49 protein-coding genes (1 of these 49 cut by a window edge) are annotated in these 56,623 nt (G+C 65.9%); 18 read left to right on the forward strand and 31 right to left on the reverse strand.

What is annotated here, in order from left to right:
- Positions 1-311: 311 nt before the first annotated feature.
- The gene (locus tag ISO4_RS07865) at positions 312-1,928 is read right to left on the reverse strand and encodes a BCCT family transporter (RefSeq protein ID WP_194855805.1); all 1,617 of its coding nucleotides are present in this window, start codon (positions 1,926-1,928) and stop codon (positions 312-314) included.
- A gap of 171 nt (positions 1,929-2,099) precedes the next feature.
- On the opposite strand from ISO4_RS07865, the gene ISO4_RS07870 reads away from it, so the two are divergent.
- Positions 2,100-4,022 carry an extracellular catalytic domain type 1 short-chain-length polyhydroxyalkanoate depolymerase gene (locus ISO4_RS07870; RefSeq protein ID WP_194855806.1) on the forward strand — a complete coding sequence of 641 codons (1,923 nt, stop codon included), beginning with the start codon at positions 2,100-2,102 and terminating at the stop codon, positions 4,020-4,022.
- 85 nt (positions 4,023-4,107) lie between these two features.
- Complete coding sequence (locus ISO4_RS07875; protein WP_228548005.1) at positions 4,108-4,788, forward strand: TetR/AcrR family transcriptional regulator; 681 nt, start codon at positions 4,108-4,110, stop codon at positions 4,786-4,788.
- A 507-nt stretch (positions 4,789-5,295) separates the two neighbouring features.
- On the opposite strand, the gene ISO4_RS07880 is transcribed toward ISO4_RS07875, so the two are convergent.
- From ISO4_RS07880 to ISO4_RS07935, 12 genes are all read right to left on the reverse strand, one after another.
- Positions 5,296-6,576, reverse strand: coding sequence for a succinylglutamate desuccinylase/aspartoacylase family protein (locus ISO4_RS07880; RefSeq protein ID WP_323745354.1), 1,281 nt, complete (start codon positions 6,574-6,576; stop codon positions 5,296-5,298).
- A gap of 23 nt (positions 6,577-6,599) precedes the next feature.
- A complete protein-coding gene (locus ISO4_RS07885) occupies positions 6,600-8,513 on the reverse strand; it encodes an ATP-binding cassette domain-containing protein (RefSeq protein WP_194855807.1) in 1,914 nt (637 codons plus the stop codon).
- Positions 8,514-8,604: 91 nt separating this feature from the next.
- Complete coding sequence (mscK, locus tag ISO4_RS07890; protein ID WP_323745355.1) at positions 8,605-12,009, reverse strand: mechanosensitive channel MscK; 3,405 nt, start codon at positions 12,007-12,009, stop codon at positions 8,605-8,607.
- A gap of 74 nt (positions 12,010-12,083) precedes the next feature.
- Positions 12,084-12,998 (reverse strand): PA2778 family cysteine peptidase, encoded by a 915-nt coding sequence (locus ISO4_RS07895; protein ID WP_194855808.1) that lies wholly within the window; start codon positions 12,996-12,998, stop codon positions 12,084-12,086.
- Complete coding sequence (locus ISO4_RS07900) at positions 12,999-13,349, reverse strand: PA2779 family protein (RefSeq protein WP_255442578.1); 351 nt, start codon at positions 13,347-13,349, stop codon at positions 12,999-13,001. It abuts the gene before it with no gap.
- 73 nt (positions 13,350-13,422) lie between these two features.
- Positions 13,423-15,624 carry a selenide, water dikinase SelD gene (gene selD, locus ISO4_RS07905; protein WP_194855809.1) on the reverse strand — a complete coding sequence of 734 codons (2,202 nt, stop codon included), beginning with the start codon at positions 15,622-15,624 and terminating at the stop codon, positions 13,423-13,425.
- Between the two features lie 42 nt (positions 15,625-15,666).
- Positions 15,667-17,166, reverse strand: a complete 1,500-nt coding sequence (locus tag ISO4_RS07910) for a PhnE/PtxC family ABC transporter permease (protein WP_194855810.1) — start codon at positions 17,164-17,166, stop codon at positions 15,667-15,669.
- Positions 17,163-17,840: an ATP-binding cassette domain-containing protein gene (locus ISO4_RS07915; RefSeq protein WP_323745356.1), complete on the reverse strand. Its 678-nt coding sequence runs from the start codon at positions 17,838-17,840 to the stop codon at positions 17,163-17,165. Before ISO4_RS07915 ends, ISO4_RS07910 begins: the two co-directional genes overlap by 4 nt.
- A 6-nt stretch (positions 17,841-17,846) precedes the next feature.
- Positions 17,847-18,716, reverse strand: a complete 870-nt coding sequence (locus ISO4_RS07920) for a putative selenate ABC transporter substrate-binding protein (RefSeq protein ID WP_194855811.1) — start codon at positions 18,714-18,716, stop codon at positions 17,847-17,849.
- Between the two features lie 80 nt (positions 18,717-18,796).
- Positions 18,797-19,885: a tRNA 2-selenouridine(34) synthase MnmH gene (mnmH, locus tag ISO4_RS07925; RefSeq protein WP_194855812.1), complete on the reverse strand. Its 1,089-nt coding sequence runs from the start codon at positions 19,883-19,885 to the stop codon at positions 18,797-18,799.
- A gap of 339 nt (positions 19,886-20,224) precedes the next feature.
- On the reverse strand, positions 20,225-21,094 hold the full coding sequence (locus ISO4_RS07930) for a MaoC family dehydratase (protein WP_194855813.1): 870 nt from the start codon (positions 21,092-21,094) through the stop codon (positions 20,225-20,227).
- 150 nt (positions 21,095-21,244) lie between these two features.
- A complete protein-coding gene (locus ISO4_RS07935; protein ID WP_267254088.1) occupies positions 21,245-21,835 on the reverse strand; it encodes a TetR family transcriptional regulator in 591 nt (196 codons plus the stop codon).
- Between the two features lie 243 nt (positions 21,836-22,078).
- On the opposite strand from ISO4_RS07935, the gene ISO4_RS07940 reads away from it, so the two are divergent.
- The 3 genes from ISO4_RS07940 to ISO4_RS07950 all read left to right on the forward strand — a co-directional run bounded on the left by ISO4_RS07940 (position 22,079) and on the right by ISO4_RS07950 (position 25,408).
- Positions 22,079-23,173, forward strand: a complete 1,095-nt coding sequence (locus tag ISO4_RS07940) for a ferredoxin reductase (RefSeq protein ID WP_194855815.1) — start codon at positions 22,079-22,081, stop codon at positions 23,171-23,173.
- A gap of 11 nt (positions 23,174-23,184) precedes the next feature.
- Positions 23,185-24,306 (forward strand): fatty acid desaturase family protein, encoded by a 1,122-nt coding sequence (locus ISO4_RS07945; protein WP_142949518.1) that lies wholly within the window; start codon positions 23,185-23,187, stop codon positions 24,304-24,306.
- 73 nt (positions 24,307-24,379) lie between these two features.
- Positions 24,380-25,408, forward strand: coding sequence for an AraC family transcriptional regulator (locus ISO4_RS07950; RefSeq protein WP_142949517.1), 1,029 nt, complete (start codon positions 24,380-24,382; stop codon positions 25,406-25,408).
- Between the two features lie 553 nt (positions 25,409-25,961).
- Here ISO4_RS07950 and ISO4_RS07955 read toward each other — a convergent pair.
- Entirely contained in the window at positions 25,962-26,516 is a 555-nt protein-coding gene (locus ISO4_RS07955) for an FxsA family protein (protein ID WP_194855816.1), read from the reverse strand.
- 133 nt (positions 26,517-26,649) lie between these two features.
- Positions 26,650-28,068: a 3-oxoacyl-ACP reductase gene (locus ISO4_RS07960; protein ID WP_194855817.1), complete on the reverse strand. Its 1,419-nt coding sequence runs from the start codon at positions 28,066-28,068 to the stop codon at positions 26,650-26,652.
- Between the two features lie 200 nt (positions 28,069-28,268).
- Between ISO4_RS07960 and ISO4_RS07965 the strand changes: the two genes are divergently transcribed.
- Positions 28,269-29,555 carry an acetyl-CoA C-acetyltransferase gene (locus tag ISO4_RS07965; RefSeq protein WP_194855818.1) on the forward strand — a complete coding sequence of 429 codons (1,287 nt, stop codon included), beginning with the start codon at positions 28,269-28,271 and terminating at the stop codon, positions 29,553-29,555.
- Positions 29,556-29,741: 186 nt separating this feature from the next.
- Here ISO4_RS07965 and ISO4_RS07970 read toward each other — a convergent pair whose 3' ends face one another.
- A complete protein-coding gene (locus tag ISO4_RS07970) occupies positions 29,742-30,602 on the reverse strand; it encodes an acyl-CoA thioesterase (RefSeq protein WP_194855819.1) in 861 nt (286 codons plus the stop codon).
- Between the two features lie 244 nt (positions 30,603-30,846).
- On the opposite strand from ISO4_RS07970, the gene ISO4_RS07975 reads away from it, so the two are divergent.
- From ISO4_RS07975 to ISO4_RS07995, 5 genes are all read left to right on the forward strand, one after another.
- Positions 30,847-31,161 (forward strand): PepSY domain-containing protein, encoded by a 315-nt coding sequence (locus ISO4_RS07975; protein WP_067606399.1) that lies wholly within the window; start codon positions 30,847-30,849, stop codon positions 31,159-31,161.
- The gene (locus ISO4_RS07980) at positions 31,161-31,472 is read left to right on the forward strand and encodes a PepSY domain-containing protein (RefSeq protein WP_142949512.1); all 312 of its coding nucleotides are present in this window, start codon (positions 31,161-31,163) and stop codon (positions 31,470-31,472) included. Before ISO4_RS07975 ends, ISO4_RS07980 begins: the two co-directional genes overlap by 1 nt.
- Entirely contained in the window at positions 31,472-32,137 is a 666-nt protein-coding gene (locus ISO4_RS07985; RefSeq protein WP_194855820.1) for a response regulator transcription factor, read from the forward strand. Before ISO4_RS07980 ends, ISO4_RS07985 begins: the two co-directional genes overlap by 1 nt.
- Positions 32,138-33,454 (forward strand): sensor histidine kinase, encoded by a 1,317-nt coding sequence (locus ISO4_RS07990; protein WP_194855821.1) that lies wholly within the window; start codon positions 32,138-32,140, stop codon positions 33,452-33,454. It begins immediately after the preceding gene.
- Positions 33,455-33,521: 67 nt separating this feature from the next.
- Positions 33,522-34,526 carry an alpha/beta fold hydrolase gene (locus tag ISO4_RS07995; protein ID WP_194855822.1) on the forward strand — a complete coding sequence of 335 codons (1,005 nt, stop codon included), beginning with the start codon at positions 33,522-33,524 and terminating at the stop codon, positions 34,524-34,526.
- Between the two features lie 182 nt (positions 34,527-34,708).
- Here ISO4_RS07995 and ISO4_RS08000 read toward each other — a convergent pair whose 3' ends face one another.
- Positions 34,709-35,317, reverse strand: a complete 609-nt coding sequence (locus ISO4_RS08000; RefSeq protein ID WP_142949508.1) for a TetR/AcrR family transcriptional regulator — start codon at positions 35,315-35,317, stop codon at positions 34,709-34,711.
- Between the two features lie 142 nt (positions 35,318-35,459).
- On the opposite strand from ISO4_RS08000, the gene ISO4_RS08005 reads away from it, so the two are divergent.
- Positions 35,460-37,496: an NADPH-dependent 2,4-dienoyl-CoA reductase gene (locus tag ISO4_RS08005; protein WP_194855823.1), complete on the forward strand. Its 2,037-nt coding sequence runs from the start codon at positions 35,460-35,462 to the stop codon at positions 37,494-37,496.
- Positions 37,497-37,656: 160 nt separating this feature from the next.
- Here ISO4_RS08005 and ISO4_RS08010 read toward each other — a convergent pair whose 3' ends face one another.
- From ISO4_RS08010 to ISO4_RS08035, 6 genes are all read right to left on the reverse strand, one after another.
- Positions 37,657-38,859, reverse strand: coding sequence for an acyl-CoA dehydrogenase family protein (locus ISO4_RS08010; RefSeq protein ID WP_142949506.1), 1,203 nt, complete (start codon positions 38,857-38,859; stop codon positions 37,657-37,659).
- Between the two features lie 31 nt (positions 38,860-38,890).
- Positions 38,891-40,198, reverse strand: coding sequence for an acyl-CoA dehydrogenase family protein (locus ISO4_RS08015; protein ID WP_194855824.1), 1,308 nt, complete (start codon positions 40,196-40,198; stop codon positions 38,891-38,893).
- A gap of 192 nt (positions 40,199-40,390) precedes the next feature.
- Positions 40,391-41,575 carry an OmpA family protein gene (locus tag ISO4_RS08020; protein WP_194855825.1) on the reverse strand — a complete coding sequence of 395 codons (1,185 nt, stop codon included), beginning with the start codon at positions 41,573-41,575 and terminating at the stop codon, positions 40,391-40,393.
- Positions 41,576-41,762: 187 nt separating this feature from the next.
- Positions 41,763-42,530, reverse strand: coding sequence for a GGDEF domain-containing protein (locus ISO4_RS08025; RefSeq protein ID WP_194855826.1), 768 nt, complete (start codon positions 42,528-42,530; stop codon positions 41,763-41,765).
- A 74-nt stretch (positions 42,531-42,604) separates the two neighbouring features.
- Complete coding sequence (locus ISO4_RS08030) at positions 42,605-43,135, reverse strand: chalcone isomerase family protein (RefSeq protein ID WP_194855827.1); 531 nt, start codon at positions 43,133-43,135, stop codon at positions 42,605-42,607.
- Complete coding sequence (locus ISO4_RS08035) at positions 43,114-43,677, reverse strand: nuclear transport factor 2 family protein (RefSeq protein WP_194855828.1); 564 nt, start codon at positions 43,675-43,677, stop codon at positions 43,114-43,116. The genes ISO4_RS08030 and ISO4_RS08035 overlap by 22 nt, the downstream gene beginning before the upstream one ends.
- 83 nt (positions 43,678-43,760) lie before the next feature.
- Between ISO4_RS08035 and ISO4_RS08040 the strand changes: the two genes are divergently transcribed.
- From ISO4_RS08040 to ISO4_RS08055, 4 genes are read left to right on the forward strand one after another with little or no spacing between them, the layout of a single operon-like run.
- The gene (locus ISO4_RS08040; protein ID WP_194855829.1) at positions 43,761-44,300 is read left to right on the forward strand and encodes a DUF2878 domain-containing protein; all 540 of its coding nucleotides are present in this window, start codon (positions 43,761-43,763) and stop codon (positions 44,298-44,300) included.
- Positions 44,293-45,066 (forward strand): DUF1295 domain-containing protein, encoded by a 774-nt coding sequence (locus ISO4_RS08045; protein ID WP_194855830.1) that lies wholly within the window; start codon positions 44,293-44,295, stop codon positions 45,064-45,066. The genes ISO4_RS08040 and ISO4_RS08045 overlap by 8 nt, the downstream gene beginning before the upstream one ends.
- Positions 45,063-46,076: an SAM-dependent methyltransferase gene (locus ISO4_RS08050; protein ID WP_194855831.1), complete on the forward strand. Its 1,014-nt coding sequence runs from the start codon at positions 45,063-45,065 to the stop codon at positions 46,074-46,076. The genes ISO4_RS08045 and ISO4_RS08050 overlap by 4 nt, the downstream gene beginning before the upstream one ends.
- Positions 46,077-46,083: 7 nt before the next feature.
- Positions 46,084-47,346 carry a sensor histidine kinase gene (locus tag ISO4_RS08055; protein WP_194855832.1) on the forward strand — a complete coding sequence of 421 codons (1,263 nt, stop codon included), beginning with the start codon at positions 46,084-46,086 and terminating at the stop codon, positions 47,344-47,346.
- A gap of 3 nt (positions 47,347-47,349) precedes the next feature.
- Here the strand turns inward: ISO4_RS08055 and ISO4_RS08060 are convergent, their stop codons facing one another.
- The 7 genes from ISO4_RS08060 to ISO4_RS08090 all read right to left on the reverse strand — a co-directional run bounded on the left by ISO4_RS08060 (position 47,350) and on the right by ISO4_RS08090 (position 55,124).
- Positions 47,350-48,231, reverse strand: coding sequence for a GAF domain-containing protein (locus ISO4_RS08060; RefSeq protein WP_185956945.1), 882 nt, complete (start codon positions 48,229-48,231; stop codon positions 47,350-47,352).
- Between the two features lie 79 nt (positions 48,232-48,310).
- Positions 48,311-49,003 (reverse strand): response regulator transcription factor, encoded by a 693-nt coding sequence (locus ISO4_RS08065; RefSeq protein ID WP_142949496.1) that lies wholly within the window; start codon positions 49,001-49,003, stop codon positions 48,311-48,313.
- A 54-nt stretch (positions 49,004-49,057) separates the two neighbouring features.
- A complete protein-coding gene (locus ISO4_RS08070) occupies positions 49,058-50,437 on the reverse strand; it encodes an alanine/glycine:cation symporter family protein (protein WP_194855833.1) in 1,380 nt (459 codons plus the stop codon).
- 47 nt (positions 50,438-50,484) lie between these two features.
- Entirely contained in the window at positions 50,485-51,477 is a 993-nt protein-coding gene (locus ISO4_RS08075) for a GlxA family transcriptional regulator (protein ID WP_142949494.1), read from the reverse strand.
- 221 nt (positions 51,478-51,698) lie between these two features.
- Positions 51,699-54,047: a fatty acid cis/trans isomerase gene (locus ISO4_RS08080; protein WP_194855834.1), complete on the reverse strand. Its 2,349-nt coding sequence runs from the start codon at positions 54,045-54,047 to the stop codon at positions 51,699-51,701.
- A gap of 43 nt (positions 54,048-54,090) precedes the next feature.
- The gene (locus ISO4_RS08085) at positions 54,091-54,513 is read right to left on the reverse strand and encodes a DUF3429 domain-containing protein (protein WP_228548007.1); all 423 of its coding nucleotides are present in this window, start codon (positions 54,511-54,513) and stop codon (positions 54,091-54,093) included.
- A 128-nt stretch (positions 54,514-54,641) separates the two neighbouring features.
- Positions 54,642-55,124, reverse strand: coding sequence for a DUF1643 domain-containing protein (locus ISO4_RS08090; protein ID WP_142949492.1), 483 nt, complete (start codon positions 55,122-55,124; stop codon positions 54,642-54,644).
- 92 nt (positions 55,125-55,216) lie between these two features.
- Between ISO4_RS08090 and ISO4_RS08095 the strand changes: the two genes are divergently transcribed.
- Both ISO4_RS08095 and ISO4_RS08100 read left to right on the forward strand, forming a co-directional pair.
- Positions 55,217-55,942 carry a nitroreductase gene (locus tag ISO4_RS08095; RefSeq protein WP_142949491.1) on the forward strand — a complete coding sequence of 242 codons (726 nt, stop codon included), beginning with the start codon at positions 55,217-55,219 and terminating at the stop codon, positions 55,940-55,942.
- Positions 55,943-56,053: 111 nt separating this feature from the next.
- Positions 56,054-56,263 (forward strand): dodecin, encoded by a 210-nt coding sequence (locus ISO4_RS08100; protein WP_067610381.1) that lies wholly within the window; start codon positions 56,054-56,056, stop codon positions 56,261-56,263.
- 1 nt (position 56,264) lies between these two features.
- Here the strand turns inward: ISO4_RS08100 and ISO4_RS08105 are convergent, their stop codons facing one another.
- Positions 56,265-56,623, reverse strand: partial view of a DEAD/DEAH box helicase gene (locus ISO4_RS08105; protein ID WP_194855835.1) — the 3' end only. The gene runs 1,282 nt beyond the window's last position; only the last 359 of its 1,641 coding nucleotides appear in the window; its start codon lies off the right edge, out of view; its stop codon occupies positions 56,265-56,267.

Consider the following 56,623-nt stretch of genomic DNA (forward strand, 5'->3'; position numbering starts at 1 on the left):
TCCTTGGGAGATTCGCCGCCACAAACCCCACTTCGTAGAAAGGTGCAGGCGGTGTTCTGACCCGTGGCGGTTCCGCTGCCTAGTGAGCGGGGCAATGGTGGTGCCTGGAGGGAGCTGTTTGGCCAGGGAGGGCCAAACTAACAGCGGCCATGGATGGCTTGAGCGGTCCCGGAAGGCACCACCATTGCACCGCGTCCCGGATTCGGAGCACCCAACATCTGAAAAACCAGGTCTCTGGGACCCTGCCGGGGCTTCGCCCCTTTCGCGAGCCAGGCCCGCTCCCACTGCCCGCTGCTACAGCCGCCACCGCGTCAGCGGCGGCGCTGGATCGGCATGCGGCGGCGGATGCGTTGCTCGGTGGTCAGGTCCGAGAAGTCGTCGGCCTCGAACAGATCGGCGCCCACCGGCGTGTCGTCGTTGCGGTGGAACAGCTCGATCAGCATGGCGCGGCGGTCGGCGCGCAGCTCCCACATCAACACCCCCATCATCAGAAACAGCACCACCGCGAACGGCAGCGCCGCCACCAGGCTGGCGGACTGCAGCCCGCGCAGGCCGCTGGCCACGATCAGGGTGATGCAGATCGCGGAGATCAGCACGCCCCAGGTCAGGCGTTTGTAGAGCGGCGGATTGAGCGAGCCGTGGTCGGTCATCTGCGACACGATGTAGGAGGCGGAGTCCGCCGAGGTGACCAGGAACACGAACAGGATCACCATGGTGATCGCCGACAGGAAGGTGCTGTGCGGCAACACCTCGTACATCATGAACAGGCCGCTGGCCACGTTATCGGAGACCGCGCCGGCCAGATCGACGCCGCCGTTAAGCTGCAGGTCCAGGGCGGTGGTGCCGAACACGGCGATCCAGGCGCAGGCTAGCAGCGGCGGCACCAGCAGCACGCCGAGCACGTATTCGGTGATGGTGCGGCCGCGGGAAATGCGCGCCACGAAGGTGCCCACGAACGGCGACCAGGCGATCACCCAGGCCCAGTAGAACAAAGTGAAGCGGTTCATCCAGTCGGATTTTTCGAACGGTGGGATGTTCAGCGCCATGTTGATGAAGTTGCCCAGGTAGTTGCCCAGGCCGTTCACGAAGTTATCCAGGATCAACACCGTGGGGCCGGCGAACAGCATGTAGCCCATAAAGCCCAGGCACAGGCCCATATTCAGGTTACTGAGCACGCGAATGCCCTTGTCCAGGCCGCTGTAGGACGAGGCCATGTAGCAGAGGAACATGGCACCGAGGATGGCGACCTTGCTCCACAGGTTGTCAGGCCAGCCGAACACCGTTTCCAGCCCGCCGTTCATTTGCAGTACGCCCAGCCCCAGGGAAGTGGCCACGCCCATTACCGTGGCCAGCACCGCCAACACGTCCAGGGAATCGGAAATCAGTTGCCGCTTGGGCAGGTTCTTGGTGACCGGTTCCACCATGGTGGACACCAGCCCCGGGCGGTCCTTGCGGAACTGGAAGAAGGCGATGATCAGACCGACCAGAGAAAACGCCGCCCACTGACTCACACCCCAATGGAAGAAGCTGTACTGCATCGCCAGGTTGGCGGCGGCGGTGGAGCCGGGTTCGGCCAGACCGTGGGGCGGCTCGGTGAGGTGCTGGATCGGTTCCGCCATGCCATAGAACACCAGGCCGACACCGAAGCCGGCGGACAACAGCATGCTCAGCCAGGAGAACACGCCGTAGTCCGGTTTGCAGTCCTGGGGGCCGAGCCGGATTTTCCCGTAGCGGCTCATCGCCAGCCCCAGCAGGAAGATCACGAACACGAAGGTGCTGATCAGATAGAACCAGCCGAAGTAGTGCCCGAGGGTGTCGAGGGTGGCCTCGGCCACGTCTCGGAAGCGGTTGGGGGCGGTGGCGCCAATGGCCACCAGGACGGCGATCAGGCCGGCTGAGATGAAATAAACGCGGTGTCGTATAAGCATCCGCGTAGCCTAGCAGGCGCCAAAGTCACCGCCACCCCGGGCGGCCCGGCGGTTCAAAGATTATACATTTCGCTACCGGCACAAGGGTGGACGGGAAATATTCAACGGTTGTATAGTTTTTATTCATCATTTGATGAATAATAGAATAAGAGCAAGAACGGGAGAACAATAATGCGTATAACAACACTGGCCGCCCTGGCGGGCGCGCTACTCACCGCCGCCCTTTGCGCGGGCCCGGCTCAGGCCGGTTCCTGGCAGGACAACCAATCGCTGGGCGGTTTCAATAACGTCCATCTCTATACGCCGGACAGCAATTCCCCGGTGGGCACCGGCAAAGCCCTGCTGGTCGTGCTGCACGGCTGCACCCAATCCATCAACGCCTATAAAACCGCGAATCTGGAAACCGCCGCCGAGGAATTCGGCATGGTGGTGGCGGTGCCCGACGCCATGAATAAGGCCGGCTTCAGCTGCTGGTCCTATTGGCAGGGCACCAAGTCCCGCAGCGCCGGCGACTATAAGAATCTGATCGACCTGGCCAACGAACTGTCCTCGGACAGTGGTCGCGATATCGACCCCAATCAGGTGTATATCGCCGGGCTGTCCTCCGGGGCCAGCTTCGCCAACACCACTGCCTGTCTGGCGCCGGACGTGTTCGCCGGGGTCGGCGTGAGTGCCGGGCCCAGCGTCGGCACCAGTTCCAGCGGCGCCATCGGCCCCTGCGAGCAGGCCGACGTGGAGAGCCGTTGCCGCAACCTGGGCGGCGCCTACCAGAGCGCCTTCGACACCCAGGTCGCTTCCATCGCCCACGGCGACGCGGACACCACCGTGAACACCTGCTACAACCGCCAGAACGCCGAAGGCATGGCGGGGCTCTACGGGGTCAGCGAACTGTCCGGCAGCACCACGCTGAACCAGGACGGCGGCAGCGCGGAAGAGTACCTGTGGCAGGACGGCCGCGTGTCGATGCTGTGGCTGAACGGCCTGGACCATTCCTGGTCCGGTGGCCAGGGTGCCTCCGGCAGCTACATCGGCAGTGCCAGCATCAACTACGCCCGTTATCTGGGTGAGTTCTTCAGCAACAACAACGCCCGGGTGGACCGTAATCTGGCGCCCTCGCTGTCCCAGGTCAGTGCCACGCCGGACGGCGACCGCATTCAGGTGAGCGGTTACGCCGACGACGAAGACGGCACCGTGAGCCGCGTTGATATCGTTGTCGACGGTCTCGACGGCGGCGGCGACAGCCTCACCACCGGGGTCGACGGCAGCGGTTTTTTCCAGGCCTCCAGCGCCACGCTCGCCGACGGCCTTTATTCGGTGGCGGTGATCGCCGTGGATAACAACGCCGGCGAAAGCGAGCCCACCGTGAACACCGTGCGGGTCGGCCCGGAGCCGCCGCCAAGCGCGCCGGTGCTCAGCGATATCGGCGTCAGCCTGGACGGCCAGTGCGCCACGGTGAGCGGTGAAGTGGTGGACGAGAACCAGGACCTGGCCGGCGTCACCGTGACGTTCTCCACCGGGGCCACCGCCGCCGAACTGGACGGCGTGCGTTACTCGGCGCGCGCCTGCGGCCTGTCCGGCGGCGCCAACAGCGCCACCGTGGTGGCCGAGGACCAGGGCGGTCTGAGCGCCAGTGACCAGATCGATTTCGTGATCGACGCGGGCCAGGTGGCCACCCTGGACCAGCACATCAGTGCCGGCCGTCTGGACTACACCAATTACGCCAACTGCTACCTGGAATACAGCACCGCCGCGTTCAAGCTGAACGAAATCGACACCGGCGGCCAGTGCCAGTGGCAGGACGGCGACGCCAGCTGCGTGGGTCCGGTTCAGGCCTGTTCCGGCAGTGGCGGGGGTGACGATGGCGGCGACGACGGCGGTGATCCACCCACCGATCCGGACGACGGCTGCCAGGCGGAAACCACCTACAACTACTACCACAAGACCTCCGGGCGGGCGTACAGCACCGGGAACTATTACACCCCGGATTACTTCGCCCAGGGCAGTGACCAGCCGATGAGCGGCTCCACCTGGGGCTCCACCTCGTTGTACAGCACCGACGGCGGTACCGTGTGGCAGGTGGGCGCCTGCCCCTGATCGTCCATCTTGTTGAATTTCCTCCCCTTGCGTACCATCCGATGCGCGCCCGGCCCCGGGCGCGTATCGCCCAGGGGAGGAACGGATGGCGAAGAAACCGGTGGGACGGCCGCGTGGCCGTAACGGTGAAAGCGGCGATCGTGGTGCCGCCATTCTGGATGTCTCGGAGCGGTTGTTCGCCCGTCATGGCTATGACGGCGTTACCCTGCGCACCGTGGCCCGGGAGGCCGGCGTCGATCTGGCGCTGATCAATTACTACTTCGGCCCCAAGCAGCAACTGTTCGACACCGTATTCCAGCGCCGCGCGCGCATCCTCAACGACGACCGGCTGAAAGCGCTCAACGCCGCCCGCGCGGAAAGCGACCCGGTACCCCTCGAAAAAATCATCGAAGCCTATCTGCGCCCCCTGGAAATGGCCCAGGAAAGCGAGGACCAGGGCTGGCGTAACTACTGCGCGCTGTTGGCCTACGTGAACACCTCCCCGGTGTGGGGGCCGGTGCTGATGAGCCGTCACTTCGACGCGCCCATGGAAACCTTCGTGGAAGCGCTGTCCGCCGTCCTGCCGAATACCGAGCGGGCCGACCTTTACTGGTGCTACCACTTTATGTCCGGGGCGATGACGCTGACCTTCGCCAACACCGGGCGCATCAACGCCATGTCCGGCGGTCTGTGCCGGTCCGACGACTTCCAGACCGCCTACGACCGCATGATCCCCTTCGTGGTCGCCGGCTTCGAGCAGGTCTGCGGCCGCCTCGGCAACCGCTGATCTCCGGGAGCGGGCCGGTGGGAGCGGGCCCCGCCCGCGAAAGGGGCGAAGCCCCGGCAGGATCCCAGAGACCTTTAATTCTTCAGGTGTCCGGAGCTCCGTATCCGAGACGCGGTGCAATGGTGGTGCCTTCCGGGACCGCTCAAGCCCTCCATGGCCGCTGTTAGTTTGGCCCTCCCTGGCCAAACAGCTCCCTCCAGGCACCACCATTGCCCCGCTCACTGGGCAGCGGAATCGCCACGGGTCAGAAACTCCGCCCGGACCTTTCTACAAAACCCTGGCGGCGAATCTCCCAAGGAGCGCCGGGATCGGGTGGGCCCGTCCAGGACCGTGTTTGGCCAGGGATGGCCAAACGTCGAGCCTACAGGGATGTACTCGTGGCGTGTCCTGGACGGGCACACCCGATCCCGGTGCGGGCTTTCTGGAGGGCAGGTCTCTGGGATCCTGCCGGGAGCTGCGCTCCCTTTCGCGGGCAAGGCCCGCTCCCACAAGGTTCCGGCTCGGCTGTTACTCGGTATCGTCGGCCGGCGGTGCGGGGTCCTCTTCCTCCCGCGGGGCGTCAGCGGCTTCCTCTTCTTCCTTCGGCGCCGCCGGCTCTTCCGGCTTGACGCCGTTGTCCTCGAGCGTCTGGTCCGACAGCTCTGCCTTGGCTTCCACTTCCTCGGCGCTCTTCTCCTCGCCGATCCGGTAGGCGGCGAAGCCGGCGTGCACCACCTGATTCACCGCCATGCCCAGCACGCGGCCGTCGTAGGGCGCGATGATGGCGCTGCCGGTATTGCTGATCGGGTCGGTGACGGTGCCCAGGATCTCGCCCTTGCGCACCTGATCGTTGAGCTCCACCTCGGACAGCAGAATGCCGCCCTGGCCGGCGCGGATCCATTCCGATTCGAAGAACACCGGTTGCGGCGCGCCCCAGAAGCGGCTGGCTTTGCGCATGTCCAGGTTTTCCAGCAGCGTCTCCAGGGCCTGGACCCCGTAGTCCACCGCTTCGTCTTCGAGACGGTTGGGGCCGCCGGCTTCCATGGTCACCGCGACAATGCCTTCTTCCACGGCGGCGGCGCGCAGCATGCCGTCGCCCGGCGGGCTGTGCAGCACGGTCATGCCGCCGAAGTGCTTGGCGAACGCCACCACCTCGGACTTGTCCAGGTCGGCGCGCAGCTGCGGCTGGTTGATGCGCTTCTGGGAACCGGTGTGCAGGTCCACCAGGTAATCGCATTGGCGCACGATGTTGTTGAACAGGGAGAACGCCAGCCGGCTGGCGGCGCTGCCTTTTTCGTGGCCGGGGAAGTAGCGGTTCAGGTCGCGGCGGTCGCTGAGATAACGCGAGCCGTTGCGGAAGCCGTCCAGGTTGACGATCGGCACGCCCACCACGGTGCCGGCCAGCTCGGTGGGTTCCAGTTCGTACATCAGGCGCCGCACCATCTCGATGCCGTTGAGTTCGTCGCCGTGCACGGCGGCGGTGAGGCACAGGCGCGGGCCCGGCTCGTTGCCGTGGGCCACCAGCACCGGCACCGGCGTGGCGATCGAGCGGAACGACTGGTCCGGGGCCCAGTGCAGGGTTTCGAAGGTGCCCGGTTGCACCGTCTTGCCGAGCAGCTCCAGCGGTTTGACGGTGTCGGCGCCGTCCTCTTCCTCGGCTTCGGAGGATGACGCCTCGTCCTGTTCCGGGGCGTCGTCACTGTCGGCGGCGGCCGCCTCGGCGGCCACGTCGTCTTCGCGTTCGTTGGCGGTCACGGTGCCGGCCAGGGCCAGCAGGATCAGAGTAATCAGCGGAATAATACGCGACACGGAAGCTTCCTTTTAGGACCGTTTCATGACTCTCGCTGGGCCAGTTCCTCCCAGCGCGCATAGTGCTCGTTCAGGCGTTGCTCCAGTTCCTGCAGCCGACGCTGGGCGTCGGCGACCTCGTCCTGGGGGCGCTTGTAAAAGTCCGGGTCGGACAGTTCGGTCTGAACCTCGCCCAGCGTCGCCTCCAGGGTTTCAATCTGCTCGGGCAGCGCCTGCAGTTCCAGCTCTTCCTTGTAGGAGAGCTTGCGGCCGCCGCTGTCCTTGGCTTTCGGTTTCGGTTTGCTGGACGGCGCGGCGAGCTTGCCGGTTTTGACGTCGTCGCCCCGGTTCGGTTCCGGGCGCTGGCGCAGCCAGTCCTGGTAGCCGCCCACATAGGCGTTGGGGTCGCCGCCCTCGAACACCAGGGTGGAGGTCACCACATTGTCGATGAATTCCCGGTCATGGCTGACCAGCAGCAGGGTGCCCTGGTAGTTGACCAACTGCTCTTCCAGCAGCTCCAGGGTTTCCACGTCCAGGTCGTTGGTGGGCTCGTCGAGCACCAGCAGGTTGAACGGCTTGGTGAACAGCTTGGCCAGCAGCAGCCGGTTGCGTTCGCCGCCGGACAGCGAGCGCACCGGCTGGCGGGCGCGCGCCGGCTCGAACAGGAAGTCCTGCAGATAGCCCATCACGTGCTTCTTGCGGCCGTTGATCTCGACCACGTCGGAGCCTTCCGCCAGGTTGTCGAGCACGCTTTTGTTGCTGTCCAGGGTGTCGCGCATCTGATCGAAGTAGGCCACCTGGAGCTGGGTGCCGTGTTTGACGGTGCCCGCGTCCGGGGTCAGCCGGTCCAGCAGCAGACGGATCAGCGTCGACTTGCCGCAGCCGTTGGGGCCGAGGATGCCGACCCGGTCGCCGCGCAGCAGGGTGATGGAGAAATCCCGCAGCAGCGGCAGGCCGTCGATGGCGTAGCGCAGATGCTCCGCTTCGATCACCACCTTGCCGGAGTTGTCGCCTTGCTGGATTTCCAGGCCGGCGGTGCCCTGGCGGTTACGGCGCCGGGCGTAGTCCTCGCGCATGCTTTTCAGGGCGCGCACCCGGCCTTCGTTACGGGTGCGGCGCGCCTTGATGCCCTGGCGGATCCAGCGCTCTTCCTGGCTGAGCTTCTTGTCGAACTCGGCGTTGGCGCGCTCTTCGTTTTCCAGCGCCGCCTGCTTGCCGGCCAGGTACTTGTCGTAATCGCCGGGCCAGCTGGTCAGTTTGCCGCGGTCCAGCTCGATAATTCGGGTCGCCAGGGAGCGGATGAAGGCGCGGTCGTGGGAAATGAACACCAGGGTGGCGGAATAGCCCTTGAGGAAGGTTTCCAGCCAGCGGATCGCGTCCAGGTCCAGGTGGTTGGTGGGTTCGTCCAGCAGCAGGATGTCCGGCTCCTGGACCAGCGCCCGGGCCAGCAGCACGCGGCGTTTCATGCCGCCGGACAGGCCGGCGAAGTTTTGCTCGCCGTTCAGGTTGAGCTTGGAGAGCACCGTGTCCACGCGCTGGAACAGCTGCCAGGCGCCGCGCGCCTCGATCTCATTGTTGAGGGTCTCGAAGCGGGCCAGGTTCTCATCCATGCGCTCCGCCTGGTCCGGATCGCCCAGGGCGCGGCTCAGGTGGTCGTGTTCGTTGAGCAGCGTGCCCAGCTCGCCCAGGCCCTCGGCGACCATGTCGTGCACGCTGTGGTCCTGGTCCTCGGGCACTTCCTGTTCCAGGCGCGAGATCATCAGGTTCTGGGTGCTCTCGATCTGGCCGTCGTCGGCCTGCACCTCGCCGGCCAGGACCTTGAGCAGGGTGGACTTGCCGGAGCCGTTGCGGCCCACCAGACAGAGCCGCTCGCCGGCTTCGATGGTGAGGTCGACATTGTCGAGCAGGGGCTGCTCGCCGAAGTGCAGTTGAATCTGTCGCAGCGTGATCAGGGACATGAAAGCGCGTCGTGTTGAAATGAGGCGGCGAGTGTAACATTTACACTATGGCAATTATCGGATTTTGGCCCGCTGGATCGGCTCGCCGATCTCAGCGGTCCCCGCCGTCGTCGTCGCGGCCGCGTTCGCCGTCGTGATAGTGGGTTCTGGTCTCTCCATAATGCCCCCGGGTGTCTCCGTGGCGGCCGTTGTTGCCGCTGTCGAACAGGAGACCGTCGGCGGCGGACCTCAGGTGGACGTCAAGCTGGTTGAAGGCGATTTCCACGCCGTGCTCGCGGGCCAGGGTATCGATGGCGCGGTTCAACTCGTTGGTGGCGAACAGAATATCGCCGATCTCCCCGAGATAGACGCGCAACTCGTGATCCAGAGTGCTGGCGCCGAACGCCATGAACAGAATCAGCGGTTCCGGATCCTGCAGCACCCGGGGGTTGTCGGCCGCCGCTTTGGCCAGGACATCGTGACAAGCCTGCAGGTCGGACCCGTAGGCGAACCCCACTTTAAGGGTAACGCGGGTGACGGTATCGGTGAGAGACCAGTTGATAAGCCGTTCGGTGACGAACGCCTTATTGGGGATGATGATTTCCTTGCGGTCGAAATCGATGATGGTGGTGGCGCGGATGCGGATACGGCTGACGGTGCCCGACAGCTCGCCGATGGTGATCACGTCACCGATGCGCACCGGCCGCTCGAACAAAATGATGATGCCGGAGATAAAGTTGGCGAAGATCTCCTGCAAGCCGAAGCCCAGCCCCACACCCAGCGCCGCGACGAGCCACTGCATCTTGCTCCAGGACAAGCCGAGCGAGCCCAGGGTGATCATCACGCCGATCATGACGATGACATAGGACAACAGGGTGGTGATCGCGTAGCTGGAGCCCTGCTTGAGGCTCAGCCGTGACAGCAGCAGCACTTCCAGCAGGCCGGGCAGGTTGCCGACCAGCACGAAGGTGCCGATGCCGATGGCCAGCGCGGTGATCACATCGCCCAGGCTGATCGGCGAGGTGGTGGCGTTGGCGCCGCTGCCCTCGGTGCTTTCCCAGAGCACAATGGTGTTGGTGTAGGAGAACGCATTGATCACGTCCGCCCATACCCAGTAGAGCAGCACGCCGAACAGCACCACCAGGCCCAGGCGCACCAGCCGCAGCGATTGCTGGTTGACCTGCTGCAGGTCCATCTGCGGCTCCTCGACTTCCACCCCTTCCACGTTTTCCTTGGGTTCCGCCTCGCGCTCCGCCACCGCCCGTTTATAGGCCAGCCGCTGGGCGGCCACCGCCAGGCCGCGCACCGCGGTGGCGTCGATAAGGATCACCAGCAGGGCAAGATAGAAAGTGTCGATCAGGCGGCCGGACAGGCGCACCGAGGTGAAGTAGTAGCCGGCCACGATCAACGCCACCAGCACCAGCGGCGCGCCGGCGCTGATCAAGGTGGTCACCGAGCGCAGGGTGCGCGAATAATGCTGGATCGGGTAGGCCAGCGCGGTACGCGCCAGCATCACGCTGATCACCGCCAGCCCGGCCACCATGGTGACCAGGCCGATACGGTCGTTGCTCAACTGCGCCGGCCACTCCTCGCCGAAGGCGATCACCAGCGTCATCGGCACCATGGTCAGGCCAATGATCAGCAGGCGCCGGCGCAGTTGCCGGTTATTGTCCTCGGTCCAGCGGAAATGGCGCTGGGCGATGCCGTTGCGCGACAGCAGCCGGTAGCACAGCTCGAACACCAGCCAGATCAGGGCGATCTTCGCCAGCGCCGCGCCCAGCACCGTGCTCAGGGTGCCGGGCTGCACCCACAGCCCCCAGCCCAGCAGGCTCAGCACCAGCGGGCCGGGCACGCAGAGCAGCGTCGTGTAGATGATCGCCAGGGGCGTGTGGCGCTGGCTGTCCCGCTTCAGAAAGCCGATATCGCCGTTCAGCGACTTGATCCGTTTGCGCAGGCGCGGGCGCACCAGCCACAGGGCGCCGGCCAGCACCAGCGGCAGAAACAGCCATTGCCACTTGCTTTGCAGAATGTCGGTGGCGTTGGTGACCATGCGCCGCCACGGCATGGTGTTGATCTGGTCCGCCACCTGGCCGGGGAATTCGGCGAACCAGGCCAGGGACAGCGGCTGAGTGCTGGGCATCCAGAAGGTCTGTTCGGAGATGATGTCGTGCAGATTGCGGGTCAGCTTGTCCAGTTGCTCCTGGGACAGATTCAGGCGCACCAGGATATTGAGCTTGCGGCCCAGCTCCTGATCGAGCTGATTGAGCAGGTCCACCCGGTTGTCGATCAGGCGTTGCAGACCGTCGCGCAGCTGCGCTTTTTGCTGATCGTCCAGGCCGCTGTCCTCGGGCAGCTTGAGATCCCGGTTTTCCAGTTCCTGCAGGGTCTGGCGGATGTCGAACTGGGCCAGGCGCGCCTCGGTGATCTGTTTGTCCAGGCCTTCCCGGGGTGTGAACTGCGGCAGGCTTTTCTGCTGCTCGTAAAGAATGCGCGATAACAGCAGGCTGCCGTCGAGCATCTCGATCTGATCGTTCACGGTGCTGGAGAGCGAACGGGCGCGGTCCAGCTGGGTCTCCGCGTTGATCACCTCGCGGATCAGGTTGTTCACGTCGCTGGCGGTGTCCTTGAGCTGGTCACGCACCGCCTCGTTGCGCTGCCGCGCGGTGTCCAGCAGTGGATGACTCACCAGGCTTTCCGGCAGGTCGAGCTGGTCGTCGCCGATTTCCGCGCTGAGTGACTCGCCGCGGCGTTCGTTGATCATTGGCTGGAGGACGTCCAGCCGCGTCTGAATCACCTCGGTCCGTGCTTCCAGCACCCGTTTGCGCAGGCGGGCCAGCTCTTCCAGGGTGCTGGCCACGGACAGCTCCTGGTTGCGCAGTTCAATACGCGTTTCCAGCGCCGCCAGTTCCGTGCGCAGCCGGGTGGTTTCGGCCTCGGAGAGGGTATCGTTTTCCTGGTTCAGACGCCGGCGGATTTCGTCGGTGCGGGCCAGGCTGTCGCTGATCGTGTTCTGGGCACGCTCGGGCAGGGTTTGCGCGCGGGTCAGCTCGCCGCTCACCTTGGCCAGGGTTTGCTGGTTTTCTTCCAGCGCTTCCAGTTGCTGGCCGAGTTCTTCCACAAGCGCGGCAAGGGACAGGTCCTGGTAGCGGGCGCGCCAATCCAGCTCGGCGTCCTGGCGCGCCTTGGCCAGCTGTTCCTGAAGACGGTTGCGGTCCACCGGGGCCTGCCGTCTGCGGTCGGAAAGCGTGTCGATCTGTTCCCGGTTGCTGTCGATCTCGCGGCGCAACGTCAGCGTCTGCTGCAGCTCTTCGCGTTCCGGGTCCTCGTCGGCGGTATCGGCGGCGCCGTCGCCGCCGTCGCCGGATTCGCCACCGTCACCGGAGAGCTGTTTCTCCAGGTCGCCGATGCCGGGCAGTGAGAACGCACCGGTCTGCGCCTGGGCCGCCGCCATCGGCAGCAACGCGAGCAACAGAGCCAGTGGTAACGAACGGAACAGTCTGATCAATACAGCCAACACGGAAAGCGCCTTTGGTTTTTTGCAAGCTTAGCAACGGCCGGGGTCCCGGCATAGCCGCCGCCGTCATTCCGTGATCAGCAGCCCCGCCCGTCGGTGATCTCGGCGACGCTGTCCGCCACGTTGTCGTCCTCCGGCGCCAGTTGCCGGGCGCGGCACACCGCCTGCCGGGCCTGGTCCGGCTGGCCGCTGTCGCGCAGTGCGTAGGCCAGGTTGTTCCAGGCCGGCGCCAGATCCGGGGCGCGCGCCACGGTGGCCCGGTAGGCGCGCAGGGCGGCGTCGGTCCGGCCATCCTGCCAGAGCGCGTTGGCGTAGCCGAAACGCAGCCGGCCATTGTCCGGGAAACGCGCCACGGCGGCTTCCCAATAGGGCAGCGCGCCGGTCTGCATCGGCGCCAGCGCCTGCAACAGCGGTTCCGGTTGCACGCTGTCCGGCAGGTCGCCGGGCAGCAGCAGCACGAAACCCCAGTAGCGGCCCCGGGCCCAGGTGCGCAGGAAGCGGTTCCAGCGGCTTTCCGTGGCCTGGTCGGTGCCGCTGTGCAGGATAATGCGCTCACCGCCGTCGCGGTAGCCGATCACCACCGCATAGTGCCACAACGGCCATTGCGGTAGCGCCAGGTTCTGCAAGACCAGCACCGGGTGGCCGGCCTGCACCTCCTGGATCAACGCCGTGGGCGTGTTGATCGGATAGGCGAGCAGGCCGCGGGCCCGGCCCGCCGCCACCAGCTCGATGCCCAGCGCGCCCTGGCGCTCCGGCAGCCAGACTTCGTCCACCAGCGCCGTCTTGTCGCCGGGCAGCCCGTTCCATTGCAGCATCATGCCCAGGGCGGCGGGGCCGCACTGGTAGGCTTCCTGGGGAATAAAGGGCACGTCCAGCCGCTGCTGCGGGCGCGCGTCGGCCCGTTCCGGCGGCGGAACCGTCTGGCAGGCGGTGAGCAGTAGCAGAAACAGCAAGGCGGCGGCCGGGCGGCCGCCGCGCGGGCAGGCGATCATTTACCCGATCGGATCGATGACGGGGAATACGTCGGTGGCGCCGAGCAGATCCAGCAGCACCAGAATCAGGATAACGGCGAGAATCACACCCACCACGCTACCGCCGGCGGGCATCTGTTCCGCTTTCTGCGCCAGCTGGTTCAGCTCGCGGTCGCTGAGACGACCCAGACGCTTTTCCACGTCGCCGGGGGTGACGCCGTTCTTGGCCAGTACCTTGGCGGCGGCTTCATGATTCATCAGCCGCATGACTTTGCGTTCGGTGGCGGCCCGCTGCTCGCTGGAAACCATGCCATCGGTCGTGACCATGGCGGCGTGGGCCGCGGGTACGAACAAGCCTTGGGTAAACAACATAACCAGCGCCGTCAGGACGCCTGTAATTTGCTTTTTCATCGACATCGCTCCGCTTAAAAAACGTGGCTCAAGGCTAGCACGGCGCGTTCCTGTTCAGGGTTATGCAAGTTAAAGCTTTGTGATCTTTTACACTCATTTCACCAATCACCGCCGCCTTCACGCCGGCCTGTGTCAAAGCCGCCAGGGCGGCGTCGCGCAGGCCCGGATCCACCGAGAACAGCAGGCCGCCACTGGTCTGTGGATCGGTGGCCGCCGCCAGACGCGGATCGTCGTCGGCGATGTCGCGGTGCTCGCAGCGTGTCAGCACCTGGTCGTTGGCCGGCTTCAGGGTGCTCATCACGCCCCGCGCCACCAGCTCTTCGGTGCCCGGCAACAGCGACAGGCCGTCCAGGTCCAGGCGCGCGTCCAGGTTGCTTTGCTCGCACAGCTCCAACAGGTGGCCGAGCAGGCCGAAGCCGGTGATGTCGGTGCAGGCATTGGGCGCCAGCGGCGCCATGGCGTCCCGGGCCAGGCCGTTGCTGCGCAGCATGCTGTCGAGCGTGGCGTCCAGCCAGGGGCCGCGACTGAGGTCGTGCATCAGGCCGGCCAGTTGAATGCCGGTGCCCAGGGACTTGGTGAGAATCAGCACGTCGCCGGGCCGGGCGCCGCTTTTATGCCACAGGTCCGCCGGCGGCGCGGCGCCGTTGACCGTGAACCCGGCCGCCATCTGCGGCCCTTCGATGGTATGCCCGCCCACCAGGGTGCAGCGGGCCGCGTTCAATTCCTTCAGCGCCCCGGCCATCAGGCGGTGCAGATCGCGGCTTTGCAGGCGGGGATGGTGGCGCGGCATGCAAACCGTGGCCAGGGCGGAGTGGGGCGCCGCGTTCATGGCGAACAGATCGCTGAGGCTGTGCAGCGCGGCGATGCGCCCGAACAGATAGGGCTCGTCCACGAAGGCGGGAAAATAGTCCAGGCTTTGCACCAGCCGCTGGTCCGCCGGCCAGCGAATCACGGCGGCGTCGTCGGCGTGGTCCACGCCCGCCTCGATGTCCTCGCGGATCACCGGGTCGAGCGCCGCCAGGGCCTCGCTTAACGATTGCGCCCCCACCTTGGCGCCGCAGCCGGCGCAGTGCAGGGTGTCGTCCGGGGCGCCGGCCCGGGCGGCGGCGTCCATGCGCGGCAGCCGGCGGTCGAATTTGTCCATGAAGTCCCGGTCCAGCCGGTCCTTCCAGCGCCACACCCAGCCGCCGGCCAGCGCCGGGCCGCCGCCCCGGCTGCCCACGGCGTCACGGCCGCCGGCGGACAGCAGCGACAGGAAACGCCGTTGCGGGCGGTACGGCTCCAGCGGCTGGCCCTGGGCGGCGGCGGCCAGATTGCGCGTCAGGATTTTCGCCTGGCGTACCGCGTAAACGCCGGCCTTGGGCAGATCGCCGGGAAAGGCGGCGCAGTCGCCGGCGGCGAACACCCGCGCGTCGGCCGGGCTTTGCAGGGTGTCGTTGACGCGCACGAAGCCCTGGTCGTCGCAGGGCAGCCCGCTGTCCGACAGCCAGGAAGCGGCCCGCACGCCGGTGCACCAGAGCAGAAAGTCGTGTGGCAGCTCGCGGTCATCGCTGAGCAGGCGTTGTGCCTGCACCTGCCGCACCGGTGTGTGGCTGTGCAGGGTCACGCCGCGCGCCGCCAGGCGCCGGGTCATGCGGCGGCGCACGCCGGCGGGAAAGCCCGGCAGCAGCGCCCCGGCGGTGACCAGGCTGACGTCGGCGCGGTCGCCCAGGGCGTGGGCCACCGCCAGCGCCATCTCGGTGCCGCCGGCGCCGCCGCCCACCACGGTGATCGCCGCCGGCCTGTCCCGCTCCGCCAGTTCGTCCCGCAACGCCTGCCAGCGGCGGTGAAAATCCGCCACCGGTTTTACCGCCACCGCGTGCTGCTCGGCGCCGGGCACGGCGGTGAGATTGGGGGTGGCGCCCACGTCCAGGCTCACCAGGTCGTATTCCAGGTGGGTGCCGTCGTCCAGGTAAAGCCGCCGCTGCTCGGGCTTGAGCCGTACCGCGCGGGCGCGGATAAAGCGCGTGCCGGTGGCCTGGCAGAGGCGCTGCAGATCAATGTGCGTCTCTTCCAGACGGTAGTGGCCGGCGACCAGCCCCGGCAGCATGCCGGAATAGGCGCTCAGGCTGTCCGGGGAGACCAGGGTCAGACGCAGCCCGGGCACCGGTTTCATGGCCAGCATGCGCAGCGCCAACGCGTGGCTGTGGCCGCCGCCGACCATGATCAGATCCTGGGTGGCGGAAGGGGTCAGCATGCGGTTCTCCTGTCGGTCATGGCGGTGCGTCTCATTGCTCATTCATTCCACGGGCTGGCCACGGGTGGACAGGCGCAGGCGCCCGCGCAACCAGCGCGAGAAGGCGTCCACGCCCAGATTCAGGCCGACGGTGGCGAGAATCAAAACCAGGGTGCGGTCAAAGCGAAACTCGGCGACGCTGGAATCAATATAAAAACCCAGGGTATGAATGCCCAGGATACCCAGCACCGCGGTCTCGCGCATGATGATCTCCCAGCGGTAGAGCAAAAAGGCGAGAAAGTTCGGGTACAACCGGGGCAGCACCTCGAAGGCGTAGCGGTTGAGCCCCCGGGGGCTGTCGTCGCGCAGGGTCAGCCCTTCGCTGAAACGGGCGGTAAGGTGCGCGATGATCGCCCCGGTGTGCAGGCCCAGGGCGAGGATGCCCGGCAGCATGGACGGGCCCAGCATGATCAGAAAGAAAAACGCCAGGAAGAATTCCGGCGTGGTGCGCAACACCACCAGAATGAAATGGCCCAGCCCCCGGCTGACGCGATTGCCGAACAGCGGTGAGCGCAGCGGAAACAGCACCAGCGCCAGCAACGCCGTCAGCAGCAGGGCGGCCAGGCCCAGCACCAGGGTGTGCCAGACCCCGGGGCCAATCTGTTCGGACCACAGCGTGCCCAGCCACACCCACAGCTCGGCGACACCGCCGTCGTTTTTCAGCGGCGCGGGCACCAGGTCCTCGGTGACGAAGCGCACCAGCGTTTGCAGGCTGCCGGTCCATACCGGCGGCGCCCAGCTCAGCGCGGCCAGCAGGTAGACCGGCAGCAGCAGCGGGCGCAGCCAGAAGCGCAGAGTCAGAACCAGCAGAAACAGCAGATAAAGCAGCGCCGCGCCTTCGCCGTAATGGCCTTCGCGGAACGCCGTCTCCAGGTGAAAGCCCAGGGTCGGCAGGCCGATAAAGCCGAGGATCGCCGAGGCGCGCAGCGCGCACTCCAGGCGGTAACCGGTGTAGGCCTTGCAGGACGCCCAGATCAGCGGCAGGCGGGCGTAAAAAAAGCGACCCAGGCGGCGCCGGTCGTCGGGCAGGGCAACCGCCGGCGCCGGGTCCGCTTCTTCCAGGAATTCGCCGAACACCTTGGCGAAGATGCCGGCGTAGGGCAGAGCGATGGCGAGCACGCCGGTGAGCGTGGACAGGCCGGTGACCTGCATCAGCAGCAGCCCCCAGAACAGCTCGTGGACGGCGCGCACCGAGGCGGCACCGGCACGCACCGCCCGGCGGTGCCAGAACAACGCCAGCAAAAAGCCGGCGGCGGCGCCCAGGGCGACGCCCTGGAACGCGAACGCCAGGGTGTTGGCCAGCGCCCGGCCAAGCCCCTCGGTGGCCAGGAAGTCCGGGCGCAGCAGGCCCAGGCCTACGCGCATCATTTCCTCGCCCGGGTCGCCGCGGGTGACTTCCAGATCGGCGCAGGCGAACGCGATCAACCCGGCCAGCCCCAGCCAGCCGCTGGCGCGGCGCCAGCCGGCGGCGGTGGTGGTGAAGGTCGGGGCGGGGCGGTTCATGGCAGGTAGAGGCGGTCCAGGTCGTCCAGCGTCAGCGACGCGGAAGGCGCGTCCAGCACCGTCTCGCCATGGCGCAGACCGATCACCCGCTCAAAGCAGGCCAGCGCCAGGGCGCGGTCGTGCATGGCGACCACGGCGCTGTCGTGGCGGCGCAGGGTATCGCGGAGCAGCGCCAGGCCCTGGTGTTCGTCCAAGTTGGATACCGGCTCGTCGGCCAGCAGCACCGGCCGCTCCGTGAACAGGGCCCGGCCCAGGGCGGTGCGCTGGGCCTGGCCGCCGGACAGGCGGTCGACGCTGGTGAACAGCTTTTCGGCCAGCCCCAGGCTTTCCGCCACGGCGGCGACGCTGTCGCGCTGGGCCGCCGTGGGGTGCACCAGCGCGCGCAGATTGCGCCAGGTGCCGAAGCGGTGCAGGCCGCCCATGTAGATGTTGTGGAACACGCTGAGCATGGGCACCAGCGCCTGCTCCTGGGGGCACCAGGCGCACAGCGTTTCCCGCTGGCGCCGCAGCGCCGCCAGCAGGGTGGACTTGCCGCTGCCGGACGGGCCCAGCAGGGCCACGGTTTCGCCGCGCCGGACGGTCAGGTCCAGGGCGGGGAATACCGTCTCGCGGCCGTGGCCGAGCCGGGCGCCCCGGAAGTGGAACAGGGGCGCCGGCGCTTCACTGGCGTTCACCGCGGTTCAATCCAGCAGGCCGATGCTTTCGGCGGTGTCTTCGATGGCCTGGTAGTCATCGTTGTCGGCGGGCACGAAGGCGCTGCGCGGGAAGGCCTCGAGCAGCTCCGGGTCGTCGATCGCCAGCAACACCTCGGTGACCCGCTGGCTGAAGCCCTCGCCGAAGCGCTGGTCCAGGTCGCCGCGCACGGTCCAGTGGTAGTCCGGGTAGGCGGGGGTTTCCCAGATCACCTGCACCTTGTCGGTGTCGATGTCGCCGTCCGCCAGGGCCTGGTCCCAGACCTGATAGTTGAGCGCGCCGGTGGCGTAGGCGCCGCTTTCCACCAGCGACAGGGTGCGGCTGTGGTCGCCGCTGAAGCCGACCTTGTCGATCAGTTCCTGGGGCGGCGCGCCGAAGCGTTCGCGGAAGTAATACTCGGGCATCAGCCGGCCGGAGGTGCTGCCCTTGGAGCCGAAAGTGAACGACGGCTGCTCGGCGAAGGCGTCGGGCAGGCTGTCGCCGGGCTCCAGGCCGGTGCTGCTATTGGCGATGAAATAGGATTTGAAGGCGGTGTCTTCCTGGCCCTGGGCAATGGCTTGCGAGCCGGGCACCAGGCGCCGGGCCTGAACCCCGGACAGGCCGCCGAACCAGGCCATCTGCACTTCGTCGTTGCGGAAGGCGGTGACCGCCGCCGGGTAGGACTTCACCGGCACGTATTTCACCGGCACGCCGAGCGCCTCTTCCAGGTGCTCGGCCACTTTGCCGAAGCGCTGTTCCAGGCGTGACTCGTCCTGGTCGGGGATCGCGGTGAAGGTGAAAGTTTGCGCCGGTTCGCGGGAATCACAGGCGGCCAGCAGCAGCACGGCGCAGGCCGTGGCCAGAAGGGGTTTGATCATTGTCGGCTCCGTTCAATAGGGAGTATTACCGGACGTTATTAGGGCCTGTGTGAACAGGCCCTTCACCGCCGCGTGTCCGGCTATCCGCGGTGGCTCAGGTATTCCATCACTTGCGCCCGGCTGCCCTGATAGAGAATCGGGCCGTCCCGGCGTTGTAGCATGTAATCGTACATGGGGTCGTAGTAGCCGCTCAGCAGTTCGCGGATCCACACCCGGTGGCGCTCCACGTCGCCGCCGTGGCGCTGCTGGTCCAGCGCCGCTTCCAGTTCGCCGCGCAAATACTGATGGCGGGCGCCGCCCAGCCGTTTGCGGATGCGGTCGAGGGCGGCGAGCAGCGCCTCGGCCAGCCGCTCGAACGCCTGCGCTTCGCCGTAGTGGCGGCTGTATTCGTCCAGCGGTCCGGTGACGTAGTCCTCCAGAGTCACCTGTACGCGGGCTTCCAGCGGTTCGTCGATGACCACGCGCGGCGACTGGCGGATGCGCGCCTGCAGATCGTCCGGCACATAGCAGCGGCCGATCAGCTTGCCTTCGTCTTCCACCACCACCGGCGCCGGGCCGCGGTGCTGATGCTTGAGCAGGGCGATGGCCAGGCGGTTCTCGAAATCGATCTGGCTGGGTTGGCCCGCCGGCCGGCGGCCGAACGCCGAGCCGCGATGGTGGGCCATCCCTTCCAGATCGATGGCGTCGGTCAGCCGTTCGATCAGACGCGTCTTGCCGCAGCCGGTGCGGCCGCTGAGCACCACCACGGGCAGGTGGCGCAGGTTGTGCTTGAGCCGGTCGAGCAGGAAGCGGCGCATCGCCTTGTAGCCGCCCACCACCAGCGGCACGTGCACGCCGGCCAGGTCCAGCCAGGCCTGGGTGGTGCGGCTGCGCAGGCCGCCACGGAAACAGTATAGATAGCCGTCAGGGTGGGCGCGGTGCCACGCCCGCCAGGCGTCCAGGCGGGCGCTCTTCTTGCGGCCGCTGACCAGTTCGTTGCCGAGATCGATGGCCGCCTGCTGGCCCTGCTGCTTGTAGCGGATACCCACCCGGTGCCGCTCGTCATCGTCGAGCAGCGGCAGGTTGCTGGCGGTGGGGAAGGCGCCCTTGGCGAATTCCACCGGCGCGCGCACGTCCAGTAAGGGAATGTCGCCGAGAAAGAGCCCGGCGTAGTCTCGAGTGTCGTTCATGGCGGAGGATTCTAGCAGCCTGGCAGCTGCCTGGCTGCAAGCGTTCAGCTGCAGGCAGGCCATGCTGGCATAAAGGCCGTGCCATGAGCAGCGACACAGGATTCAGGATGCAGGATACAGGGGGCCTTGGAGTCAGCGGACAGGCTTGCGTATTAACATGGCGCCGTTGACCAGAACGCAAAGGCGCGAAGCAAAAAGTCTGTCCATTCCTTCTGCCCTGCCTCCGCGCTGAATCCTGTATCCTGAATCCTGTATCCTGTATCGGCCGGCGAACGCCGGCCCCGGCCTGCCTGCAGCTTGAAGCTTTAAGCTTGCAGCGGACCGCCGCGCAGGCGGCGGTCAAACCGGGCGCAGCTGGCCGGTGAGGTGCGGTTTGACGCCGTCCTTGGCGACCACGCGGAAATCGAGGCCGCCGTCCTTTTCTTCGCGGGCGAACTTCACCGTGGCAGGGATGAACATCGGCACCTTGAACTGCACCGCCACGGTGAAGGCTTCCTCGGGCAGCTCGTGTTGCAGCTGCCCCAGGGCGCGGGCCTTGGACCACATGCCGTGGGCGATCTGGCGCTTGAAGCCGAACAGTTTGGCGGTCAGCGGGTAGAGGTGGATCGGGTTGCGGTCGCCGGACACGGCGCCGTAACGGCGGCCGGTGTTGCCGGGGACCTTCCATTCAATGGCGTCGGTGACCGGTTCCGGGGTGCCGCGCGAGCCCTTGTCGGCTTTCACGCCGCTGCCGCCGCCGCGGAAGAAGTTCACCGATTCGCTGGCCCAGACCCGTTCGCCGCCGGTGCTGACCACCGTGAAGATGGAAAACTCGTAGCCTTTTTCCACCTGGGTCAGGTTGCCCAGGTAGCATTTGATGTTGAGCTGCTCGCGCTCGGCGATGGGGCGGTACTGGGTGATGCTGTTGCGCACGTGCACCAGGCCCATGGCCGGGAACGGGAAGCCGTCTTCCATCATCAGCGCCATGTGCAGCGGAAAGGCGTGGATGTGCGGGTAGGTGACCGGCAGGCGGCCGTCGTCGCTGAACCCGCAGACCTTGCGGTAGGCGGCCAGGTGCCCGGCGTCCAGGCCCACATCGTTGAGGCGCAGGCCGACATTGGGCAGTTGCGGGTTTTTGCCGGGCTTCACCCGGGCACGCATCACCGCCTTGGCGAAATTGACCGGCATCGCCGGGGCGTGGCGCAGCTCGCGGAAGTTCACGTCACTCATAACAGCGTCCTTGATCTCTCCAATACGGCCGACGCCGCGTGACAACAGCGGCGTCGGCAAATTGGGGACAGTATAGGCAGTGTGAAGAGCGGCCTGGATTGGCCGTATCGCCTGGGGGAGCCCCCGAGCAGGCCTATCAATCCCGGCGGATCAGGTGCGCGGCGGGGTGTCGGAGCGCCACTGGGCCACCCCGAAGTAAATCAGGCGCACCTGTTTCTCCGCCATGATCAGCATCTCGTGCTGGCCGGCGTCGTCGTCTTCGTCCAGCTCCAGCATTTCCTGGGTCAGGGCGACCACGCTGTTGACCACCAGGGACGCCATCATCTGCAGGTCCTCGGCGTTGACCCGCACCAGGAACGGAAAGCGCGCCATATCCATCGCCAGCTCACTGACGAACAAGCGGATTTCACGGCGGATGGCCTGGCGCATGGTGGCCGAGCCGCCGTACAGCTCCTTTGAAACGAACAGGAAATGGGTGCGGTTATTGCGCACGTAGGTGAAGAAGGTCTCCATCGACCCGCGGATCATGCGTTCGTTGGGCAGTTCCTGCTGGCGCACTTCACGCATCATCTGGCGCAGGGTGCGAAAGGACTCGTCCAGCAGGGTCAGGCCCAGGGCGCTCATGTCCGAGAAATGGCGATAAAAGGCGGTGGGCACCACCCCGGCGCGTTTGGTCACTTCACGCAGGCTCAAGGAAGAGAACGGGGCTTTCTTGGCCACCAGATCCAGGGCCGCATCCATGAGCGCCTGGCGAGTTCGCCCCCTCTTGGGCCGCCGTCCCCGAGTCGGAGTCTCTCTGCTCATGGTTTTTGCTCCCGAGTCATCGTTTTTATTCTCCGCATTTTCGCCATGTTATTGAAAATCCCCGGCCGGATACAGACAACTGGTTGATTTTACTGTGTAAAAAAGTATAAGTGTACATGTGTTGACATTGGTGTCCCGCTTCGGTACAAAGAGCACAACCGTACACAAACGGGAGTTGGCATGAACGTCATCACCGCTTCAAATTCACAATCCGGTACTCCGGGCCTGATCCGTCGTCTCGGCAAGGCGCTCAGCACGCCGTTCGACCCGGAGGACTATCTGGCCCTGTTCGATCCGCTGCAGTCCGCCCGCGAAATACGCGCCCGGGTGATCGGCGTGCAGCGCGAGAGTGACCAGGCGGTGACCCTGACCCTGCAACCCAACCGCCTTTGGAAAGGCCACCGCGCCGGTCAGCATGTTCTGCTGGGCGTGGAGATCGAAGGCGTGCGGCATCAACGCTGCTTCTCCCTGTCCTCGGCCCCCGGCGGCGCGCCCACCATCAGCGTGAAGCGCCAGGGCCGGGGCGGCGTCAGCGACCATCTGGTCAACCGTTGCCGGGAGGGCGACCTGCTCACCCTGGCCGAACCGGCCGGCGAATTCGTGCTGCCGGACCCGGTGCCGGAGCGCCTTCTGATGGTCACCGCAGGCTCCGGGATTACACCTGTTCACAGTATCGTGAAGTCCCTGCTCGCGTCCAACTTCGACGGCAAAGTGACCTGGGTGCACTTCGAACGCCGCTACCGGGACCTGATGCTGAGCGACTCCCTGGCGCAATTGCGCCGCGATCCGCGCCTCGACCTGCGCCTCGTCCTCAGCGGCGACAGCCCGCGCGACGGCGATCAGGCCGGCCGTCTGGATGAACACTGGCTCACGGATAACATCGCCGATGCCGCCGCGCGCACCGTTTTCACCTGCGGGCCGGCCGGCTTTCTCGACACGGTGATGGATTGGCACGGCGAACACGGCCGCGCGCCGCTGTTCCATGAGCGTTTCAAAGCGGCGCCGGTGGTGGCCGGTGAAGGCGGCCGGCTGTACTTCTCGCGCACCGGCGGCCAGGCCGAGGCCGCCGCCGGGGTGTCGCTGCTGGAAGCGGCGGAGCAGGCCGGCCTCAAGCCCAAGCACGGTTGCCGCATGGGCATCTGCCACACTTGCAAGTGCAAGGTGAGCAAGGGCCGGGTGCGCGACCTGCAGAGCGGCAAAAGCCGCGAGTTGAACGGCCAGGAAGTTCGTATTTGTGTCCACGCCGCCGAGGGCGACGTGGAACTGGATCTCTAAGGAGGCACGCTATGAATGCCAAAGTAGATCATTTCGACCCCATCGTATTCGAACGCCCGGGCGTGACGCTGACGCGCTCCCAGGTGGACGCCTTCGGCCGCGAAATCGACGCCCTGCGTGAAGAGATCATGGCGGATCTGGGCGAGCAGGACGCGCGCTACATCCGCCGTCTGGTGCGCACCCAGAAAGGCATGGAACTGGCCGGCCGCGGCCTGCTGTTCCTGGGCGTGCTGCCGCCGGCCTGGCTGGCCGGCACCGCGCTGCTGTCGGTGTCCAAGATTCTGGAAAACATGGAAATCGGCCACAACGTGATGCACGCCCAGTGGGATTGGCTGGGTGACCCGGCGCTGGATTCCTCCACCTACGACTGGGACAACACCTGCCCGGCGGAGCAGTGGAAGCATTCGCACAACTACATGCACCACACCTTCACCAACGTGGTCGGCAAGGACCGGGATGTGGGCTACGGCATCATGCGCATGTCCGAAGAGCAGCGCTGGAACCCGGCCTACCTGTTCCAGCCCGCCTATAACTGGGTGCTGGCCTCGTTGTTCCAGTGGGGCGTGGCGTTTCACGACCTGGAAGTGGAGCGCGTGCTCAAGGGCGAGAAAAGCTTCGCCGAATACCGCGCGCAGCGCCGCAAGATCATGAAGAAGGTGCGCAAGCAGGTGGGTAAGGACTATCTGCTGTTCCCGCTGCTGGCCGGCCCGTTCGCCCCCTGGGTGCTGGCGGGCAACGCCACCGCCAACCTGACCCGCAACCTGTGGTCGTACCTGATCATTTTCTGCGGCCATTTCACCGAGCACGCGGAAATGTTCAGCGAGGCGGAAATCGAGAACGAGACCCGCGGCCAGTGGTACCTGCGCCAACTGCTGGGCTCCTCCAACCTGGAAGGCGGCCCGCTGTTCCACATCATGTCCGGCAACCTCAGCCACCAGATCGAGCACCACCTGTTCCCGGACATGCCGTCCAACCGCTACAAGCAGGTGGCGCCCAAGGTGCGCGAGATTGCCGAGCGCTACGGTCTGCACTACAACAGCGGCCGTCTGAGCCGCCAGTTCGGCACCGTGCTCAAGCGGATTAACCGCCTGGCGCTGCCGTCCCGGCGCAAGCCGAAAAACGCCACGGTGTGAAGCGGTTCCGGGTCCCCGGACGGTGTGCTAGTCTCACCACTTGGTATTTACCGTTTGGGGAAGTCGCAACAGGATGGCAGAACTGACCGATTCCGGCGTGCTTCTGCGCATGGCCTACCGGGCCATGCTCAACGCCGGCATTGATGCCGACGCGGTACTGGCCGAGCTGGGCCTGGACCCGTCCATATTGAACGTGCCGGATCTGCGCACGCCCCACGATGGCCAGGAATGGTTCTGGGAGGCGTTGGCGAAGGTCTCCAACGACGAGCATGTGGGCCTGCATCTGGGCAAGCACATGCCCGTCTACAAGGGCCAGGTGCTGGAGTATCTGTTTCTCTCCAGCCCCACCTTCGGCGAGGGCCTGCACCGTGCGCTCAGCTATCAGCGGCTGCTCTCCGACGCGGCCCGGGCTGAACTGTTCGAAGAGGGCGAGCGGGTCTTCCTGCGTCAGCCGTTCTGGGGCCGCCGCCTGGCGCACCTCAACGAATGCGTGATGATGGGGCTGATCAAGTTCTTCCGCTTCGTCACCGACGACGCCTTCGAGCCCCTGGAAGTCCACTTCGGCCACGAACACCACGCCGACAAGGCCGAATACGAGCGCGCCTTCGGCTGCCCGGTGAAATTCGGCATGCCGTCCGTGGGCGTCTATTTCGACTCCCGCCTGATGGCGCTGCCCTCCGCCCACCACGAGCCGGAGTTGCTGCGTCTGCACGAGCAGCTCGCCAGCGAGCAGGTGGCGCGCCTGGAGAAGCAGGACCTGGTGGCCCAGGTCAACCGGCTGATCGCCGAGCTGCTGGAATCCGGCCACGCCAACCTGGAAGAAGTGGCCGAGCGCCTGGGCATCAAAGCCCGCCAGCTGCGCACCCGGCTCGCCGACGCCGGCACCAACTTCAACCAGCTGGTGGCCGACTACCGCTGCAAGCTGGCCAAGCGCCTGCTCGCCGGCACCGACGAATCCATCGACGAAATCGTCTACCTCACCGGCTTCTCCGAACCCTCCACCTTCTACCGCGCCTTCAAGCGCTGGGTGGGCATGACCCCCATCGAGTACCGCAAACTCAAAGCCGAAGAAGACGCCGCCGAAGCCGCCGCCAAACTCTGACTCCTGCTGGAGCGGGCTGTGGGAGCGGGCCCGGCCCGCGAAAGGCAAGCGGAGCTTGCCGGCAGGACTCCAGAGACCTGGTTCTTCAGGTGTCCGGAGCTCCGTATCGGAGACGCGGTGCAATGGTGGTGCCTTCAGGGACCGCTCAAGCCATCCATGCCCGCTGTTAGTTTGGCCGTCCCTGGCCAAACAGCTCCCTCCAGGCACCACCATTGCCCCGATCCCGGTGCGGCCTCTCTGGAGAGAAAAGTTTCTGACATCCTGCCGGGAGCTTCGCTCCCTTTCGCGGGCGGGGCCCGCTCCCACAAGGCCCGATATCACCAAACCAGCTTCGTAGACAGGTGAGGCGCCAGCGATAACCCGGAGCACCGGAATTTCTCACTGGAGCGGGTCTGTGTGCGGCCCTTCCGGGACCCTGGAGAACAGGACGTTCGACAGGGAGCCCCCAGGGACGGGTTCACGGCGTTCCCGGAAGGGCCGCACACAGACCCGCGTCCCTGCTGGAGGGAACACGCCACGTTGGAGGGCCCTCCTCCGGGAAGGTAGCAACCCGTTATCGGCGGCTGTCGTTGGGCTCGTCGGCTTCGCCCTCGATGGTGACGCCGGGGCGCTCGCCGGGGCCGGGCCGGTGGGCGGGGTCATTGGCGGAGCCGGGCCCGGACTGGCCGGGCCGCGATCCGCCGGGATAGACGGTGCGGCTCTGGTAGAAGAAGGCGCCGCCGCCCGGGCCGCCCCGGGTGGCGAAGGTCTGCAGCGTGCCCTTGCGGATCAGATAATCGGCCATGGCGCGCCGTGAAAACGGCAGCAGCAGGGCGAAGCCCAGGGCGTCGGTGATAAACCCGGGGGTGATCAGGAAGGCGCCGCCGAGCAGCAGCATCATGCCTTCGGCCAGCTCCCGGCCGGGCATTTCACCCTGGTTCATGCGCTGGTTAAGCCGTTGCCAGGTCTGCAGGCCCTGACTGCGGAACAGGGCGGTGCCCAGCAGGGCGGTGACCACCACCATCAGAATGGTGATCGGCCAGCCGATAAAGTCCGCCACGGCGGCCAGTACCATGACCTCCACCAGGGCGAGCACGAAAATGGTCAGGAAAACGCGACCGAAACCCATCGAAACCTCGGAAATTCATTGCGGCGAGTGAGTGCCGTTCAAGGTTAGATGGCGGTGGGGAAGGGGAGTTTCAAGTCGAAAGGGAGGTGGGAGCGGGCGGGGCCGCTCCCACAAGCTTTCTACGCCAGGCCGATCAGGCGCCCAGCATCATCTGGCCGCAGACGCGCACCACGTTGCCGGTGAGGCCCTGGGAGGCGGGGCTGGCGAAGAACGAGATGGTTTCCGCCACGTCCACCGGCTGGCCGCCCTGGCTCATGGCGTTCATGCGCCGGCCGGCTTCGCGGATGGTGAAGGGGATGGCGGCGGTCATCTGCGTTTCGATGAAGCCCGGCGCCACCGCGTTCACGGTGATGCCCTTGTCCGCGTACTCCTCGGAGTAGGTGTCGATCATGCCGATCACCGCGGCCTTGGAGGTGCCGTAGTTGGTCTGGCCCAGGTTGCCGGCGATGCCGGCGATGGAGCTGATCGACACGATGCGACCGCCTTCGCCCATGGCGCCGTCGGCCACCAGTTGCTCGTTGATGCGCAGCTGGCTGGCGATGTTGATGTTCATCACCATGTCCCAGTGACCCTCGGGCATGTTGCCGAGCATCTTGTCGCGGGTGACGCCGGCGTTGTGCACCAGGATATCCAGGCCGCCCATTTTCTTGGCGGCGTCGGCGATCACGCGCGGCGCGTCGTCGGCGGTGATGTCCAGTTCCAGGCTCTGGCCGCCGATCTCCTCGGCCACCTTGTTCAGGTCCTCGGCCATCGGCGGAATGTCCAGCACCGTGACTTCGGCGCCGTCGCGGGCCAGCACCCGGGCGATGGACGCGCCGATGCCGCGCGAGCCGCCGGTGACCAGGGCTTTTTTGCCGGCCAGCGGCTTGTCCCAGTCAAAGCTTTGCGCGTCGAAGCCGGCGGGGCCCACGCGCACCACCTGCGCCGACACATAGGCGGATTTCGGCGACAGGAAGAAGTGCAGCGGCGAGGCCAGCTGACTTTCCGCGCCGGCTTCGCAGTACACCAGCTGTACCGTGGCGCCGCGTTTGATTTCCTTGCCCACCGAGCGGGTGAAGCCTTCCAGGCCGCGCTGGGCGACGCGGGCGGCGCCGCTCAGGGTTTCCGGGGTGCGCCCGATGACGATCACACGGCCGCATTTATCCAGTTTTTTGATCACCGGCTGGAAGAATTCCCACAGCGTTTTGAGGTCATCCGGGCTTTCGATGCCGGTGGCGTCGAACACCAGCGCTTTGAATTTGCTGTCGTCTTCGCGGGTGGCGGTGTAGTTGTCGGTGTTGAGGCCGGCCGCCGCCGCCTGCTTCTGCAGGTCGTTGGCGTTGCGGGTGTTGGCCAACACCGCCGGTTTGGCCTCCGGGGCGCCCTTGAGCGTGGCGAACACCGTGTCCACGGCGCTGGATCCGGGCGCGGCACCCACCAGCACGCCACCGCTGATAAAGGATTTCTGGCCGGGCTGCCAGCGTTCGAGAATCACCGGGATGGGCAGGTTAATGGCGCTGAAAACGGCCTTGCCCATGGGGGAGTTGGCAATTGCCTGATAGGTATCGCTCATGGTCGTGTCCTTTGCCGAGCATTCGTAGGGGGCGTATTGAAGCACCCGTGTGTGAAGGGTGTATTGACCGGCACGGGAAGGCCGGGAGGCGCCGAAGCCAATGAGGCCCGCCCGTTGGGCGATAGACTGCGCTCATCTGTTAACCTGGGCATTCGGGCCGGCCACTCCGGCCTCCCCGACGCCACTGTGGAGGAATTACTATGCTGGCAGGCGACAACGTACGCAAGGTGGCCATTGTGGGCGGCAACCGCATTCCCTTTGCCCGCTCCAATACCGCTTATTTCGAGGTCGACAACCAGGAAATGCTGACCGCCGCGCTCAACGGCCTGGTGGATCGTTTCAAACTCCACGGCGAGCGCATGGGTGAAGTGGCCGCCGGCGCGGTGATGAAGCACGCCAAGGACTTCAACCTGGTGCGCGAGTGCGTGCTGGGCTCCAAGCTGGCGCCGGAAACCCCCGCCTACGACCTGCAGCAGGCCTGCGGCACCGGCCTGGAAGCGGCCATCCTGGTGGCCAACAAGATCGCCCTCGGCCAGGTGGACTGCGCCGTGGCCGGCGGTGTGGACACCACCTCGGACGCGCCCCTGGGCGTCAACGAGCAGGCCCGCAAGATCTTCATGGAGATCAACCGCGCCAAGAGCAACGGTGACAAGCTCAAGCAGGCGGTCAAGCTGCTCAACCCCAAGCTGATGATTCCGGACATCCCCAAGAACGGCGAGCCGCGCACCGGCCTGTCCATGGGCGAGCACCAGGCGATCACCGCCGCCGAATGGGGCATCCCCCGCGAAGCGCAGGACGAACTGGCCTGGCGCTCACACCAGAACCTGGCGAAATCCTATGAAGAGGGCTGGCAGGGCGACCTGATGACGCCGTTCCACGGCCTCGAGCGCGACAACAACATGCGCGGCGACTCCACCATCGAGAAGCTGAGCACCCTGAAGCCGGTGTTCGGCGGTTCCGAAGGCACCATGACCGCCGCCAACTCCACGCCGCTCACCGACGGCGCCTCCACCGTGCTGCTGGCCTCCGAGGACTGGGCCCAGGAACGCGGGCTGCCGGTACAGGCCTACCTGACCCACTGCGAAGTGGCGGCGGTGGACTTCATCGGCAAGAAAGAGGGCCTGCTGATGGCGCCGGCCTACGCCGTGCCGCGCATGCTCGACCGCGCCGGCCTCACCCTGCAGGACTTCGATTTCTACGAAATCCACGAAGCCTTCGCCTCCCAGGTGCTCACTACTTTGAAAGCCTGGAACGACGAAACCTTCTGCAAGGAGCGTCTGGGCCGCGACAAGCCGCTGGGCGAAATCGACATGACCAAGCTCAACGTCAAGGGCTCGTCCCTGGCGGCCGGCCACCCGTTCGCCGCCACCGGCGCGCGCATCCTGGCCAACGCCGCCAAGCTGCTCAACGAGAAGGGCTCAGGCCGCTGCCTGATCTCCATCTGCGCCGCCGGCGGCCAGGGCGTCGTCGCCATCGTCGAGAAGTAACCGACTGCCGTTGTAGGAATGGGCCTGTGCGAGCGGGCCCTGTGGGAGCGGGCCCAGCCCGCGAAAGGCAAGCAGCGCTTGCCGGCAGGATGCCAGAGAGGTCTCTAACGGTAGCTCCGACAGCCTCTCTGGAATCCCGCCGGGCGACGTAGTCGCCCTTTCGCTTGCAGGCAAGCTCCTACAAATTCAAGCTTTCCGCATCAAGCCTTCCTGACACACCGAAGCCACCAGTTCCCCGGCCCGATTGAACACCTGCCCCCGATTGAAGCCCCGCGCCCCGGTGGCGATCGGGCTCTCCATGTCGTAGAACAGCCAGTCGTCCAGCCGCACCGGCCGATGGAACCACAGCGTATGGTCCAGGCTCGCCACCTGCATATCCCGGTCCAGGAAGGTGATGCCGTGGGGCAGCAGGGCGGTGCCCATCAGGCTGTGGTCGGACACATAGGCGAGCAGCGCCTGGTGGATCAGCGGGTCGTCGCCGGCCTCGCCGGCGGCGCGCAGCCACACCTGGCGGATCGGCTCCGCCTTCTCCGGGCGCAGCGGGTGGCGCCGGGTCACTGGGCGGATTTCCACCGGCTTGCGGCGCAGCAGGGCGGCGCGGAAATTCTCGGAAATGTCCTCGTCCTTCAGAAACTCGGCGGTAACGGTCTGCTCGTCCGCCAGCCCGTCCGGGTCCGGCGCGCCGTGCTCGGCGGTCTGATGGGCCGGGCCGTCCTCGGCATTGTGAAAGGAGGCGGCGAAATCGAAGATCGGGCGGCCGCGCTGCTCCGCCACCACCCGGCGGGTGCTGAAGGTGCCGCCGTCACGGATGCGCTCCACCCGGTACAGCACCGGTTCCCGGGCATCGCCGGGACGCAGGAAGTACGCCTGCAGGGAGTGCGCGGTGCGCGCGGGCACGGTGCGTGCCGCCGCCACCAGCGCCTGGGCGATCACCTGGCCACCGAAAATTCGGGGTCCGACAATGTTGCGGCTCTCGCCCTGGAACAGGTCGTCATCCAGGGGGGTGAGGTCGAGCAGGGCGAGGAGGTCGGAAAGATCGGTGTCCATGGAGCGTCCTTTTGTTTCAACCGCGCGGGTTTACCCACGTGTTTTTCGAATAATGGAAGTCAATTTTAAAAAGCATAAGTTGGCCCTAGACGCGCCGTTTTGCAAGCACGCCTGCGGCCCCGGGTCTCCGCCCGGGTCCTTGCGCGCGCTTTAAGGTTGCGTTAAGGCGGGCTTCAGGGAGAATTAAGCTGGCCGGCGTAGAGTCACTCCCGTACCCAACGCAATGAGGACAAAGGAGAGACTCATGAACGCCATCAAAAAGACTTTGCTCGCCACCCTGATCGGCTTCGCCGGCACCACCACCCTGGTGCACGCGGACGACGTGGGCCCGGACCGGGCGATGAAACTGGTGCAGGACGGTAAGATCCTGTCGTTCGAAAAGCTCAACGAAGCGGCCCTGGCCAAGCATCCCGAGGCCACCGTGGAAGACACCGAGCTGGAAGACGAATACGGCCGCCTGATCTATCAGGTCGATCTGCGCGACGCCCAGGGCCAGGAATGGGATCTGGAGCTGGACGCCACCAGTGGTGAAATCCTGCGCGAGGAGCGTGACGACTAATGCGTGTGTTACTCGGAGGGGCGGCCCTGGTCGCCCTTTCCTTGGCTTGGGCGACCTCCGCCCTGGCGCTGGATGTGGATCAGGACGAGGCCCTGCGGCTGCGGCAAAGCGGGGAGGTGTTGCCGTTCCAGGCGATCCTCCGCCAGGCGGATGAGCGCTACCCCGGCGCCCGTCTGCTGGAGGCGGAGTTGGACGACGACGATGGTGAATTTATCTATGAAATCGAGCTGCTGACCGGCGACGGCGTGGTCCGCGAGCTGGAAATCGACGCCCGCACCGGGCGTGTTCTCGAAGACGAAGTGGACGACTGATGCGCCTGCTGCTGGTGGAAGACACCGTCGCCCTGGCCGACCAGCTGCTGCCGCTGCTGCGCGATCACGGCTACGCGGTGGACTGGCTGGCGGACGGCCGCGACGCCCTGGTGCGTGCCCACGACGATGATTTCGACCTGGTGATTCTGGACCTGGGGCTGCCCGGCCTGGACGGCCTGGAAGTGCTGCGGCGCTGGCGGGAACAGGGTCTGAGCATGCCGGTGCTGATTCTCACCGCCCGCGACAGCTGGGCGGAGCGCGTCGACGGCCTGCGCGCCGGCGCCGACGACTACCTCACCAAACCCTTCCACCCGGAGGAGCTGCTGCTGCGGGTGCAGGCGGTGCTGCGGCGCAGCCACGGCAGCGCCAACCAGAGCCGCCTGCGCGCCTGCGGCGTGGAGCTGGACGAAGAGCGCCAGAGCGCCTGGCTGGACCAGCAGGAGGTTGAACTGACCGGCGCGGAATTCCGCATGCTGCGTTACTTCATGCTCAACCCGGGCCGGCTGTTGTCGAAGATCGCGCTCAGCGAGCACCTCTACGACGGCGAAAGCGAGCGCGACTCCAACGTGGTGGAGGTGCACATCAACCGGTTGCGCCGCAAGCTCGGTGGCCAGGTGATCCAGACCCGGCGCGGCCAGGGCTATTTGTTCACGGGGCGCGATTGAATGCGCGCCATCGGCGTCCGGCTGGGGGTCAGCCTGTTCGTCAGCCTGCTGCTGGCCGGCGTGCTGGTGGGGCAGGGCGCGCTCTGGTGGCTGGAGCGCGAACAGCGTGAGATCAGCGCCGGCCAGCTGCGCGACGAGGCCGCCAGCGTGCTGGCCGCCATGGTGCCCGGCCCGGACGGGCTGGTGCTGGAACAGGAAATGCTCGACCCGGCCTACCGGCGCCCGCTGTCCGGCCGCTATTTCGTGGTGCTGATCGACGGCCAGCGCTGGCGCTCCCGGTCGCTGTGGGACGCCCGTTTGCCGCTGCCGGAAAACCCGGGCATGGACACCGAGCTGCTGCCCGGCCCGCACGGCCAGAGCCTGCTGCGCTACCGCACCCGTTTCCGGCGCGACGGCCAGGACCTCACCGTGGTGGTGGCCCAGGACTACGCCCCGCAACAGGCCAGTTTCCGCGATACCCGCACCGCCGCCCTGCTGGCCTGGGTGCTGGTGCTGGCGGCCCTGGCCCTGGTCCAGCAATGGCTGATCCGCCGCGGCCTCAAGCCGCTCAACGCGGCGCGCCGGCAGATCGAACAGCTGCGCGGCGGCCAGCGCGCCGAGCTGGACCAGGACGTGGCCCGGGAACTGCGCCCGCTGGTCACCGAGATCAACCGCCTGCAGCGGCACATGGAGCAGCAGCTGGACCGCTCCCGGCACGCCCTGGGCGACCTGGGGCACGCGCTCAAAACGCCGCTGGCGGTGCTGCGCAACCGCTGCGACACGGAACTGCGCCAGCGCGCCCCGGAACTGCATGCCCTGCTGCTGGCGCAACTGGACCAGATCGAAGCCAATGTGCGCCGCGCCCTGGGCCGCGCCCGCGTCGCCGCCGGCGCCACCGCCGCCACCCGCTTCGAACCGGGCCAGGATCTGGAAGCCCTGGCCGACACCCTGCGCCGCGCCCACCGCAAGCCGCTCAACCTGGTGGTGCACGGCACCGGGCTGCCGCCGCTGGCGGTGGAGCGCGGCGACATGCTGGAACTGCTCGGCAATCTGCTCGACAACGCCTGCAAATGGGCCGCCGGCGAGGTACGGTTGACACTGGCGCGGGACGGCGGCCTGTTGACGGTCACCGTGGACGACGACGGGCCCGGCATCCCGCCATCACGCCGCGAGCAGGTGCTGCAGCGCGGCCGCCGCCTGGATGAGCGGGTCGCCGGCGACGGCCTGGGTCTGGCCATCGTCAGTGACACGGTGGCCGCCTACGGCGGACAGCTGACCCTCACCGACAGCCCGCTGGGCGGTCTGCGGGTGCGGCTTGCGCTGCCGCTGCCGGACTGAATCGCGGAACTTTCCCGTTGTGCGGGTCTCCACCCCTGAACGGCTGTATCAACAGGAGAAGGGAATCATGCGCGTATTCACATCCTTGCTGGCGCTGTGCGCGCTGGCGCTCGGCAACCCGGCCATGGCGGCGGAAAAGCCCGCCTTCGACGCCCGCCTCAGCGGCTACGACTACCCCCATCCGGTGCACACCCTGAAGCTGGACAGCCAGCGGCAGACGCTGGAAATGGCCTATATGGACGTGCGCCCGGAGCAGCCCAACGGCGACACCGTGCTGCTGCTGCACGGCAAGAATTTCTCCGGCGCCTATTGGCAAACCACCATCGAGCGGCTGACCGAGGAAGGCTACCGCGTGGTGGTGCCGGACCAGATCGGCTTCGGCAAATCCAGCAAGCCGGAACACTTCCAGTATTCCTTCCAGACCCTGGCCGATCACACCCGCACCTTGCTGGACACACTGGAGGTGGACAGCGCCACCGTGGTGGGCCATTCCATGGGCGGCATGCTCGCCACCCGCTTCACGCTGATGTTTCCCGAGCGCAGCGACGCCCTGGTGCTGGTCAATCCCATCGGCCTGGAAGACTGGCGCCAGGACGTGCCCTGGCAGTCCGTGGACGCCTGGTACCAGGGCGAGCTGAAAAAGAAACCCGAAGACATCAAGGCCTACATGACCAAGGCGTACTTCGACGGTCAGTGGAAGGAAGAGTACGCGCCGTTGCTGACCATCCAGCAGGGCTGGCTGCGCGGCCCGGACTACCCGCGCATCGCCTGGAACTCGGCCTTGCACTACGACATGATCTTCAACCAGCCGGTGGTGCACGAATTCCCGGACGTGGAAGTGCCCGCCCTGCTGATCATCGGCACCCGCGACCGCACCGCCTTGGGCCGCAACCGCGCGCCGGAAGAAAAGCAGAAAGAACTGGGGCGCTATGACCGTCTCGGCGCCGAAGCCGCCGAAGCCATCCCCGACGCCAAGCTGGTGGAACTGGAAGGCATCGGCCACGTCCCCCAGTACGAGGCCTACGACGACTATATCGAAGTCCTCACCGAGTTCCTGGCGGCGCAACGCTAAAGGCTTGCGAGGCCGGCTTTGTGCGAGCTTGCCTTGTGCGAGCGGGCCATGCCCGCGAAAGGGAGCGAAGCTCCCGGCAGGATGCCAGAGACACCTCTAACGACAGCACCAACACACTCTCTGGAATCCTGCCGGCCGGCAAAGCCGGCCTTTCGCTTGCAGGCAAGCTCCCACAAGCCGAGCTACTGAGCAGGCCGCACAGCGGCCAGCATCAGCGCCACTGCCTGGTCGCTGACCGCCTCCATGTCCTGCCGGTCCACATAAATGCCGTCCAGCAACAGCCGGCACAGGCCGTGCAGCGTGGCCCAGCTGGCCTGGGCCACGCGCAGGGCGTCGGTGCCGCCGGGCAGGTGGGCGCCGATGCCGTCCGCCTGCAGCTTATCCACGTAACGCCGGAAGCAGCCGTGCGCCACCCGCGTCAGCGACTCGGTGGGGCGCCCGGTCTTCCACAGGGTACGGCCGAACATCAGCTCGTACTGCTCCGGGTCGTCGCAGGCGAAACGCAGATAGCCGCGCACGAAACGGCGCAGCCCGGGCTCCGGGTCGTCCGCCCGGAAGTCGGCCTCTTCCATCAAGCGGTCCAGCCGGCGGAAGCCGTCCTCGGCGAGGGCGCAGAGCAGCGCGTTCTTATCGGTGAAGTGGTGGTAGGGCGCGGTGCGCGACACCCCGGCGCGTTCCGCCAGGCGCCGCAGCGACAGCCCTTCCACGCCCTGTTCGCGCAGCAGTACGGCGGCCTCGCGAAGCAGCGCGGCGTGCAGGTCTCCGTGATGGTAGCGGCCCGGTTGCGTCATGGTGGTTGCCTGTCTTTCGAAGTCACGGATGTTATCTTGACAGTGTCAACATAGCACTCTATCTTGACGGCGTCCAGATTGCAGCCAGGCGGCCGCCGCGTACAACGTCGCGCGGCCCGCCCAGCCCACACAGGAGAACACCATGGCGGCCAACGGTTATTCCCACCTGCTTTCCCCCCTGGATCTGGGGCACACCCGGCTCAAGAACCGGGTGATCATGGGGTCCATGCACACCGGCCTGGAAGACCGTTTCTGGCACTACCCGAAGCTGGCCGCCTATTTCGCCGAGCGGGCGCGGGGCGGGGTGGCCCTGTCCGTGACCGGTGGTATCAACCCCAACCGCCACGGCTGGTTCTACCCGCTGTCCGGCACCTTCAACAGCAAGCTGGATATCCGCAACCACCGCAAGATCACCGAGGCGGTGCACCGCGAAGGCGGCAAGATCGCGCTGCAGGTGCTGCACGCCGGCCGCTACAGCTACCACCCGTTCTCCCGCTCCGCCTCGGCGATCAAAAGCCCGATCAACCCGTTCAAGCCCAAGGCCATGAGCACCCGCGAAGTGCGCTCCACGGTGCAGGACTTCGCGCGCACCGCCGAGCTGGCCAAGGAAGCCGGCTACGACGGCGTGGAAATCATGGGCTCCGAGGGCTATCTGATTAATCAGTTCACCGCGCCGCGCACCAACAAGCGCAGCGACGAGTACGGCGGCAGCGCCGAAAACCGCCGCCGCTTCCCGGTGGAGATCGTCGAGGAAACCCGCCGCCGCTGCGGCGAGGACTTCATCATCATGTACCGCCTCTCGGTGATTGATCTGGTGCCCGACGGCAGCACCCGCGAGGAAGTGCTGGATCTGGCCCGCGCCATCGAAAAAGCCGGCGCCAGCCTGATCAACAGCGGCATCGGCTGGCACGAAGCGCGGGTGCCCACCATCGTCACCTCGGTGCCCCGGGCGGCGTTCGCGGAAGTCACCCGCCAGGTGAAAAACGTGGTGTCGATCCCGGTGGTGGCCTCCAACCGGATCAACGATCCGGACACCGCCGAGCGCATCATCGCCAGCGGCCAGGCGGACGCGGTGTCCATGGCCCGGCCGCTGCTGGCGGACTCGGAGTTCGTCAACAAGGCCGCCGAAGGCCGCGCCGACGAGATCAACACCTGCATCGCCTGCAACCAGGCCTGCCTGGATCATACCTTCGAGCTCAAGCGCGCCTCCTGCCTGGTGAACCCGCGCGCCTGCCATGAAACCGAGCTGGTCTATCTGCGCACCGCCACGCCCAAGAAAGTGGCGGTGGTGGGCGCCGGCCCCGCCGGGCTGGCCTGCGCCACGGTGGCGGCGGAGCGCGGCCACGACGTGACCCTGTTCGACCAGGCCGGCGAGATCGGCGGTCAGTTCAACATGGCCAAGGTGATCCCCGGCAAGGAAGAGTTCCACGAGACCCTGCGCTACTTTCAAAAGCGCATCGAACGCACCGGCGTCAAGGTGGTGCTGAACCGGCGCGTGGAGAGCGACGAACTGGAGCGCGAAGGTTTCCAGGAGATCGTCATCGCCACCGGGGTGTCCCCGCGCCGGCCGGGCATCGACGGCATCGACCACGCCAAGGTGGTGTCCTACGTGGACGTGCTGCGTGGCAAGGTGCAGGTGGGCGAACGCGTGGCGATCATCGGCGCCGGCGGCATCGGCTTCGACGTGGCGGAATTCCTGGCCGAAGCGCCCCGCGACGGCGCCCAGCCGCTGCCCGAATGGCTGGCGGAGTGGGGCGTGGATTTCAACGCGGACACCCGTGGCGGCCTGGTGGACAAGCACCCGGAAACCCCGGCGCGGAAAATCTACCTGCTGCAGCGCAAGGAAAGCACGCCGGGCAAGGGGCTGGGCAAAACCAGCGGCTGGGTGCACCGCGCCACGCTCAAACACCGCAATGTGGAAATGCTGGCCGGCTGCAGCTACGACCGCATCGACGACCACGGCCTGCATATCACCCAGAATGACAAGCAAGGCTTGCTCCACAAACAAGGCTTGCTGGAAGTGGACCAGGTGGTGATCTGCGCCGGGCAGGAGTCCCTGCGCGAGCTGTACCAGGAAGGCGCCGCCAACCACCATCTGATCGGCGGCGCCGACCTGGCCGCCGAGCTGGACGCCAAGCGCGCCATCAAGCAAGGGTCGGAGCTTGCCGCGCGGCTGTAGCCGCGCGCTCGTAGGAGCGGGCCTTGCCCGCGAAAGGCCGGCAAAGCCGGCCGGCAGGATTCCAGAGAGGGTGTTGGTGCTGTCGTTAGAAATCTCTCTGGCATCCTGCCGGTAGCTTCGCTCCCTTTCGCGGGCGAGGCCCGCTCCTACAAGGTGGTTTTTATTTTAGCTCTTTGGAAGTCAGGCCGAGGACGCGGCGGGCGATGATCAGCTTCTGGATCTGCTGGGTGCCTTCGAAGATGTCGAGGATCTTGGAGTCCCGCGCCCATTTCTCCAGCAGCTCGTCCTCGGTGTAGCCGATGGAGCCGGCCAGTTCCACGCATTTGAGGGTGACGTAGTTGCCCACGCGGCCGGCCTTGGCCTTGGAGATCGACGCTTCCACCGAGTTGGACTGCTTGTTGTCGGCCATCCAGGCCGCTTTCATGGCCAGCCAGTAGGCCGCTTCCCATTCCGCTTCCATGCGGTACAGCTCCGCCTCGGCGGCGCTGGCGTTGTCCACCGGCTTGCCGTAGTCGTACTCGATCGCTTCGCTGAGCAGTTCCCGGGTCCGTTCCAGCGACGCCTTGGCCACTCCCAGGGCGAAGCAGGCCACCAGCGGGCGGGTGTTGTCGAAGGTTTCCATCACGCCGCCGAAGCCCTTGGTGTCCACCTCGGGGTTGCCGAGCAGGTTCTCTTTGGGCACCCGGCAATCGTTGAAGGTGATGGCGGCGGTGTCGGAGGCGCGAATGCCGAGCTTCTTCTCCAGACGCGCCAGCTCCATGCCGGGCGTGCCCCATTCCACCACGAACGACTTGATCGCCGCGCGGCCCAGCTTCGGGTCCAGGCTGGCCCACACCACCACGCAGTCGGCGCGCTCGCCGGAGGTGACGTAGATCTTCTCGCCGTTGAGCACATAGTGGTCGCCGTCTTCCTTGGCGGTGGTGCGGATCGCCGCCGAGTCGGAGCCGGCGCCGGGCTCGGTGATCGCCATGGCCGCCCATTTGCCCTTGAAGCGCTCCAGCTGCTCGTCGGTGGCGACCGCGGCGATGGCCGCGTTACCCAGGCCCTGGCGCGGCATGGCGAGCAGAAAGCCGGTGTCGCCGTAGCAGAATTCCAGGGCGCCCAGGCAGGTCATCATGTTGGCGCCGTTCTTCACGCCGCCGTCTTCCTGCACCTTGCCCTTGCCGGTCTGGCTGGCGCCGGCGGAGTTGGCCGGGTCGCCTTCGTTGAAGCCGTCCAGCACCGAGGCGACCATGTCGAGCTCCTTGGGGCGCTGGTGTTCGGCACGGTCGTATTTGCGGGAGATGGGCCGGAAGGTGTTCAGGGCCACCTGCCGGGCATTGTTGATCACCGGTTTGAATTTCTTCGGAATCTCGATGTTCATGCTGTCTCTTCCGTTATGGGTGCGGGCGGCGTTACAGGTGCAGGCCGCCGAAGACCACGCCGATCGCGCGCAGATCGCGATACCAGCGTTCCACCGGGTATTCGTGGGTAAAACCGTGGCCGCCCAGCAGCTGGACGCCGTCGGTGCCGATCTGCATCGCCTTGTCCTTGACCAGGGTGCGGGCCAGGTGCGTCTCGCGCTGGAACGGCTTGCCTTGCTCGGCCCGGCACACGGCGCGGTAGGTGAGCATGCGCATGGCGTCCAGCTCGATGGCGATATCGGCGACCATGAACGCCACCGCCTGGCGGTGGCTGATCGGCTCGCCGAACGCTTTGCGTTCGTTGCAGTAGGGCACCACGTAGTCGAGCACCGCCTGGGCGGTTCCGATGGCCAGCGCGCACCAGGCCAGGGTGCCCAGATCGATGAACTCACGGTAGTTGAAATCGTCGTCGCCGAGGCGGTTGGCGTCGGGCACGCGCACCTTGTCCAGCAGCAGCGGCCGCTGACCGCTGGCGCGGATGCCCATGGCCGGGTCGTCGCCGGCGCTGAGGCCCTCGCTGCCGCCCTCGACGATGAACACCGCCGGACCGTCGCCGGTTTCGGCGGCGACCAGGAACAGCTCCGCTTCGGCGGCCAGCGGCACCAGGGATTTCTCGCCGCTGAGCAGCCAGTCGTCGCCGTCGCGGGTGGCGGTGGTGCGCAGCGTCATGGGATCGAACAGCGGACGCGGCTCGCACACCGCGATGGTGGCCAGGGGCGCGTCCTCACCGGCGAAGGTGGACAGATATTTATCCTGCTGCACGGCGGAGCCCCAGCGGGTCAGGGCGTTGGCCACGCCCATCGGCGCCAGCACCGCCACCGCCTGGCCCATGTCGCCGCGCGCCAGCTCCTCGGCCACCAGCATGCTGGTCACCGTGGAGCGTTCGGCGGCGGCGCCGCCCAGGGCTTCGGGTACGGCGAAGAAATTCAGGCCCAGTTCCCGGGCCTGGCTTTGCACGTCGTCGCTGGTGCGTTGCTCGGCGTCCGACTGTTCCGCGTTTTCGCGCAGCACCTCGGCGGCGAAGGCCCGCACGCTGTCGCGGATCATCTGCTGCTCGTCGGTGATGCCCAGGTCGAACAGGCCGGTGGTGTGCCCCGGCGCGTCGAGACGCTGCGGCTTGTCGGACGGATTGTTGGATTTAAACGCGCGGGCGCTGGTGGTGATCACCTGGAAGCCGCCCTTGGTGAGGCGGTAGGCAAGCCGCTCCGCGGTGTGGCGCATACCCAGGCGGTCGAGCATCGATGAGCCGGCCAGCCGGTTCAGCGCGCTCAGGGCAAAGCCGATTGCGTCTTTCGCCATGATCCCTTCCCGTTATTCAGTGGTAACGAATGAAGGTTGATTATCAGGCAGATCGGCTGAGTCTCATTGACTCCCTTGCCTTTCGCGCACGGCGACGCGGCCACCGGCTGTTTCTACGGCCAACTTTCAACGCCAACAAAAAAGGGCCGGCGGATGCCGGCCCTTTTTGGGTTGAAGAGAACGCTGGACGACTTAGTCGTTGTCGTACTGCGCTTCTTCGGTGGTGGCTTTCATGATCGCTTCCACGCGGCGGTTCTGAGCGCGGCCGTCGCGAGTGCTGTTGTCAGCAATCGGCTTGGCTTCGCCGTAACCTTCGGTGGTGATCCGGCTCTCATCGATGCCGAACTCTTCGACCATGACACGCTTCACCGCATCCGCACGCTTCTCGGAAAGCTGCTGATTGTAAGAAGCAGCGCCGGTGCTGTCGGTATGACCTTCGAGGATCAGGTCAGCGGACGGATACTGGTACATCTGATCGCTCAGACCTTCCAGTTCCGGGTAGGAGGTTTCGCGCACTTCCGCTTTGTCGAGACCAAACTCAACGTACAGGGTTTCGCGCACGTCCTTGGTCAGGTACTCCTGACAGCCTTTATCGTCAACCTTGGCGCGTGCCGGCGTATCCGGGCACTCGTCCTTGCTGTTTACGACGCCGTCGCCGTCGTCATCCAGCTCACAGCCCTGAGCGTCAACACTGGCGCCCGCGGGAGTGCCGGGGCAGCGGTCGTTGGAATCCGGTACACCGTCGTTGTCGCTGTCGGTGGCGGTTTCGGTAACCGGCTCGGGTTTCGGCTCTTCGTCATACTGTGCGCCGACCAGAACGTTCAGGGCGGCGTAGACCTGGCCGTCCCAGCGCTCGGAGCGGAAGCTGTATGTGGGGCGTGCGCCGACGTCGATCAGGAAGTTGTCGGCGAGTGCGGTTTGTACACCGAACTCGATGCCGCCGGTGGTTTCCTTGAAGTCATCGTCGCTTTCGGTGTTGAACTCGGTGCGGGTTTCACCGGCGCCGAGACCGACATAGCTTTCGATCGGGCCGTCGCCGTTGAAGTGACGGCGCAGGCTGGCGAAATTGTTCCGCAGGTACACTTCGCCGTCGCTGGTGGACATGTTGTTGCGATCGTACCAGGCCTGTACGGACCAGTTTTCGCTGAAGCGATAACCGATCTGGGCGCCGGGCATGGTCACGGTATCGTTTTCGTAGACGTTGTCGGCGAAGTAGCCGTCGCCTTCGTAGTGATCACCGATATCCAGCCAGCTCTGGCCGATGTGACCACCCAGGTAGAAATACCGATCCGGAATGGTGTCCTCGGCAACGGCCGTAGTAGCAACGGCTAACGATGCGCAAGCAATACTGGATGCGAGAAAGCGTTTGGCGTCCATAGCTCCTTCCTTGTTTTTTAGTAGGCAGAAATTCAGCATCCGCAGTTTTGCTCCCTGAGACTTAACTGTAAATGCCAGTAAGGAGTTTAATAAACAAATTTACAAAGGGGCGGCAAGAAAGGTGTGAAAAAGAATAATTTTTGTAAAAAATAGGTTTTTATTGTGAGTGGGGTGTGATGATTAAGTGTTAAGCGGGGCGGTCGGAGTGGCGATGCTCGTTACGGCTTTGATACAACGCGTAATCGGCCTCATTGAGAAGGGCGTTGAGCCGGCGGCCGCTGTTCTCGGTGCTGGCCGCGCCAATACGGATCTCAAAGCCCGCCAGGCCTTCGTCGGTCTGCACCTGGATGCTGGCGGTGAGCGAACGCAACCCTTCCGCCATGTGCAAGGCGTCGTTGAAATCGGTGTGCGGCAAAACCAGCAGAAACTGCGCACCGTCGATGCGGCCGAACAGATCGCTTTCGCGGATTTTATCGCGAATGCGTTCAGAAAAAATCCGTAATAACCGGTCGCCGGTGTGACGTCCGTACCGATCGGCGATATCCACGAAGTCGACGATGTCCACCAATAAAATCGATACCGGATGATCGTGGCGCTGGCTGAGCGACAATTCCCGCTCAAGCATGCTCATAAGATGGGGACGGTTGAACAAACCGGTGAGATGGTCTTCGCGGGCCTGCTGACGCAGCTTCCGGTTGTCGCGGGTCACCGCCGCCAGTTTCGCCAGCAGCGGATAGCACAAAGGCGGAACCAGCAGCAGGGGGATCAACAGCGCCAGCGACAGCGCCGCCAGCCAGTCGCGTTGGCCGGTGAGCAGCACGCCCACGGTGGTAATCAACAGGGAGGCCACCAGACTGATCACGGTGAACACGGCGGTCAGGCGCAAGGCGAAAAAGCGGTCGGAATTGAGAACCGGTGTGTAGTGGCTGAAGCGACCTTCCGGTGCACTGGCCATTAACGCCCCCCACGGCTGCGGTTAAAGGGAGAAGTATCCGGTCTGGGGGGCGAGGGTGCAAGACCCCGGCGGGATCAGGGCTCCACGGAGAGCAGCTCCTCCTTGAGACTGTCGGAATAGGGATCCTCACCGAACCAGATGGAAAAGTAGGCCTGGGCGAAGTCCTCGCCCTGTTCCTCGGCCAGCTTTTCACCGTTGAGGCGCAACACCATGGACTGATCCTCATCGTAGTCCAGCGTGTAGCGGTCGCCGTCGCGGGTGGTTCGGTAGTGGCTGTTAAAGTTGTCGATGCGCTCTTTCAAGGTTTCGAAGGTCTCTTCGCTGACGTTGCGTTCGATCATCTTGCGCGCCGCCTTGGCGAAGGCGTCGCCGGGCACCTCCCGATTGTAGCCGAAGGCCAGACGCATGGGCGGCGCCAGCGGATCGGAGGCGCCGCAGTCGGCGCGGAACAGCGACGCCTGGCCGACGTTGAACACTTTAAGCGCCTTGACGTCAGCGCTGGAGCAGCGCGACATGTCTTCGAAGTCAGCGGCATGGGCGCCGCTTCCCAGCGCCATGGAAACCAACAAAGCAAGCGGCAGTGTCAGGGATGCTCGCGCAGCCATCGGCTGAATCCTCCTAGAATGGGAAGTTGCTGGTCCAGGCCCTGGCTGCTGTCCCAGAAGTCCTGGTGAAAAATCACTTTGCCCTGGTCATCGAAACGAAGATGGGAGACACCGATGGTGCGAACGTCCCGTTCGCTGCCGAGGATGCTGAAACGGGTCTCCATGAACCACAGCAAAAAGAAGTCTTCACCGTCTTGCCAGCGGTTCTGGATATCCAGACTCATGTAATCAAGCCGCTCGGCGGTTTTCAGTAAGTGCGCCTTGAGCTGGTCGCGTCGGTAGACGGTGGACAAGGTATCGTTGAAGTAGATGTCCTCGGCGTAGACGTCCTCGATGTGGTTCTCGATATGGTCCGCGTCGATCGGCGAGTACAGCGCCACGAAGCGATCCACGGCCTGATCCGACACCCGGGTGCTGCCGGGCCGTTCGCGCACCGCCTGTTCATAGAGGTGGGCATAACCGGAAGGGCCGTCCGCGCGGCTGGCGCAGCCGGTGACGGCGACCAGTAACAGGGCGATGAGCGGTAGCCGATTCGATTTCATGACGCCAATGTCCGCCAGCACCGGTGAATCGACCGTGAAGCCGGTTCACGGACCATTGACGGTGGGCGGCCCAAGCTCGCCGCATGAATAAATCATTCGCCGCCCTGGCGATCAACTTCGTGGGTTTTCAACTGCTCTGGTTCGTCGCCGTTTACGGTGGCGCCCATGGGTGGGGATGGGCTGCCTGGCTTGTACTGGTGGCGATGCAGGCGGGCGTGTGGGCGCTCAACCGCGCCTGGCGCGCCGACCTCGCGCTGCTCGCCGCCGGCGCCGTGGCCTGTGTGCTGTTCGAGCCGTTATGGCTGGCGCCGTCGCTGCTTGAATACGCCGACTGGTCGCGACAGTGGGTGGCCCCGGACTGGATCTGGGCACTATGGCTGGGTTTCGCGGTGAGCTTCAACTATTGCCTGGCCTGGCTGCGCCCCAAGTTGTTGCTGGCGGCGCTGTTCGGTGCCTTCGGCGGTGTATTCTCGGTAACCGTGGGAATCAACTTCGGCGCCGCCACCACCCCGCAGGGCTGGTGGCTGCTGGCCCTGAGCTACGGCGCCGTGTGGTCGATGGTGGTGCCGGCACTGGCCTATCTGGCGCGCCGTCTCGATGAGGAACGAGGTCGTTATGCCTGAAATTCTGATTTTCAGTCTGGTTCTGCTGGTGATGGTGTTCACCCTGGCCTGGGCGGTCCAGTGGACCAACGGTAATGCCGGCTACGTGGATGTGGCCTGGAGCTTCAGTACCGGACTCACCGGCCTGGCCTACTTGCTGGCCGGCGGCGGCGACCCCTTGCCTCGCCTGGCGGCCGGCGCCCTGTTGCTGCTTTGGTCGGTGCGGCTGGGCAGCCATATTTTCCGGCGCGTCACCGGCGAGGGCAGCGAGGACGGCCGCTACGCCGCCATGCGCGAACGGTTGGGTAAGGCCACCCAGCCGGTGTTCCTGGTGGTGTTCTGGCTGCAGGCGGGCCTGGCCTGGGCGTTCTCCCTGCCGTTCTGGGTGATCGGCGGCCAGCCGGACTTCCGGCCGCCGCTGGTGGTGCTGGGCGTGATCATCGGTGTGGTGTCGATCGTCGGCGAGGCGATGGCGGACCGGCAGCTGGCCCGCTTCAAGGCGCGGCCGGACAGCAAGGGCAAGACCTGCCGGGAAGGTCTGTGGCGCTATTCCCGGCACCCCAACTATTTCTTCGAATGGCTGCACTGGTTCAGCTACCCGTTGATCGCCGTGGGTGCCGCCCTGGCCGGCTGGCTGTGGCTGTTGCCGGTGGCCATGTTCCTGTTCCTGTGGTTCGTCACCGGCATCCCGCATACCGAGAAACAGGCCCTTAAATCCCGTGGTGACGATTACCGCGAGTATCAGCGCACCACCAGCCCCTTTATTCCCTGGAGACCCGCTTCATGATCATTCGCCTGGCGGAGTCCGGCCTGGTTCCGGATTTCCTGGTACGCGGCGGCATTCGCCATCTGTTGGGTAAACGTCTTGCCCAGGAGAAGCAGCACGAGACCGACCCGGAGGCGTTGCTGCGCACGCTCTCCCAGGGCCCCATCGCGGTGGCCCAGGACGAGGCCAATGAACAGCACTACGAAGTGGATTCGCGCTTTTATGAGCAGGTGCTGGGCCCGCATCTGAAGTATTCCAGTGGCCTCTGGCAGGCCGGCTGCGAGATCCTGGCGGACGCCGAGGCGGCGATGCTGGCCCTGAGCTGCGAGCGCGCCCAGCTGGCCGACGGCCAGGATATTCTTGAGCTCGGCTGTGGCTGGGGGTCGCTGACCCTGTGGATGGGCGCCCGCTACCCGGGCAGTCGCATCACCGCGGTGAGCAACTCCGCCACCCAGAAAGAATGGATCATGGCCCGCGCCGCCGAGAGCGGGCTCGACAATGTGCGCGTGATCACCGCCGACGTGACCGTGTTCCAGCCGGAACAGACCTTCGACCGGGTGGTGTCGGTGGAGATGTTCGAGCACATGCGCAACCACCGTGAGCTGATGCGGCGCGTGCACGACTGGCTCAAGCCCGGCGGCAAGCTGTTCGTGCATATTTTCTGCCATCGCAATCTGACCTATCTGTTCGAAACCGAAGGCGAAAGCAACTGGATGGGCCGCTACTTTTTCACCGGCGGCATGATGCCGTCGTACGACTGGCTGCCGCGCTGCGCGGACCAGCTGTCGCTGGAGGATCGCTGGGCGGTGAACGGCACCCATTACGGCCAAACCCTGGAAGCCTGGCTGGCACTGGCGGACCGCAAACGGCAAACGCTGATCCCGCTACTGGAAGAGTGCTACGGCGCCGGCCAGGGTAAATTGTGGCTGCAACGCTGGCGGATGTTTTTCATGGCCTGCGCCGAACTGTTCAATTATGGTGATGGCGAAGAGTGGTTCGTGGGCCACTATCTGTTCCGCCGAGAAGAATGAGACTGGCATGACGCGTAAAGGTGTTCAGCACCGCCTTACCCGGGTTTTCCTGATCCAGATTCTGTTCATCAGTTTCGCCACCGTGTTCGGGGTCTGGGCCACGGCCCAGATCATCGAACAGGTGCTGGTCAAGGAAGCCCTAATCAAAGAGGCGGACCATTACTGGAGCCTTTACGACGAGGACGACGATTTCCCCCGCCCCAATACCCGCCATCTGCTCGGTTTGCTGGTGGACCCGGACACCCGGGACCCGGTGCCGGAGATGCTCGCCGAGCGGCCGGACGGCTACCAGCGCGCGCAGATCGGCGACCAGAATCCGATCGTCTACATCGAAACGCGCGGCGACGCCCGTCTATATCTGATCTTCGATGAAAAGCGGGTGTCGGTGCTGGCGTTCCTGTTTGGCATTCTGCCGCTGACCGCCGTGTTGCTGGTGATCTACCTGACGTCCTTCCTGGGCTGGCGCAAATCCCGCGCCCTGGTCTCCCCCCTGGTGCAGCTGTCGGAAACGCTGCGCCACGCCAATGTGCACGACCCGGTGGAAGCGCGCCCGGACTTCAGCCAGGTGGAGGCGGAGCCCAACAGCGAGGCGAGCATCCTGATGGCCGCCCTGGACGCCTACGCCGACCGCCTGCTGCGGTTCGTGGAGCGCGAGCGGCAATTCACCCGCGACGCCAGCCACGAACTGCGCACGCCGCTGGCGGTGTTCCGCGCCAACCTGGAGCTGCTCGCCAAGCAGGTGGGCGACCGGCCGGTGATCAGCCGCATGTCCGACACCGTGGACGACATGGAAGCGCTGGTGGAGACCCTGCTGCTGCTGGCGCGCACCGAACAGCAGCCGATTCAGGAAGAGGACCTGGTGGTCAACGACGTGGCGGTGAACCTGCTCGACCGCCTGCAGCCGCTGGCGGAGCGCAAGCAGATTCGCCTGCAGGTGAAACAGACCGCACTGCTGACCCTGACCGCCTCGGAAACCGTGCTCAATATCGTGTTCACCAACCTGGTCCGCAACGCCATCAACTACAGCGGTTCCGGACAGGTCACCATCGTGGTGGCCGAGGACGCGGTGCACGTGGTGGACACCGGCGCCGGCATGGACAGCGAGGAACTGGCCCGCTTTCTACAGCCGTTCGAACGGGGCAACAGCAAGGAAGGCGGCCACGGCCTGGGTCTGGCCATCGTCCAGCGGCTCTGCGAGCGGTTTGATTGGCACCTGGACGTGGCCAGCCGGCCCGGCAAGGGCACCGAGGTGCGGGTGCGGTTCCGCTAGCGGTTAATGCACCGGCCCGCCTTCGGCGGTGAGCGGGGGCTGCATCCGGCCCTCCGAGAGCGCCAGCGGCTCCGCGTCACACCACATCAGAATCCCCTTGGCGTTCAGCGCGTCGAGCAGCCTGTCGCGCACCTGATCGGCGCAGCTGGGCGTGTTCTCCGGCAACAGAATGGCAAACTGGTCACTGCCCAGATAGGCGGCCATGTCCTGGTGGCGAATCAGCGCCGCCAGGGAATCGGCAACCAGTTGCCGTTGCTCATCGTCGAGACGGGTGCCATGCACTTTCAGGACCATGGAGCTGAGGCCGTAAGCCTGGCCGCGCCGCCGTTCGCCGTCCAGGATGCGAAGCCAGCCGGCCTCGTCCAGCAGGCCTGTTTCCGGATCGCGGCTCTCTTCTTCGAAGAACTCGGTGACCCGCTGCTGATCGAGCCCGGCCAGATTCCACACCAGGGCGGATTCCAGCAGGCGGGCTTGGCGTTTCAAGGCGGCCTGGACGTTCTCGTGGTCCAGATCGGGCCGTGGCTCGGGATCAAGCGCGCACAGAGTGCCGAACAGCGCTCCAGTATGGTCGCGCAGCGGCATCCCTACATACGCCCGTATCGAAAGTTGATCGGTGATAGGCGCATCGCGGTAGGCTTGTTGCCGGGTGACGTCCGAGCACGCCGGCGGTCCGAGCTCGTTTACTCGGCGATGGCAGATGCTGTCATGCCAGGCCAGCATGTCCCCGCGGCTCAGGTCGTACCCTTCGCCGCAGACGTTCAGTAATAACCAGTCCTCCCCACGGCGGCGGGTCAGAAACCACATCGCCATGCCGAACCGGGACTGCAGATCGAGCAGCTTGGTATCGACGAATTCCGTGAAAGAGTGTCTTTTCCCCCAAGGCATAGTTCTTATCGCATAACACGTGAATGGCGCCGCCATTCTGTGCCTGAGATGCCAGGTCCGCAAGGGGGGCGGACTGACATCACACGGTGCGTGGCGGGCGGATGCTGAACCCCACGCCCGGCAGGGTTTCCAGAAGCGCGTGCTCGAACGGCTTGTCCACCGCCTTGCGCAGGTTGTAAAGGTGGCTGCGCAACGCGTCCGAATCGGGCACCAGGTCGCCCCAGAGCTCATGCTCGAGCTGCTCGCGGCTGACCACCTTGGGGGATTCGCGCATCAGAATGCGCAAGATGCGGAAGGCGGTGGGGGACAGCTTGAGAAGCTGCCCTTCGCGGCGCACTTCCTGACGGGCCGGATCCAGCTGCAGATCCGCCACCGTCAGCAGGTTGGGCGCCACTTCGCGGCGTTCGCGGCGCACCAGCGCCTGCACGCGGGCCACCAGCTCGGGCAGCGCGAAGGGTTTGACGATGTAATCGTCGCCGCCGCGGGCAAAGCCTTCCAGCTTGTCGTCCAGCTGGTCCCGGGCGGTCATGAAGATCACCGGGGTGTCCAGGGCCAGTTCCTTGCGCAGATACTGACAGAAACTGTAGCCGTCCTCCCCGGGCAGCATCACGTCCAGCACCAGGATGTCATAGTGGTGCTCCTGGACCAGCGTGCGGGCCAGGGTGGTGTCGCTGGCGTAGTCCACCAGCGCGCCTTCCTGTTCCAGAAATTCGACCACGGTCTGCGCCAGTTGGCGGTGGTCTTCGACCAGTAAAACGGACAGATTTTTCACGGCATTCCCTCCTGTACCTGCGGACATAGTCCGCCCCGACGCGTCAAGAAGCCGTCAATCATCATCACGTGATCGCGCGAAGTAGGCGCGCGCCGCCTGGTTGACCCGGGGCGCCAGGCGCAGGGAGGCGACCATGGTGGGCAGCGCCATCAGCGCGTACATGCTGTCGATCACCTTGATCACGACGCTCAGTGACCCCACCGCGCCGAGCACCACCAACACCAGGTAAAACCACACATAGTGGTGCTGATGACGGGCGCCGATAAGAAAGCCCAGGCATTTGCTGCCGTAGTACCAGAACGTGAACACGGTGCTCAGGCTCAGCACCCCGACCAGCACCGCCAGGATCACGCCGCTGTAATCCAGGAACAGGATATTGAAAGCGTTCACGGTGAGGGAGACGCCGTTCGTGTCGCCGTCGCTCCACGCCCCGCTGATCAGAATCACCAGGGCCGTGCAGGTGCACACGATCAGGGTGTCGATAATCGGGCCCAGCATCGCCACCATGCCCTCGCGCACCGGTTCGCGGGTGCGGGCGGCGCCGTGGGCCATGGCCTCGGTGCCGATGCCGGCCTCGTTGGAAAACGCCGCCCGCCGGATGCCGGTGATGATCACCGCGCCCAGCACGCCGCCGGCGGCGGCCTCGCCGGTGAAGGCGTCGCGCACGATCAGGGTGAGCGCCGGCCACACCTGGTCCGCGTGCAGCACCAGCACCACCGCGGTGAGCAGCATGTAACCGGCCACCATGGCCGGCACCAGAATACCGGTGACCCGGCCGATGCGCGGCAGCTTGCCCGCCACCACCGCGAGCACCACGGCGGCCAGCAGCAGCCCGAACAGCAGGTCGAACAGGAAGTGGTCGTCGGCGCCGGTCCAGCCGGCGGGCACGGCGATCGCCTCGCGGATGATTTCGGTGAGCTGGTTGACCTGAAAAATAGGCATGGTGCCGAGCAGGCCGGCGAGGGCGAAAAAGTACGCCAGCGGCCGCCAGCGCGGGCCGAGCGCCTCGCGGATAATGTACATGGGGCCGCCCTGGAGCTGGCCCTCGCTGTCCCGGCCCCGGTACATCACCGCCAGGGTGCAGGTGTAGAACTTGGTGGCGATGCCGAGAATCGCGCTCACCCACATCCAGAAGATCGCCCCGGGGCCGCCCACCGAGATGGCCACCGCCACGCCGGCCACATTGCCCATGCCCAGGGTGCCGGACAGGGCGGTGCTGAGCGCCTGGAAATGCGACAGCGTGCCCTCGTCCTTGCTGTCCGCCGGGCGGAACAACAGCCGCACGCCGTCGGGCAGATGCCGGTACGGCAGCAGCCGGGAGTAGAGCAGGAAGAACAGGCCCCCGCCGACCAGCAGGGTGACCAGTGGCGGGCCCCACAGAAACCCCACCAGGGACCCCAGGGCGGCGTCCAGTCGTTCGAAGAAGTTATTCATGGAGAATCAGACTAGCAGGGTCGCGGCGCTACGTCAGTCGCGGTGGATTAGTCACGGAGCGCGCCGACGCGGGCGAAACGCTGGCGGTAATGGCTCGGCGACAGGCCGGTATGGCGCTTGAACAGCCGCGAAAAGCTGCTCACGTCCTGGTAGCCCACCTGCTCCGCCAGATGGCTGAGGTTGGTGGCGCCGCGCTCCAGCATCTTGCGCGACGCCTCGATCCGCACGCGCTGCAGGTACTGCAGGGGCGGCTCGGCCAGGGCGCTGGTGAAGCGGCGCTGCAACTGGCGCGGGCTCAGGTGCACGCGCTCGGCCAGCTCCGCCAGGGTGGCCGGCTGGGCGTAGTGCTCGTGCAGCCAGGCCTGCACCTTCTGCACCTGCTCATCGCGGTGGTAGGTCTTGGCCGGCAGGCCGGCGTACACGCTCTGCGGGTCGTTGCGCACGTCGATCACGAACGCCTTGGCCAGCTCCCGGGCCATGTCGGCGCCGCAGAAGCGCTCCACCAGCAGAATGGTCAGGTCGCGCCAGGCGGTGCCGCCGCCGGCGCAGAAAATATTACCGTCGCGGGTGATCAGCTCGCGCTCGTCCAGGTTTACTCGCGGGTAGCGCTCCCGGAACAGCTGGCTGTAGCCCCAATGGGTGGTGGCGCGGCGGCCGTCCAGCAGACCGGCCTCGGCGAGCAGGAACGACCCGGTGCAGTTGCTGGCCAGATCGGCGCCGCCGGCGTGCAGAAAACGCAGCCACTCCAGGGTGTCGCGTTCGGCATGCAGCACCTGTGTGATCTCGTTGCCGATGGTGGGCACCACCACCAGGTCGCACTGGTCGACCCGCTCCAGGGCGGTGTCCACGGCGATGCGCATGCCCGCGGTGCAGCGCACCGGCTCGCCGCCACGGGACACCATCTGCACCTTGAACTGGCGGTTGAGCGGCTGCCCGTGGATGCGGTTCCAGGTCACGCCGGTGAGGTTGAGCAGGTCCATCACCCCGGTCAGGGCGGACGCGAAAACGCCGTCGTAGGCGAGCACGCTGACATGGTACATCGTAGGTAGGGCCCCGCTTTGTCGTAAATCACCATGAATAAGTCATGGGCGACAATACCAGTCCGGGGCGGTCGCTGCCATCATAAGCGCCATCCTGACACAGAGCCGCGCTGGTTCTTACAGAGTCGCATATCGTCATCAGGCTCGGGAGCCTGCTTCGGCAGGCACGCTATGACGGTAATTTCGAGCCCCGCTCCCCGCGGGGCTTTTTTTTGCCCGCTCTACAGGTTCAGGTAGCGGTTCAGGTCGAGAATGCCGGCCTGGGTGGGCTCATGGGCTTCCATGTAGCGCAGTGGCGCGTGGAAGTGGGTCCAGAAGTCGGTCTGCGTGCGCCGCACCCCGAACCGTTCCACCAGGGCGGTGAAATCCTTCTCGCTCTCCACCGCCTGCATGGCCCCGGCGAACGCGCTCAGATCATCGTGTGCGACCCGGAAGATGAAGTTGGGGTAGCTCAGCAGCACACCGGGGTAGACGGTCAGGGTGTCCTTCTCCGGCTGGTAGCGCAGCGACTCGCCGAACATGAACGCCACGTTGGAGTGGGCGCGGTTGCGCAGCAGCGAGTACACCGCCTGTTCCCCGTCGCCGTCCACCAGCAGCAGGCTGGCCTCCGGCATATGGTCGACCACCGGCAGGCGCGCCGCCGGCTGCGAGGCGATGGCGCTGAGCGCCTGCTCCACGTCCCGTTCCAGGGCGGTGGCGTCGGCGCGGCTGCAATTGTCGCCGCCGCACCGGTTGATCGGATCCGGGCGGACGTTGAGGGCGCCGAACTGGCTGAGCAGGCCGGCGTTGAATTCGTTCATGGGGGTGGCGCTGTGGTAGTCGATCGCCGTGGGCACCTCGGTGTCCACGTCCTCGTAGCTCACCAGCAGCTTTAGCTGGCCGGTTTTCTGGTACCAGTTCTTGAGCACCTGCTTGCGGGTGTCGGCGGGCAGGAAACGCAGGGTGTTCTGCTCCGCGCCGTTGCGGATCAGGTCGAAGTAGAGCCGCGTCTGGGCCTTGTGCGACACCGAACCGAACACATCGAAGTTGGCCACCAGGCTGTAGTAGGTGCGCTCGAACAGGGGATAGTCCATCACCCAGCTGGTCAGCGGGTAGTCGCCGATCAGCCCTTTGCGCACCGAGGAGTTGTCGTGGTGGCGGAAGATGGTGAGCAGCGCGTTGGGGTTGCTGCCCTCGCCGTCCCAGATGTCGTTCCAGCCCGGGCCCTGCGGTTGTTCGGCGCGGTAGGCCTCGGCCCGTTCCCGCAGGTAGTCGTTGCGGCGCTTGGTGTATTTGATCCACTCCGGGCCCAGCTTGAGCAGGCTGTCTTCCTGGCCGGGCAGGGCGATCAGGCCGGAGACCCGGGCGCGATAATCGGGGTCGGTGATGTAGAGGTCGTGGTCCGGGTCCTGGAACACCGCCCAGAAGCGATCACGGATCACGTCGGTGGCGATCTGTCCGCGGCACACCGGCCCACGGATAAAGGTGCGCACGAAATACTCGGCGTCGTCGAGCATGATCTGGTAGCGCGCCCGGGCGGGCAGGGCGGCGAAGGTGGTAAAGGGGTTGGCCTTTTCCTCTTCGCTGTAGCCGGGCAGGGTGTCGATCTCCCAGGGCGTGTCGAACAGCAGGCTTTCCATGCGCCGGCGTTTGGCGTCGCTGAGCGCGAAGGTGATATGGGTCTTGTGGACGAGGGTGCCGGTGACCGGGCGCAGGCGGTACCAGAAGCGCTCGCCCGGGTCGTCGTTGGGGCGCCGGGTGGCCACCGGCCGCACCGGTTCGCCGGGCGGTGTCAGGGAGCGTTCCAGGGTGAAGAAATGGTCCGGTTTGCGGTCCTCGCCCTGGTCGAAATAGAGGTGCGCCAGGAACAGGTGCTCATAGAGCCAGCGGGCGGCCAGTTGCTGGCGCTTGCCGTCCCGGTTGAACCAGGTTTCCCAGCCGCGCACCTGCTCGCGCTCCCGTTCGGACAGGGTGACCCGGTCGTCGCCGGGAGGGGCGCCCTGGGCCAGCCAGGTGCGCACGGTGTTGAATTCGTCGTCACTGAGGGCCGGCGTGCCCAGCGGCATGCCGCCCAGAGGGTGCTCCTCGGCGTAGTCGTCCATTTCGTCCGGCGCCGGGCACTGGTTGTCCCGCTTGAGGCCCAGGGCGATCTCTTCCGGCAGGCGCTCACCGGGCTCGAAACGGTGGGCCCGGCCCAGTTCCAGCATCCGGTAGAGCAGCGATTCCTCCAGCCCGCGTTTGCTGTCGATCACCGAAAAGAAGCCGCGCTCGCGCCACTCGGCGGTGGTTTGCGCGTCGACGAAAAGACGGGTGGGGTCGGCCGCCTCGGTACGCTGGGCGTACACCGACATGGACGAGGCGCCGCGGTCGAGGCCGGCGGCGGTTTCCAGTTTCAGCTGGCAGGGCGCGTCGTAGCAGCCGTGGCAGGCGATGCACTTCTGCTCGATGACCGGCCGGATTTGCTGGTTGAAACTCACCGGCGCGACGGGGGCCGGGGTATCGGACGCCGCCGGCGCTTCATCGCAGGCCGCAAGCAGGGGAAGAATCAGCAGTAAGGCCCCGAGCAAGGGCAGACGGGTGGTTTCGACCATGGGTCCCTCCGGTTCAAATCGCCCGCGCAGTTTAGCGGACTGCTCAGAACATGGACATCATGGCGGCCGCCCAGGCGATCACCAGGGCCAGCACGGCGGCGGCGGTAAGCAGGTGGCGCAGGTGCCGGTACCAGTCGGGCAGCACCTCGAAAAACACCATCTGCTCGGAGCCCCATACGAACACCAGGCCGGCGATCAGCATCGGCAGGCCGAATTCCACCGGCAGCATCACCGCCAGCCAGCCGATCATGGCGGGCATGATGCCGAACAGCAGCGTGCCGATATGGTTGCGCTGGTCCAGGTCGGCGAGCGCCCGGCCCCAGTGCACCGCGCCCAGGAAGGCCAGAATCACGGCGGCGTAGCCGGTCACCGAGTCCAGCGCCCAGGTCCGCAGGCCGTCATGCCAGGTCAGCAGCGCCAGCGCGTAAAAAGGGAGAAGGCCGCCGATGCCAAGACCGCGGGCCATCATTTTATTTCGTCTCAGGAAACGGTCGGACACCGGTATGTTCCCCCTTGGTGATCCACGGCGTCGAGGTTAAAGCCGTCGGGGTGAAGGGGCTGCCAATCTTTTCAGGGCCGGGTTCAGGCTACGCCTCAAGGATCATCGGTGAAAGCGGGCATGGGAAACGGGGTTAACGTTTTCGGCAGATAAAGCGGATGGGCGGGCTCGCCGGAGCCGTTCAGGCGCAGGCAGTGCAGCGCGGGCAGCTGGCGGCGCACGTACTCGGCGCGGTCGCCGGTGCGGCCATGGTTGCCCCAGCCGGCCACCACCAGGGCGGCGTCGCGGCTGAGGCGGCGCAGCCAGGCATCGTTGCGCGGCCCCACCGGGTCGTCGGCGGCGAACAGATCGCGTGGGTAGGTGGCGCGGAACGCGAACAGGTTGGCCACGCACAGGCCGGAATAGCCCCAGTCACGGGCAAAGCCGATGCAGCGGCGGATGGTGGGGTCATCGCGGCGGTGGTCGGCGGTGGAGGGGTTCAGGCCCACCAGCAGGACGTAGTCGTCGCCGGGCGCCCAGCGCCGCCACAGCGCGTAGCGGTAGCGACGGCAGCGTGAGAAATTGGCACTTCTTTCCATATCCGCCTTCCAGGTGGTCATGGCGGGGCAGTTTAATGATTTGCCAGACTGGCGCCACCTCTCCACCTACCACCGCTCAGGAAGCCGTGCCCATGGAATTCATTGATGTGCTCAACGCCCGCCACAGCGCCCGGGCGTTCACCCGCGAGCCGATCCCCGAAGACCGCCTGCAGCGCGTGCTGGAGCGCGCCGCCGCCGCACCGAGCTGGTCCAACACCCAGCCCTATCAGATCGCCCTGGCCCAGGGCGCCGATCTGGCCGCCCTCGGCGACGAACTGAGCGAGCGCTTTGAGCGGCTGGCGCCGCTGCAGCGGGCGCCGGCCTGGAAGAAGGCGCTGGCCGCCGTGCGCCGGTCGCCGGCGCTGCCGGATGGCGATTTCCGGCCGGTGATCAAATACCCGGACGACCTGCAGCCGCGCCGCGTGGCCACCGGCAAGGGCCTGTACCGGCATCTCGGCATCGGCCGTGACGACAAACAGGCCCGGCACCAACAGATGGCCGCCAATTTCCGCTTTTTCGGCGCGCCCACCGCGCTGTTCCTGTTCGTGCACAAGGGGCTGGGGGTGTACAGCGTGCTCGACGCCGGCATTTTTCTGCAAACGCTGATGCTGGCCGCCACCGACGAAGGGCTCGCCAGTTGTGCCCAGGGCGCCCTGGGCCTGTGGCGTTCCCCGTTGGAGAAGCGATTCCGGATTCCCCGTCACTACCAGTTGCTGTGCGGTGTGTCTTTGGGCTTCGCCGCCGACCAGCCGGTGAACCGCTTCCGACCGGAAAAACTGCCGGTGTCCGAGCTTATGATCCCGCGCCGCGAACGCTGAGGGACGCGAAACGGTTTTCCAAACTTTTTACTTATTTCACCCACGGCGCGCCTTGAAAACAGGCACTCTGGAGATCAGGCATGGATTACACGGATGAGAAAGGAGAGATTGATGAGCGAGCACGTTTATAAAAAACTCGAGCTGGTAGGTTCTTCCAAGGACAGCATTGAGGACGCGGTACGCAACGCCATCGCCGCGGCGGGCAAGAGCGTGAACAATGTGGAGTGGTTTGAAGTGCAGGAGACCCGTGGCCATGTGGAAAACGGCCAGGTCGCCCACTTCCAGGTGGTCGTGAAAGTGGGCTTCCGGGTGGATACTTAATTCAGACCGCTTCGAGCCCGAGCGCCCGCTGACAAACGCGGGCGGTACGCAGCTGGTGCAGCTGGCGGGTGCTGAGACCCTCCGGCAGCTGTACCGTGCTGTGGTCACTGTGAATACGGATGGCGCCGATTTGCGCGCTGGATAACCCGCCTTCATTGGCGATCGCGCCCACCAGATTGCCCGGGCGCACGCCGTGGGTCTCGCCCACTTCCACCCGATAAATCTTCATCGGACCGGTATCGCGAGCGGCCTTGGGCCCCTTGCTGCGATCGGCTTTGCGCGGCGCCTTGCCGCCGTCCTGGAACGGCTTGCCTTCCGGCGCCGCCTTCAGGAACAGAGGTTCCTTCTGGAACAGCAGGC

It is taken from the genome of Alloalcanivorax venustensis ISO4 (genome assembly GCF_015356855.1).
Taxonomy (GTDB): domain Bacteria; phylum Pseudomonadota; class Gammaproteobacteria; order Pseudomonadales; family Alcanivoracaceae; genus Alloalcanivorax; species Alloalcanivorax venustensis.

Coding starts and splice junctions, on each gene's coding strand:
- ISO4_RS07865 (WP_194855805.1), bottom strand. CDS start 1,928: ATGCTTATACGACACCGCGTTTATTTCATCTCAGCCGGCCTGATCGCC.
- ISO4_RS07870 (WP_194855806.1), top strand. CDS start 2,100: ATGCGTATAACAACACTGGCCGCCCTGGCGGGCGCGCTACTCACCGCC.
- ISO4_RS07875 (WP_228548005.1), top strand. CDS start 4,108: ATGGCGAAGAAACCGGTGGGACGGCCGCGTGGCCGTAACGGTGAAAGC.
- ISO4_RS07885 (WP_194855807.1), bottom strand. CDS start 8,513: ATGTCCCTGATCACGCTGCGACAGATTCAACTGCACTTCGGCGAGCAG.
- ISO4_RS07895 (WP_194855808.1), bottom strand. CDS start 12,998: ATGATCGCCTGCCCGCGCGGCGGCCGCCCGGCCGCCGCCTTGCTGTTT.
- ISO4_RS07900 (WP_255442578.1), bottom strand. CDS start 13,349: ATGTTGTTTACCCAAGGCTTGTTCGTACCCGCGGCCCACGCCGCCATG.
- selD (WP_194855809.1), bottom strand. CDS start 15,624: ATGCTGACCCCTTCCGCCACCCAGGATCTGATCATGGTCGGCGGCGGC.
- ISO4_RS07910 (WP_194855810.1), bottom strand. CDS start 17,166: ATGAACCGCCCCGCCCCGACCTTCACCACCACCGCCGCCGGCTGGCGC.
- ISO4_RS07920 (WP_194855811.1), bottom strand. CDS start 18,716: ATGATCAAACCCCTTCTGGCCACGGCCTGCGCCGTGCTGCTGCTGGCC.
- mnmH (WP_194855812.1), bottom strand. CDS start 19,885: ATGAACGACACTCGAGACTACGCCGGGCTCTTTCTCGGCGACATTCCC.
- ISO4_RS07930 (WP_194855813.1), bottom strand. CDS start 21,094: ATGAGTGACGTGAACTTCCGCGAGCTGCGCCACGCCCCGGCGATGCCG.
- ISO4_RS07935 (WP_267254088.1), bottom strand. CDS start 21,835: ATGGATGCGGCCCTGGATCTGGTGGCCAAGAAAGCCCCGTTCTCTTCC.
- ISO4_RS07940 (WP_194855815.1), top strand. CDS start 22,079: ATGAACGTCATCACCGCTTCAAATTCACAATCCGGTACTCCGGGCCTG.
- ISO4_RS07945 (WP_142949518.1), top strand. CDS start 23,185: ATGAATGCCAAAGTAGATCATTTCGACCCCATCGTATTCGAACGCCCG.
- ISO4_RS07950 (WP_142949517.1), top strand. CDS start 24,380: ATGGCAGAACTGACCGATTCCGGCGTGCTTCTGCGCATGGCCTACCGG.
- ISO4_RS07955 (WP_194855816.1), bottom strand. CDS start 26,516: ATGGGTTTCGGTCGCGTTTTCCTGACCATTTTCGTGCTCGCCCTGGTG.
- ISO4_RS07960 (WP_194855817.1), bottom strand. CDS start 28,068: ATGAGCGATACCTATCAGGCAATTGCCAACTCCCCCATGGGCAAGGCC.
- ISO4_RS07965 (WP_194855818.1), top strand. CDS start 28,269: ATGCTGGCAGGCGACAACGTACGCAAGGTGGCCATTGTGGGCGGCAAC.
- ISO4_RS07970 (WP_194855819.1), bottom strand. CDS start 30,602: ATGGACACCGATCTTTCCGACCTCCTCGCCCTGCTCGACCTCACCCCC.
- ISO4_RS07975 (WP_067606399.1), top strand. CDS start 30,847: ATGAACGCCATCAAAAAGACTTTGCTCGCCACCCTGATCGGCTTCGCC.
- ISO4_RS07980 (WP_142949512.1), top strand. CDS start 31,161: ATGCGTGTGTTACTCGGAGGGGCGGCCCTGGTCGCCCTTTCCTTGGCT.
- ISO4_RS07985 (WP_194855820.1), top strand. CDS start 31,472: ATGCGCCTGCTGCTGGTGGAAGACACCGTCGCCCTGGCCGACCAGCTG.
- ISO4_RS07990 (WP_194855821.1), top strand. CDS start 32,138: ATGCGCGCCATCGGCGTCCGGCTGGGGGTCAGCCTGTTCGTCAGCCTG.
- ISO4_RS07995 (WP_194855822.1), top strand. CDS start 33,522: ATGCGCGTATTCACATCCTTGCTGGCGCTGTGCGCGCTGGCGCTCGGC.
- ISO4_RS08000 (WP_142949508.1), bottom strand. CDS start 35,317: ATGACGCAACCGGGCCGCTACCATCACGGAGACCTGCACGCCGCGCTG.
- ISO4_RS08005 (WP_194855823.1), top strand. CDS start 35,460: ATGGCGGCCAACGGTTATTCCCACCTGCTTTCCCCCCTGGATCTGGGG.
- ISO4_RS08010 (WP_142949506.1), bottom strand. CDS start 38,859: ATGAACATCGAGATTCCGAAGAAATTCAAACCGGTGATCAACAATGCC.
- ISO4_RS08015 (WP_194855824.1), bottom strand. CDS start 40,198: ATGGCGAAAGACGCAATCGGCTTTGCCCTGAGCGCGCTGAACCGGCTG.
- ISO4_RS08020 (WP_194855825.1), bottom strand. CDS start 41,575: ATGGACGCCAAACGCTTTCTCGCATCCAGTATTGCTTGCGCATCGTTA.
- ISO4_RS08025 (WP_194855826.1), bottom strand. CDS start 42,530: ATGGCCAGTGCACCGGAAGGTCGCTTCAGCCACTACACACCGGTTCTC.
- ISO4_RS08030 (WP_194855827.1), bottom strand. CDS start 43,135: ATGGCTGCGCGAGCATCCCTGACACTGCCGCTTGCTTTGTTGGTTTCC.
- ISO4_RS08035 (WP_194855828.1), bottom strand. CDS start 43,677: ATGAAATCGAATCGGCTACCGCTCATCGCCCTGTTACTGGTCGCCGTC.
- ISO4_RS08040 (WP_194855829.1), top strand. CDS start 43,761: ATGAATAAATCATTCGCCGCCCTGGCGATCAACTTCGTGGGTTTTCAA.
- ISO4_RS08045 (WP_194855830.1), top strand. CDS start 44,293: ATGCCTGAAATTCTGATTTTCAGTCTGGTTCTGCTGGTGATGGTGTTC.
- ISO4_RS08050 (WP_194855831.1), top strand. CDS start 45,063: ATGATCATTCGCCTGGCGGAGTCCGGCCTGGTTCCGGATTTCCTGGTA.
- ISO4_RS08055 (WP_194855832.1), top strand. CDS start 46,084: ATGACGCGTAAAGGTGTTCAGCACCGCCTTACCCGGGTTTTCCTGATC.
- ISO4_RS08060 (WP_185956945.1), bottom strand. CDS start 48,231: ATGCCTTGGGGGAAAAGACACTCTTTCACGGAATTCGTCGATACCAAG.
- ISO4_RS08070 (WP_194855833.1), bottom strand. CDS start 50,437: ATGAATAACTTCTTCGAACGACTGGACGCCGCCCTGGGGTCCCTGGTG.
- ISO4_RS08075 (WP_142949494.1), bottom strand. CDS start 51,477: ATGTACCATGTCAGCGTGCTCGCCTACGACGGCGTTTTCGCGTCCGCC.
- ISO4_RS08080 (WP_194855834.1), bottom strand. CDS start 54,047: ATGGTCGAAACCACCCGTCTGCCCTTGCTCGGGGCCTTACTGCTGATT.
- ISO4_RS08085 (WP_228548007.1), bottom strand. CDS start 54,513: ATGGCCCGCGGTCTTGGCATCGGCGGCCTTCTCCCTTTTTACGCGCTG.
- ISO4_RS08090 (WP_142949492.1), bottom strand. CDS start 55,124: ATGGAAAGAAGTGCCAATTTCTCACGCTGCCGTCGCTACCGCTACGCG.
- ISO4_RS08095 (WP_142949491.1), top strand. CDS start 55,217: ATGGAATTCATTGATGTGCTCAACGCCCGCCACAGCGCCCGGGCGTTC.
- ISO4_RS08100 (WP_067610381.1), top strand. CDS start 56,054: ATGAGCGAGCACGTTTATAAAAAACTCGAGCTGGTAGGTTCTTCCAAG.